At 62.8% G+C, this 56,768-nt stretch carries 49 protein-coding genes, 1 tRNA gene and 2 rRNA genes (2 of these 52 running past the window's edge); 34 read left to right on the forward strand and 18 right to left on the reverse strand.

The genetic code is table 11. The annotated features are described in order from the left end of the window. From I6L33_RS08060 to I6L33_RS08075, 4 genes are all read left to right on the forward strand, one after another. Positions 1–2,197 (forward strand): 23S ribosomal RNA (locus I6L33_RS08060) (it extends 692 nt beyond the left edge of the window). 83 nt (positions 2,198–2,280) lie between these two features. Continuing rightward, positions 2,281–2,395 (forward strand): 5S ribosomal RNA (gene rrf / locus I6L33_RS08065). A 94-nt stretch (positions 2,396–2,489) separates the two neighbouring features. Further along, positions 2,490–2,566 (forward strand) — tRNA-Asp (locus I6L33_RS08070). Between the two features lie 355 nt (positions 2,567–2,921). After that, positions 2,922–3,422 (forward strand): NUDIX domain-containing protein, encoded by a 501-nt coding sequence (locus I6L33_RS08075; RefSeq protein ID WP_254204965.1) that lies wholly within the window; start codon positions 2,922–2,924, stop codon positions 3,420–3,422. Between the two features lie 29 nt (positions 3,423–3,451). Here I6L33_RS08075 and I6L33_RS08080 read toward each other — a convergent pair whose 3' ends face one another. Further along, entirely contained in the window at positions 3,452–4,735 is a 1,284-nt protein-coding gene (locus I6L33_RS08080) for an ATP-binding protein (protein WP_216973859.1), read from the reverse strand. Continuing rightward, entirely contained in the window at positions 4,732–5,412 is a 681-nt protein-coding gene (locus I6L33_RS08085; protein ID WP_010635066.1) for a response regulator transcription factor, read from the reverse strand. Before I6L33_RS08085 ends, I6L33_RS08080 begins: the two co-directional genes overlap by 4 nt. Positions 5,413–5,573: 161 nt before the next feature. Here I6L33_RS08085 and I6L33_RS08090 point away from each other — a divergent pair, with 161 nt between their 5' ends. After that, the gene (locus I6L33_RS08090; protein ID WP_216973860.1) at positions 5,574–6,731 is read left to right on the forward strand and encodes an efflux RND transporter periplasmic adaptor subunit; all 1,158 of its coding nucleotides are present in this window, start codon (positions 5,574–5,576) and stop codon (positions 6,729–6,731) included. 2 nt (positions 6,732–6,733) lie between these two features. Next, on the forward strand, positions 6,734–8,680 hold the full coding sequence (locus tag I6L33_RS08095) for a MacB family efflux pump subunit (protein ID WP_367948488.1): 1,947 nt from the start codon (positions 6,734–6,736) through the stop codon (positions 8,678–8,680). A 308-nt stretch (positions 8,681–8,988) separates the two neighbouring features. Here the strand turns inward: I6L33_RS08095 and I6L33_RS08100 are convergent, their stop codons facing one another. The 5 genes from I6L33_RS08100 to I6L33_RS08120 all read right to left on the reverse strand — a co-directional run bounded on the left by I6L33_RS08100 (position 8,989) and on the right by I6L33_RS08120 (position 13,284). Continuing rightward, the gene (locus I6L33_RS08100) at positions 8,989–9,825 is read right to left on the reverse strand and encodes a transporter substrate-binding domain-containing protein (protein WP_216973862.1); all 837 of its coding nucleotides are present in this window, start codon (positions 9,823–9,825) and stop codon (positions 8,989–8,991) included. Then, positions 9,822–10,583, reverse strand: a complete 762-nt coding sequence (locus I6L33_RS08105) for an amino acid ABC transporter ATP-binding protein (protein WP_216973863.1) — start codon at positions 10,581–10,583, stop codon at positions 9,822–9,824. Before I6L33_RS08105 ends, I6L33_RS08100 begins: the two co-directional genes overlap by 4 nt. After that, entirely contained in the window at positions 10,580–11,242 is a 663-nt protein-coding gene (locus tag I6L33_RS08110; RefSeq protein WP_216973864.1) for an amino acid ABC transporter permease, read from the reverse strand. Before I6L33_RS08110 ends, I6L33_RS08105 begins: the two co-directional genes overlap by 4 nt. Positions 11,243–11,410: 168 nt before the next feature. Next, entirely contained in the window at positions 11,411–12,076 is a 666-nt protein-coding gene (locus tag I6L33_RS08115; protein ID WP_216973865.1) for an amino acid ABC transporter permease, read from the reverse strand. Beyond that, positions 12,073–13,284: a threonine synthase gene (locus I6L33_RS08120; protein WP_216973866.1), complete on the reverse strand. Its 1,212-nt coding sequence runs from the start codon at positions 13,282–13,284 to the stop codon at positions 12,073–12,075. Before I6L33_RS08120 ends, I6L33_RS08115 begins: the two co-directional genes overlap by 4 nt. Positions 13,285–13,518: 234 nt before the next feature. Here I6L33_RS08120 and I6L33_RS08125 point away from each other — a divergent pair, with 234 nt between their 5' ends. From I6L33_RS08125 to I6L33_RS08135, 3 genes are all read left to right on the forward strand, one after another. Then, positions 13,519–15,666, forward strand: a complete 2,148-nt coding sequence (locus tag I6L33_RS08125; RefSeq protein WP_216973867.1) for a prolyl oligopeptidase family protein — start codon at positions 13,519–13,521, stop codon at positions 15,664–15,666. Positions 15,667–15,856: 190 nt separating this feature from the next. Then, positions 15,857–18,013 (forward strand): AsmA family protein, encoded by a 2,157-nt coding sequence (locus I6L33_RS08130; RefSeq protein WP_216973868.1) that lies wholly within the window; start codon positions 15,857–15,859, stop codon positions 18,011–18,013. 152 nt (positions 18,014–18,165) lie between these two features. After that, on the forward strand, positions 18,166–18,702 hold the full coding sequence (locus I6L33_RS08135; protein ID WP_216973869.1) for a GNAT family N-acetyltransferase: 537 nt from the start codon (positions 18,166–18,168) through the stop codon (positions 18,700–18,702). 60 nt (positions 18,703–18,762) lie between these two features. On the opposite strand, the gene I6L33_RS08140 is transcribed toward I6L33_RS08135, so the two are convergent. The 4 genes from I6L33_RS08140 to I6L33_RS08155 form a co-directional block, all read right to left on the reverse strand. Further along, a complete protein-coding gene (locus I6L33_RS08140; protein WP_010635056.1) occupies positions 18,763–19,854 on the reverse strand; it encodes a type I restriction endonuclease in 1,092 nt (363 codons plus the stop codon). 246 nt (positions 19,855–20,100) lie between these two features. Continuing rightward, complete coding sequence (gene glnE, locus I6L33_RS08145) at positions 20,101–22,974, reverse strand: bifunctional [glutamate--ammonia ligase]-adenylyl-L-tyrosine phosphorylase/[glutamate--ammonia-ligase] adenylyltransferase (RefSeq protein ID WP_216973870.1); 2,874 nt, start codon at positions 22,972–22,974, stop codon at positions 20,101–20,103. 130 nt (positions 22,975–23,104) lie between these two features. After that, positions 23,105–23,545 (reverse strand): GNAT family N-acetyltransferase, encoded by a 441-nt coding sequence (locus tag I6L33_RS08150; protein WP_025202199.1) that lies wholly within the window; start codon positions 23,543–23,545, stop codon positions 23,105–23,107. Positions 23,546–23,636: 91 nt separating this feature from the next. Further along, positions 23,637–24,887, reverse strand: a complete 1,251-nt coding sequence (locus tag I6L33_RS08155) for a methyl-accepting chemotaxis protein (protein WP_017764774.1) — start codon at positions 24,885–24,887, stop codon at positions 23,637–23,639. A gap of 31 nt (positions 24,888–24,918) precedes the next feature. Here I6L33_RS08155 and I6L33_RS08160 point away from each other — a divergent pair, with 31 nt between their 5' ends. The 11 genes from I6L33_RS08160 (at position 24,919) to I6L33_RS08210 (ending at position 39,021) form a co-directional block, all read left to right on the forward strand. Further along, positions 24,919–25,740, forward strand: coding sequence for a potassium channel family protein (locus tag I6L33_RS08160; protein ID WP_017782385.1), 822 nt, complete (start codon positions 24,919–24,921; stop codon positions 25,738–25,740). 152 nt (positions 25,741–25,892) lie between these two features. Then, the gene (locus I6L33_RS08165) at positions 25,893–26,498 is read left to right on the forward strand and encodes a TIGR04211 family SH3 domain-containing protein (RefSeq protein ID WP_216973871.1); all 606 of its coding nucleotides are present in this window, start codon (positions 25,893–25,895) and stop codon (positions 26,496–26,498) included. A gap of 270 nt (positions 26,499–26,768) precedes the next feature. Then, positions 26,769–29,933, forward strand: a complete 3,165-nt coding sequence (gene putA, locus I6L33_RS08170) for a bifunctional proline dehydrogenase/L-glutamate gamma-semialdehyde dehydrogenase PutA (protein ID WP_216973872.1) — start codon at positions 26,769–26,771, stop codon at positions 29,931–29,933. 200 nt (positions 29,934–30,133) lie between these two features. Then, the gene (gene nudC, locus I6L33_RS08175) at positions 30,134–30,913 is read left to right on the forward strand and encodes an NAD(+) diphosphatase (protein ID WP_216973873.1); all 780 of its coding nucleotides are present in this window, start codon (positions 30,134–30,136) and stop codon (positions 30,911–30,913) included. Between the two features lie 155 nt (positions 30,914–31,068). Beyond that, entirely contained in the window at positions 31,069–32,136 is a 1,068-nt protein-coding gene (hemE, locus tag I6L33_RS08180; RefSeq protein ID WP_010635049.1) for a uroporphyrinogen decarboxylase, read from the forward strand. 181 nt (positions 32,137–32,317) lie between these two features. Then, on the forward strand, positions 32,318–33,247 hold the full coding sequence (locus I6L33_RS08185; protein ID WP_216973874.1) for an ROK family protein: 930 nt from the start codon (positions 32,318–32,320) through the stop codon (positions 33,245–33,247). Between the two features lie 49 nt (positions 33,248–33,296). Continuing rightward, complete coding sequence (gene epd, locus I6L33_RS08190; RefSeq protein ID WP_010635047.1) at positions 33,297–34,307, forward strand: erythrose-4-phosphate dehydrogenase; 1,011 nt, start codon at positions 33,297–33,299, stop codon at positions 34,305–34,307. A 62-nt stretch (positions 34,308–34,369) separates the two neighbouring features. Further along, positions 34,370–35,533 carry a phosphoglycerate kinase gene (locus tag I6L33_RS08195; protein WP_017764769.1) on the forward strand — a complete coding sequence of 388 codons (1,164 nt, stop codon included), beginning with the start codon at positions 34,370–34,372 and terminating at the stop codon, positions 35,531–35,533. A gap of 115 nt (positions 35,534–35,648) precedes the next feature. Beyond that, entirely contained in the window at positions 35,649–36,728 is a 1,080-nt protein-coding gene (gene fbaA / locus I6L33_RS08200) for a class II fructose-bisphosphate aldolase (protein WP_005309342.1), read from the forward strand. 221 nt (positions 36,729–36,949) lie between these two features. Then, positions 36,950–38,251, forward strand: a complete 1,302-nt coding sequence (locus I6L33_RS08205; RefSeq protein WP_216973875.1) for an FAD-binding oxidoreductase — start codon at positions 36,950–36,952, stop codon at positions 38,249–38,251. 230 nt (positions 38,252–38,481) lie between these two features. Then, complete coding sequence (locus I6L33_RS08210) at positions 38,482–39,021, forward strand: hypothetical protein (RefSeq protein ID WP_241032855.1); 540 nt, start codon at positions 38,482–38,484, stop codon at positions 39,019–39,021. A gap of 30 nt (positions 39,022–39,051) precedes the next feature. Here the strand turns inward: I6L33_RS08210 and I6L33_RS08215 are convergent, their stop codons facing one another. The 4 genes from I6L33_RS08215 to cutA all read right to left on the reverse strand — a co-directional run bounded on the left by I6L33_RS08215 (position 39,052) and on the right by cutA (position 42,171). After that, positions 39,052–39,465, reverse strand: a complete 414-nt coding sequence (locus tag I6L33_RS08215; protein WP_005309347.1) for a hypothetical protein — start codon at positions 39,463–39,465, stop codon at positions 39,052–39,054. A gap of 78 nt (positions 39,466–39,543) precedes the next feature. Next, entirely contained in the window at positions 39,544–40,077 is a 534-nt protein-coding gene (locus I6L33_RS08220; protein WP_216973876.1) for an N-acetyltransferase, read from the reverse strand. Beyond that, entirely contained in the window at positions 40,067–41,857 is a 1,791-nt protein-coding gene (locus I6L33_RS08225; protein WP_216973877.1) for a protein-disulfide reductase DsbD, read from the reverse strand. Before I6L33_RS08225 ends, I6L33_RS08220 begins: the two co-directional genes overlap by 11 nt. Then, complete coding sequence (gene cutA, locus I6L33_RS08230; protein ID WP_043147305.1) at positions 41,854–42,171, reverse strand: divalent-cation tolerance protein CutA; 318 nt, start codon at positions 42,169–42,171, stop codon at positions 41,854–41,856. Before cutA ends, I6L33_RS08225 begins: the two co-directional genes overlap by 4 nt. Before the next feature lie 193 nt (positions 42,172–42,364). On the opposite strand from cutA, the gene I6L33_RS08235 reads away from it, so the two are divergent. Beyond that, positions 42,365–42,703, forward strand: a complete 339-nt coding sequence (locus I6L33_RS08235) for a hypothetical protein (protein ID WP_019839856.1) — start codon at positions 42,365–42,367, stop codon at positions 42,701–42,703. Between the two features lie 95 nt (positions 42,704–42,798). On the opposite strand, the gene I6L33_RS08240 is transcribed toward I6L33_RS08235, so the two are convergent. Further along, positions 42,799–43,236: a PACE efflux transporter gene (locus I6L33_RS08240; RefSeq protein WP_216973878.1), complete on the reverse strand. Its 438-nt coding sequence runs from the start codon at positions 43,234–43,236 to the stop codon at positions 42,799–42,801. 124 nt (positions 43,237–43,360) lie between these two features. Between I6L33_RS08240 and I6L33_RS08245 the strand changes: the two genes are divergently transcribed. Continuing rightward, entirely contained in the window at positions 43,361–44,239 is an 879-nt protein-coding gene (locus tag I6L33_RS08245) for a LysR family transcriptional regulator (RefSeq protein ID WP_010635038.1), read from the forward strand. A gap of 18 nt (positions 44,240–44,257) precedes the next feature. On the opposite strand, the gene ygfZ is transcribed toward I6L33_RS08245, so the two are convergent. Next, a complete protein-coding gene (gene ygfZ, locus I6L33_RS08250) occupies positions 44,258–45,163 on the reverse strand; it encodes a tRNA-modifying protein YgfZ (RefSeq protein WP_216973879.1) in 906 nt (301 codons plus the stop codon). Positions 45,164–45,276: 113 nt separating this feature from the next. Here ygfZ and I6L33_RS08255 point away from each other — a divergent pair, with 113 nt between their 5' ends. Both I6L33_RS08255 and I6L33_RS08260 read left to right on the forward strand, forming a co-directional pair. Continuing rightward, positions 45,277–45,546: a succinate dehydrogenase assembly factor 2 gene (locus tag I6L33_RS08255; RefSeq protein ID WP_005309363.1), complete on the forward strand. Its 270-nt coding sequence runs from the start codon at positions 45,277–45,279 to the stop codon at positions 45,544–45,546. A 19-nt stretch (positions 45,547–45,565) separates the two neighbouring features. Next, positions 45,566–45,943: a protein YgfX gene (locus I6L33_RS08260; RefSeq protein WP_216973880.1), complete on the forward strand. Its 378-nt coding sequence runs from the start codon at positions 45,566–45,568 to the stop codon at positions 45,941–45,943. 423 nt (positions 45,944–46,366) lie between these two features. Here the strand turns inward: I6L33_RS08260 and nadB are convergent, their stop codons facing one another. After that, positions 46,367–47,974 (reverse strand): L-aspartate oxidase, encoded by a 1,608-nt coding sequence (nadB, locus tag I6L33_RS08265; RefSeq protein WP_017786464.1) that lies wholly within the window; start codon positions 47,972–47,974, stop codon positions 46,367–46,369. A gap of 182 nt (positions 47,975–48,156) precedes the next feature. Between nadB and rpoE the strand changes: the two genes are divergently transcribed. From rpoE to pdxJ, 10 genes are all read left to right on the forward strand, one after another. Continuing rightward, positions 48,157–48,738 (forward strand): RNA polymerase sigma factor RpoE, encoded by a 582-nt coding sequence (rpoE, locus tag I6L33_RS08270; RefSeq protein WP_005309371.1) that lies wholly within the window; start codon positions 48,157–48,159, stop codon positions 48,736–48,738. A gap of 22 nt (positions 48,739–48,760) precedes the next feature. Next, entirely contained in the window at positions 48,761–49,360 is a 600-nt protein-coding gene (locus tag I6L33_RS08275; protein ID WP_041203163.1) for an RseA family anti-sigma factor, read from the forward strand. Between the two features lie 18 nt (positions 49,361–49,378). Then, positions 49,379–50,359 carry a MucB/RseB C-terminal domain-containing protein gene (locus tag I6L33_RS08280; protein WP_216973881.1) on the forward strand — a complete coding sequence of 327 codons (981 nt, stop codon included), beginning with the start codon at positions 49,379–49,381 and terminating at the stop codon, positions 50,357–50,359. Positions 50,360–50,452: 93 nt separating this feature from the next. Continuing rightward, the gene (locus I6L33_RS08285; protein WP_005309378.1) at positions 50,453–50,914 is read left to right on the forward strand and encodes a SoxR reducing system RseC family protein; all 462 of its coding nucleotides are present in this window, start codon (positions 50,453–50,455) and stop codon (positions 50,912–50,914) included. Positions 50,915–51,032: 118 nt separating this feature from the next. Then, positions 51,033–52,826, forward strand: coding sequence for a translation elongation factor 4 (gene lepA / locus I6L33_RS08290; protein WP_005309379.1), 1,794 nt, complete (start codon positions 51,033–51,035; stop codon positions 52,824–52,826). A gap of 3 nt (positions 52,827–52,829) precedes the next feature. Further along, a complete protein-coding gene (gene lepB / locus I6L33_RS08295) occupies positions 52,830–53,753 on the forward strand; it encodes a signal peptidase I (protein WP_005309381.1) in 924 nt (307 codons plus the stop codon). Further along, entirely contained in the window at positions 53,754–54,425 is a 672-nt protein-coding gene (gene rnc, locus I6L33_RS08300) for a ribonuclease III (protein WP_005309383.1), read from the forward strand. Further along, positions 54,422–55,321 carry a GTPase Era gene (gene era / locus I6L33_RS08305; RefSeq protein WP_005309385.1) on the forward strand — a complete coding sequence of 300 codons (900 nt, stop codon included), beginning with the start codon at positions 54,422–54,424 and terminating at the stop codon, positions 55,319–55,321. The genes rnc and era overlap by 4 nt, the downstream gene beginning before the upstream one ends. After that, positions 55,322–56,029 (forward strand): DNA repair protein RecO, encoded by a 708-nt coding sequence (gene recO / locus I6L33_RS08310; protein ID WP_010635031.1) that lies wholly within the window; start codon positions 55,322–55,324, stop codon positions 56,027–56,029. 162 nt (positions 56,030–56,191) lie between these two features. Next, positions 56,192–56,768, forward strand: partial view of a pyridoxine 5'-phosphate synthase gene (gene pdxJ / locus I6L33_RS08315; protein WP_139753468.1) — the 5' portion only. 161 nt of this gene lie beyond the right edge of the window; 577 of the gene's 738 nt are visible here — the first part of the coding sequence; its start codon is at positions 56,192–56,194; its stop codon lies beyond the right edge, outside the window.

Genomic DNA, 56,768 nt, shown 5'->3' on the forward strand with positions numbered 1-56,768 from the left:
GAAGGTTGAGTAACATCAACTGGAGGACCGAACCCACTAACGTTGCAAAGTTAGGGGATGACCTGTGGCTGGGGGTGAAAGGCCAATCAAACTCGGAGATAGCTGGTTCTCCCCGAAAGCTATTTAGGTAGCGCCTCGGACGAATACTACTGGGGGTAGAGCACTGTTTGGGCTAGGGGGTCATCCCGACTTACCAACCCCATGCAAACTCCGAATACCAGTAAGTAATATCCGGGAGACACACGGCGGGTGCTAACGTCCGTCGTGAAGAGGGAAACAACCCAGACCGCCGGCTAAGGTCCCAAAGTTCTGGTTAAGTGGGAAACGATGTGGGAAGGCTCAGACAGCTAGGATGTTGGCTTAGAAGCAGCCATCATTTAAAGAAAGCGTAATAGCTCACTAGTCGAGTCGGCCTGCGCGGAAGATGTAACGGGGCTCAAACCAGGCACCGAAGCCGCGGATTCACGCTAAGCGTGAGTGGTAGGGGAGCGTTCTGTAAGTCTGCGAAGGTGTGTCGAGAGGCATGCTGGAGATATCAGAAGTGCGAATGCTGACGTAAGTAACGATAAAGGGGGTGAAAAGCCTCCTCGCCGGAAGACCAAGGGTTCCTGTCCAACGTTAATCGGGGCAGGGTGAGTCGACCCCTAAGGTGAGGCCGAAAGGCGTAATCGATGGGAAGCAGGTTAATATTCCTGCACGACTTGTAATTGCGATGGGGGGACGGAGAAGGCTAGGTGGGCCAGGCGACGGTTGTCCTGGTGAAAGTGCGTAGGTGGTGTTTCTAGGCAAATCCGGAGACACAACACTGAGACACGAGACGAACGCACCACGGTGCGGAAGCCATTGATGCCCTGCTTCCAGGAAAAGCCTCTAAGCTTCAGATTACAAGTCATCGTACCCCAAACCGACACAGGTGGTCGGGTAGAGAATACCAAGGCGCTTGAGAGAACTCGGGTGAAGGAACTAGGCAAAATAGTACCGTAACTTCGGGAGAAGGTACGCTCTTGTTGGTGAAGTCCCTTGCGGATGGAGCTGACGGGAGTCGCAGTGACCAGATGGCTGGGACTGTTTATCAAAAACACAGCACTCTGCAAACACGAAAGTGGACGTATAGGGTGTGACACCTGCCCGGTGCCGGAAGGTTAATTGATGGGGTTAGCGCAAGCGAAGCTCTTGATCGAAGCCCCGGTAAACGGCGGCCGTAACTATAACGGTCCTAAGGTAGCGAAATTCCTTGTCGGGTAAGTTCCGACCTGCACGAATGGTGTAACCATGGCCATGCTGTCTCCACCCGAGACTCAGTGAAATCGAATTCGCCGTGAAGATGCGGTGTACCCGCGGCTAGACGGAAAGACCCCGTGAACCTTTACTACAGCTTGGCACTGAACATTGAACCTACATGTGTAGGATAGGTGGGAGGCTTTGAAGGCGTGACGCCAGTTGCGCTGGAGCCGTCCTTGAAATACCACCCTTGTATGTTTGATGTTCTAACGCAGGGCCCTGAATCGGGCTCGCGGACAGTGCCTGGTGGGTAGTTTGACTGGGGCGGTCTCCTCCCAAAGAGTAACGGAGGAGCACGAAGGTTGGCTAATCCTGGTCGGACATCAGGAGGTTAGTGCAATGGCATAAGCCAGCTTAACTGCGAGACGGACAGGTCGAGCAGGTACGAAAGTAGGTCATAGTGATCCGGTGGTTCTGAATGGAAGGGCCATCGCTCAACGGATAAAAGGTACTCCGGGGATAACAGGCTGATACCGCCCAAGAGTTCATATCGACGGCGGTGTTTGGCACCTCGATGTCGGCTCATCACATCCTGGGGCTGAAGTCGGTCCCAAGGGTATGGCTGTTCGCCATTTAAAGTGGTACGCGAGCTGGGTTCAGAACGTCGTGAGACAGTTCGGTCCCTATCTGCCGTGGGCGTTGGATGATTGAAGGGAGTTGCTCCTAGTACGAGAGGACCGGAGTGAACGAACCTCTGGTGTTCGGGTTGTCACGCCAGTGGCACTGCCCGGTAGCTAAGTTCGGAATCGATAACCGCTGAAAGCATCTAAGCGGGAAGCGAGCCCTGAGATGAGTCATCCCTGACCCCTTGAGGGTCCTAAAGGGCCGTTGGAGACCACAACGTTGATAGGTGGGGTGTGTAAGCGCGGCGACGTGTTGAGCTAACCCATACTAATTACCCGTGAGGCTTAACCATACAACACCCAAGAAGTGTTCTAAGGCTTGTAGCAGATACCGAGAACGAAGAATTAAATCAGCTTTTTCAGATTGAAGAATTTGCCTGGCGGCAATAGCGCAGTGGAACCACCTGACCCCATGCCGAACTCAGAAGTGAAACGCTGTAGCGCCGATGGTAGTGTGGCATTCGCCATGCGAGAGTAGGACACTGCCAGGCACCCAATTAAACGGTGATGTGAAAGACATGACCGGCTGCGAGGATGACACCTCAGAAGAAGCGGCAAAAGATTTAGCGAAAGCTAACCGAATGCGGAGCGGTAGTTCAGTCGGTTAGAATACCGGCCTGTCACGCCGGGGGTCGCGGGTTCGAGTCCCGTCCGCTCCGCCACTAAATTGAAAGGCCTTCCCTGACGGGAAGGCCTTTTTGCTGTCTGGCTTTTGCAAACGGGATGAGGAAACAAGGGACAACCGCCAGGGCTGCGACTTGCCACTGGCAACTCGGTCCCTGTCTGTTGTCCCTTGTGCTTGAGCCGGACTCTGTCTGTCTCCCCGTCCGCTCCGCCACGAAAAGAAGCCCAGTCGAAAGACTGGGCTTCTTTTCGTTTGCTTCCCTCTCTATTACCTCTTCTTCCTCTTTTATATCCCGCTGATTTATCACGTTATGGGTGTTGTGCCTCAAGGCTTTCCATCAGGGATGGGGTTCGGCATACAATGCGCCTTTGGTGTCAGATGAGAGTCCCCCTATGTTTTGTCCGCGTTGTGGTTCCGGATCTCTGCAACAGCGCAGCGAGAAAGAGTTCGCCTGTGGCTGTGGTTTTCACTATTTCCAGAATGTGGCGTCGGCCGTGATGGTGGCGCTGTGCTGGCAGGACGAGCTGCTGGTCGCGGTGCGGGCCTGTGATCCAGGCCGGGGCTTGCTGGATCTGCCGGGTGGCTTCGTCGATCCCGGCGAATCGTTGGAGGAAGCCTTGGTGAGGGAGCTCAAGGAGGAGCTGGGGCTGAACCTGACGGGGGAGACGCCGCGCTACTTGGGCTCCTATGCCAACGTCTATCCCTATGACGATGTGATCTATCACACCTGCGATACCGTGTTCTTGCTGGAGTTGGCAGACAAGCCTTTGGTGGTGGCGGCCGATGATGTGGCCGCCTGCGAGTGGCGCAAGCTGGCCGGCCTTGCCCCTGCCGAGTTTGCCTTTCGCTCTACCGGCGCCGCCATCAACCAGTTGCAGCGGCTGCGGGGCTAACCGATCGCTGTGATGACAGGGCGGAGCAGCTAGCCCGGCAGGTGGAGGGTGACGATCAGGCCGCCCTCTTCGCCGTTTCTGGCGTCGACCCGCCCGCCCTGGGCCTGGATGGCCTTGCGGGTGATGGCAAGGCCCAGCCCATAGCCCTTGCCTGCGGCGGGGGAGCCGATCCGCACGAAGGGATCGAAGATGCTGGAGAGCTTGCTCTCATCCACACCGATCCCCTGATCCGCCACCTCGATGACGAACTCGCTGCCCTGCTGCATCAGGGTCAGGTGGATGCACTGGCCCGCCTGCGAGAAGCGCAGGGCATTGCGCAGCACGTTGTCGAGAGCCCGGCGGATCAGCTCCGCCTGTCCGCAGACCGTGTACTCCCGGGTTTCATCCACCCAGGTTTTGATCTCGATGCCCATATGCTGCGCCTCGTAGCGGGCATCGCTCACCACGGCGTCGACCAGCCCCTGCAGATCGTAATACTCCTCGCTATCCCGCTCGCCATGGCCAGCACGGGTGAGGGTCAGCAGTTCGCCGATCATCTTGTCCATGCGCTGGGTCTCGAGCTGGATCCGCGCCAGGGATCCCGCGATCCTGGCCGGATCCTGCTGGGCCAGGCCGATGGCCAGCTGCAGCCTGGCAAGGGGGGATCGCAGCTCGTGGGAGACGTCGTGCAACAGCTGCTCGCGGCTCTCCACCAGCAGTTGCAGCCGCTCGGCCATGGCATCGAAGTCGCGGGCCGCATCGCTTATCTCGTCGTGGCGCCGCCGCATGGCGGGATAGAGGCGCACATCAAGCTCACCCTGGGCGAGGCGCGCGAACCCCTGTCGGAAGCGGTTCATGGGACGAGTCAGGTGCCAGGCGAGCAGGGCACTGAAGAAGAGGCCGCCAAGCCCGCCGATCCACCACATGGGGGGCGGCATGTTGAGCCAGTTGCGGTGGGGCTGGGGTGGGGCCAGCAACTGCTGCAGGCCGGCGCCGTCGTAGTCGAGCCGATAGTGCTGGCCATCGGCCCCCGGCAGGATGCGGCCGCTCAGCGTCGTGGCTGGTTCTGTTGTGATCGGTTCAAGCTGCAGCAGCCTTCGCTCCCGGGCCGGCCAGCTGGCCTGCAGGGCTGCGACTGCAGCCGGTCCCTGTCGCTGCAGCAGGCTGGCGGCCGCCTCCAGCTGGCGTTCGGCCAGCTGGCTTGCCATCCGCTGCTCCGGCGGTCCCTCATGGCGATAGAGGCTGAAGGCCACCCACAGCAGCTGGCTCATCATGATGATGGTGAACCAGAAGCCGAACAGGATCTTCCAGAACAGGCGCCCCTTGAGGATCATGCCAGCCGGTATCCTATGCTGCGCACCGTCTCGATGCCGACGGCTTCCCCCGCCAGGGCCTGCAGCTTCTGGCGGATATTGCAGATGTGCACGTCGACGCTGCGATCATAGGGCTCGCGTGGGCGGCCCAGCCCATGCAGGGAGAGCTCATCCTTGCTGACCACCCGCTCCGGCGAGCGCAGCAGCAGCTCCAGCAGGTTGAACTCGGTGGCGGTCAGCTCCAGCGGCTGCGTTTGCCAGTGACACTGACGGCTGGCGGGGGAGAGCACCAGCTCGCCAAGACGCAGTCCCTGCTCTTTGCCTGGATGGGCGGGGGCCGGCTCGACCCGGCGCAGCACGGCCCTCAGCCTGGCCACCAGCTCCCTCGGGTAGCAGGGTTTGGGCACATAGTCATCGGCCCCCATCTCGAGTCCGATCACCCGATCGATATTGTCCCCCTTGGCGGTGAGCATAATGACGGGGATCCGGCTGTCGCGACGGATCTGGCGCAGCACCTCGCTGCCGTTCAGGTCAGGCAGCATGATGTCGAGCACCACGGCGGCATAGTTGCCGGAGAGGGCGTGCTGCACGCCGCTCTTGCCGGTCAGCACATGGGTGGTGGCAAAGCCTTCTCCGCCCAGGTATTCGCTCAGCATGGTGCCAAGCTCCAGATCATCGTCCACCAGCAGGATCTTCATCGCTCTTCTCCGTCTCGGGTTGGCGCCATTTTCCCGTGTCTGTCCCCGCCTGACAGCTGCTTTTACGCAATCCTTACACTGCCCTGCAAGAGGCTTAACCGGACATTGGAGTAGATTGCCCGGGTCTGTTTCATCCTCTGTTTTAGCCAAGGATATCCGCGATGACCCCTGTCCGTCTTCTCGTTGTTCGCCTGCTGCTGCCCGCCCTGCTGCTGGTCGGCGCCGGCTGGCTGTGGCTGCCCTCCAGGGCGGCGCCGGCTGCCGCCTATATCACGGCTTCGGCCGAGCGGCGGGATCTGGAGCAGAGCGTGCTGGCCGACGGCACCCTGCAGGCCCAGAAGCTGGTGAGTGTGGGGGCCCAGGTGTCGGGGCAGATCAAGGCGCTGCACGTGGCACTGGGGGACGAGGTGAAGCAGGGCGATCTGCTGGTCGAGATCGACGATCTCACCCAGCAGAACGCCCTCAAGGATGCCGAAGCCGCTCTCGACAACGTGCAGGCCCAGCTGGCCTCGCGCCGGGCAACTTTGCGCAACAACCAGCTGGCCTTCGAGCGCCAGCGCAAGGTGCTGGCTCGCGGATTGGGCAGTCAGGCCGACTACGACAGCGCGGAGGCGACCCTGACGGCCACCCGTGCCGACATCCGGGCGTTGACGGCGCAGGCGGTGCAGGCCCGCATCGCGGTCGATACCGCCAAAGTGAATCTGGGTTACACCCGCATCGTCTCCCCCATGGCGGGCACCATAGTGGCGATCCCGGTGGAGCAGGGGCAGACGGTCAACGCGGTGCAGAGTACCCCGACCATGGTCAAGGTGGCGCGACTCGACACCATGACGGTGGAGGCGCAGATCTCGGAGGCGGACGTGATCAGGGTGAAGGCCGGCCTGCCCAGCTATTTCACCGTGCTGGGAGCGCCCGAACAGCGCTACCAGGCCAGCTTGCGTGCCATCGAACCCGCCCCCGACACCATCAACGACGACACGACCAGCAGTTCGACCAGCACGGCCGTCTACTACAACGGCCTCTTCGAGGTGGAAAATCCGCAGCGGGCCCTGCGCATCGGCATGACGGCCCAGGTGCACATTGTGCTGGCGACCGAACGCAACGCGCTGGTGATCCCGGCCATCGCCCTGAGCGAGGGGCGAGTACAGGTGGTAGATGGGAACGGTCGTCCGCAATGGCGGCAGGTGAAGGTCGGCCTCAACAACAAGGTGGATGCCCAGATCCTGGACGGGCTGGCGGAGGGGGAGGCCGTGGTGGTGAGCCAGTTGACGGCCCAGCACCAGCAGAGCGGGCGGATGGGTCCGCCCATGGGGATGTGATGATGAGAGAACCACTGCTGCAACTGAGCGGTATCCGCCGCCATTTTGGCGACGGGGAGCGGCGCGTCGAGGTGCTCAAGGGCATCGACCTGACCATAACGCGGGGCGAGATGGTGGCCATCGTCGGCGCCTCCGGCTCCGGCAAGTCGACCCTGCTCAATATTCTGGGCTGCCTCGATCAGCCGAGCGAGGGCGACTACCGGGTGGCCGGACGGGAGACGAGCCGGCTGACGGCCGATGCGCTGGCGACCCTGCGCCGCGAGCACTTCGGCTTCATCTTTCAGCGCTACCACCTGCTGGGGGATCTCAGTGCCCGCGACAACGTGGCGCTGCCCGCCCTCTATGCCGGGTTGGCCGGCGATGCGCGCAAGGCGCGGGCCGAGAGCCTGCTGCAGCGACTCGGGCTAGGCAGCCGGCTCGACTACAAGCCGAGCCAGCTCTCCGGCGGCCAGCAGCAGCGGGTCAGCATTGCCCGTGCCCTCATCAACGGCGGTCAGGTGATCCTGGCGGACGAGCCGACCGGCGCCCTCGACAGCCAGAGTGGGGCTGAGGTGCTCGGCATATTGAATGGGCTGCACCGCGAGGGGCATACGCTGGTGATCGTGACCCACGACATGGCGATCGCCGAGCAGGCCGAGCGGATCATCGAGCTGAAAGATGGCGAGGTGGTGGCCGACCGTCGTCGCGAGTCGGCACAGCCGCTTTCCGCACGCATTGGGTCCCGGGCCGGCGAAGGGGCGCGCGGTGGTCTGGCCGGGCGGCTCGGCGCCGCCTTCAAGATGGCGCTGCTGGCCATGCAGGCCCAGCGCATGCGCACCTTCCTCACCATGCTCGGCATCATCATCGGTATCGCCGCCGTGGTGTCTGTGGTGGCGCTCGGGCGCGGCTCCCAGCAGCAGGTGCTGGCCAACATCAACGCCATGGGCACCAGCACCCTGGAGATCTTCCCCGGCAGCGGCTTCGGCGATCGGCGGGCCGACGCAGTCCAGACCCTCAGGGTGGGGGACGCCGAGGCCCTCGCCGGGCTTGGTTATGTGCACAGCGTGACCCCCAGCCTGGCCACCAGCGTCACCCTGCGCCGGGGCAGTCAGGCGGTGCTGGGTTCGGTGAACGGGGTGGGGGAGCAGTTCTTCCAGGTGCGCGGCTATCGACTGCTGCAAGGCATGCTGTTCGATGCCACCAGCGTGGCCGACATGGCGCAGGAGGTGGTGATCGACGAGAACAGCCTGGCGCGCCTGTTTGCCGCGGGGGAGTCGCCGCTCGGTCAGGTGATCCTGCTGGGTAGCCTGCCGTGCCGGGTGATCGGGGTGGTGGCCCGCAACCAGAGCGGCTTTGGCAGCGACGAGAACCTCAACGTCTGGATCCCCCACACCACGGCCATGACGCGGATGCTGGGCCAGAGCCACCTGCGCAGCATCAGCGTGCGGGTGCAGGACGAGGTGGCGCTGGCCGCCGCCGAGGATGGCATCACCCGCCTGCTGCGTGAACGGCACGGCGCTCAGGATTTCTTCGTGCTCAACACCGACAGCATCCGTCAGGCGATCACCAGCACCAATGCCACCCTGACCCTGCTGATCGCCATGATTGCGCTCATCTCCCTGGTGGTGGGCGGTATCGGGGTGATGAACATCATGCTGGTGTCGGTGAGTGAGCGCACCCGCGAGATCGGCGTGCGGATGGCGGTGGGGGCCAGAACCGGCGACATACTGCAGCAGTTCTTGATCGAGGCGGTGCTGGTCTGCCTGCTGGGCGGGGCGGCCGGGGTGCTGCTCTCCCTGCTGGTCGGCGTCTTGTTCGAGCACTTCAGCAGCCAGTTTACCCTGAGCTACTCCCTGGACGCCGTGCTGATGGCCTTCTTCTGCTCGAGCCTCATCGGCGTGCTGTTTGGCTTCTTCCCGGCGCGGCGAGCGGCGCGGATGGACCCCATCCACGCCCTGGAGCGGGAGTAGCCACTATCTTCGGCGCCCGCTGCGCCACCCCATTCGCCGGCGTTGCCGAGGGCTCATCCCGCCCCCGGTGGCGCGGCGAATTGGCCGGACGGCATCCCGTGCCAGTCCGGCAGCCTGAACCGTGTCATCGACGTGACACAGCCTGCTCTGCGCGGGTTTTCAACCGGGCCCCTGGCCCGGTTCTTTTTCCCATGCGAAAAAAAGGCGCCACCCGAGGGGGACGCCTGAAAGGTCAAACCTTGCGGTTTGCGGACCAACGGAACCAAGATTTCACACACATCACACTCTCAGCACTTCTCTCGGCAGGCTCAGCCCTGCCACTTGCCTCCTTCCACTATCACGTCGTCGGGATTGGTATCGGCGCTCAACTTGTCGCGCACATACTGGTCATAGAGTTTCAGCAGGTACTTCTCTTCCCCCAGCTTGGCGAGACGGTCGTTGACCCAGTCACGCAGCTCGATATTGCCCTTCTTCACCGCCGGCGCGATGGGGTCTTCCGAGCCCAGCTTCTCGGGCAGGACGCGATAGCCCGGGTTCTCCTTGGCCCAGCTGAAGAGCACCAGGTTGTCCTGGGCGTAGGCGTCGCCGCGGCCCTGGGCCAGTGCCTGCAGGGATTCGGTGTTCTTCTCGAACTTGAGCACCTTCCAGTCCGGGTGGTTGCGGGTCAGCCAGATGTCGGCCGTGGTGCCGGTGGTGACGATCAGGGTCTTGTCCGCGAGATCGTTCAGTCCCTTGGCGGCGCTCTTCTCCGGTACCAGCACCTGCACCGCGACCTTGAGGTTCGGGTTGGTGAAGTCCACCACCTGCCGCCGCTCCGGGGTCACCGTCATGTTGGCGAGGATGAGATCCACCTTGTCGCTTTGCAGGAAGGGGATGCGGCTGGCGGGCTCCACCGCCACGAACTCGACCTTGTTCTCGTCCCCCAGCAGGTCCTTGGCGAAACGGCGACCGAGGTCGGTGTCAAAGCCGATGTAGTTGCCCTTCTCGTCCACATAGCCGAAGGGGGGCTTGTCGGTGAAGACGCCGACGATGAGCTTGTCACGGGCCTTGATCTTGTCGAGTGAACCGTCCGCCGCATGGGCGGCGCCGCTGGCGAGACCCAGTCCCAGCAAGGCACTGAACAGAACCGAGGTGATTTTTTTCATGCTGACTCCTTTCGTTTGATGACAGTTGTATAAGAAAACTTGGCGAGGAACTGGCGGGCACGCTGGCTGCGCGGGTGCTCGAAAAATTGATGGGGGGCGGCCTGCTCCAGAATGTGGCCGCCGTCCATGAAGACGATGCGATCCGCCACCGCCTGGGCGAACACCAGCTCGTGGGTGACGATGAGCAGGGTCATACCACTGCCGGCGAGATCGCGGATCACCTCCAGCACCTCCTGCACCATCTCGGGATCCAGCGCAGCGGTCACCTCGTCAAACAGCATCACCTGCGGGTTCATGCAGAGCGCCCGCACGATGGCGATGCGCTGCTGCTGGCCGCCGGAGAGCTGGCGCGGATAGTCGTGGCGCCGCTCCCACAGGCCGATGCGGGTCAGCAGCTGTTCCGCCTGCAGCAGGGCCTCCTGCCGCTCTCGTTTTTGCACCTGAAAGGGGCCGAGCAGCACGTTCTCCAACACCGTCAGGTTGGGGAAGAGGTGATAGCTCTGGAACACCATGCCGATCCGCTGGCGCAGCCGCTGCCAGTCGGTGCTGGCATCCAGAAACTCTCCGTCGAAGCGAATGTCGCCCCCCTGAATGGGTTCGAGCCCGTTGAGGGTGCGCAGCAAGGTACTCTTGCCGCAGCCGCTCGGCCCCAGGATGACGATCACTTCCCCCGGGTTCACCGTGAGGCTGACCTCATCCAGTACCCGGTTTTGGCCGAATTGTTTGCTGACAGCATTGAGCTCAAGCAGAGGTGTCATACCGCATTACCCCATTGTTGCTCCAGCCGGCGCGAGGCGAGCGAGAGCGGATAGCAGACCAGAAAAAAGAACAGGAACAGCAGACCGTAGATGAGCAGCGAGCCATAGGTACGCTCGATGATCTGCTGGCCCACCTTGATCACCTCCACCACCCCGATCAGCACCGCCAGCGAGCTGGTCTTGATGATGCGGGTGTAGATGTTGATGGTGGGCGGCGTCAGCCGTTGCAGCGCCTGGGGCAGCAGCACGTGGCGATAGAGCTGCCAGCGGGAGAGCCCGAGCGCCAGGCCGGCCTCCTGCTGGCCGCGGGCGAGGGAGTTGAGGCCACCGCGCGCCACCTCTCCCACCTCGCTGGCGCCCCACAGGGCCAGCACCAGCACGGCGCACCAGAAGGCTGGGATGTCCAGGCCGAAGAAGATCGGCAGCCCGAAGTAGAAGAGGTATAGCCAGACCAGCACGGGCACTACCCGAAACAGCTCCAGATAGACCCGTAGTGCTCCCCGAGTCAGCCTTCCCCCCTGCTGGGCCAGCACGCCGTAACCGACCCCGCCCAGGGTGGCGAACAGGATGGCTAGCAGCGAGATGGCGAGGGTCTGACCCGCGCCCACCGCCAGCAGCGGCAGCGCCTGCGTCAGCTGCTCAGTGACCGGACTGACCATAGTGATCCCTCCTTTCCTGTGCCTTGGTGACGAGTGATAGCGGTAGCAGGACGATCGATGCCTGAATCAGCGATTCAATGACCGAACTGACCATATTGATCCCTCCTTTCCTGCGCTTCGGTGACGAGTGATAGCGATAGCAGAACGATCGATGCCTGCATCAGTTGCTCAATGACCGAACTGACCATGTTGCAGCCTCCTTTCAACGACCCGCAGGGCGAGCGACAGCGGCAGAAAGATCAGCACGCACATCAAGGTCAGCACCGTCAGCATTTCGTAGGTCTTGTAGTAGAGGGCGATGTAGTTTTTGGTTGTGTAGAGCAGCTCCGGCACCGCCACCGCCGAGGCCACCGTGGTCTCTTTCAGCAGAAAGATGAAGTTGGCAAACAGCGCCGGCAGGCTGGCGAGCCAGGCCTGGGGCAGCTGCACGTGGCGCAGCAGCTGCCAGCGGGAGAGGCCGATGGCTCGCCCCGCCTCCAGCTGGCTGGGGGGGATTGCCTGAATGCCCGCCCGCAGCGCCTCGGTCAGGTAGCCGCCGCCGAGGAAGGTCATGGCGATCACCGCCGTGGCAAAGCCCGACAGCGACAGGCCGAGCGCCGGCAGCCCGAAGTAGAGAAAGAACAGCTGGATCAAGAGCGGCGTGTTGCGGGCCAGCTCAACATAGGCGCGGATCACCCCGTTCAGCCAGGGTCGATGCAGGCTTTGCAGCGTCACATTGAGCAGCGCCACGGCGAGCGAGGTGAGGATCACGATGGCGCCGAGCTGCAAGGTGACCCAGACCGATTGGCCGAACGCCGGCAGGGTGGTGAGGACAAAAGACCAGTCGAAGCTCATGCCGGGATCCTCCCGTCGCGGCGCAGCCGCTGGGGCACGACCGTGATGGCGTCCGGGTACTTGATGCCGGCGCCGGTGTTGAGTACCACCACCCGCTCGCCCCCCTGGATCCAGCCCGCTTCCCGCAGCTGGCGGGCGGCGGCGAAGGCGGCCGCCCCTTCCGGGCAGACGAAGCAGCCCTCCTGGGAGGCGAGCTGACGCAGCTCGCGCTGGATGGCGCCATCTTCCACCGCGACGGCGCAGCCCTCGGTACGATAGAGGGCGTCCAGCACCAGAAAATCCCCCAGCGCCTTGGGTACGTTGATGCCAAAGGCGAGGGTCTGGGAGTCGGGCCAGAAGCGCGATTCGCGCTCCCCCTGCTGCCAGGCCTGGACGATAGGCGCGCAGCCGCTCGCCTGCACTGCCACCAGGCGCGGCAGCGGCCCCTGCACCCAGCCCAGCTCCTGCAACTCCCGCAGTGCCTTGTAGATGCCGATGAGGCCGACTCCGCCGCCGGTGGGATAGAGGATGACGTCCGGCAGGGTCCAGCCGAGTTGTTCGGCGATTTCGAACCCCATGGTCTTCTTGCCCTCGATGCGATAGGGCTCCTTGAGGGTGGAGGCATCAAGCAGCCCCTGCTGCGCCACCGCCTCGGCCACCTGGCGACCGGCGTCGCTGATGAGGCCGTCCACCAGATAGAGGCGGGCACCGGCCAGGGCGCTCTCCAGCCTTGTGATGGCGGGGGCTGCCTGCGGCTGGACTATGGTGCTGCGCAAGCCGGCGCGGGCGCCGTAGAGTGCCCAGGCCGCACCGGCGTTGCCGTTGGTGGGCATGGCGAAGTGGCTGACGCCGAGTTCGCGGGCGCGGGAGACGCCGACCGCGGCACCGCGGGCCTTGAAGGAGCCGGTGGGGGTGAGGCTCTCATCCTTCATCCAGAGATCCGGAATGCCGACCTGCTTGCCGAGGCGCGGCAGCGGCAACAGCGGGGTGAAGCCTTCCCCCAGGGTGACCACCTGGGCGGGGTCGCGCACCGGCAGCAGCTCGTGGTAGCGCCACAGGCTGGCGGGGCGACCCAGCAGGGCGGCCGGATGCCAGGCCTGCTTCAGGGCCTCTAGGTCGTAGCTGGCCAGCAAGGGGGCGCCGACCGGGCTCAGCTGCTGGGGCTGATCGGCATCCACAACCTCGCCGGTCTTGCTGCAACGCAGATGTGATAGGTAGCTGTACGGCATGCTTTATCCTGAATGGCTCACGTTGGCTGGTGTCTTATTCCATCCTGTGACCCAAGTGCCGGATAACAAACAAAATAAACTGGCAAACCTAAGCGAAAAAATTCATATGACTCCGCTTGTTCCGGGTTGTGGCGGTTTCCCGCTCATGTCGCCTGGTCACCCGCTGGGGGGTTGGGCCATCCGGCACTCTTTGCTAACCTGCCCGCTTCACCGAAATTGCAGGGAGCCGCATCGATGCGAGCGATTGTCAGCCTGCTGGCCCTGTCACTGCTCTGTGCGTGCAGCGGCCAGCCAACCAGAGAGGATGCCATGTCAGGGAAAGCGCGCCTTCACTACCCCGTCACCCGCCAGGGTGAGCAGGTGGATCACTACTTCGGTCAGGCCGTGGCCGACCCCTATCGCTGGCTGGAGGATGACCGCAGCCCCGAGACCGAAGCCTGGGTCAAGGCCCAGAATGCAGTGACCCAGGGTTATCTGGCACAGATCCCGTATCGCGCCGCTATCAAGGAGAAGCTGGCCGCTTCCTGGAACTACGCCAAGGAGGGGGCGCCGTTTCGCGAGGGGCGCTACCACTACTTCTTCAAGAACGACGGACTGCAGAACCAGAACGTGCTGTGGCGCCAGCAGGAGGGCAAGCCGGCCGAGGTGTTCCTCGATCCCAATACCCTCAGCCCCGACGGCACCACGGCACTGGATCAGCTGAGCTTCTCCCGCGATGGCCGCATCCTGGCCTACTCGCTGTCGCTGGCGGGTAGCGACTGGCGCGAGATCCACCTGATGGACGTGGAGAGCAAGCAGCCGCTAGAGGCGCCCCTCAAGGATGTGAAGTTCAGCGGCATCAGCTGGCTTGGCAACGAGGGCTTCTTCTACTCGAGCTACGACAAGCCCGACGGCAGCGAGCTGTCGGCCAGGACCGATCAGCACAAGGTCTATTTCCACCGGCTCGGCACGGCGCAGCAGGATGACCGGCTGGTGTTCGGCGCCATCCCGGCCCAGCACCACCGCTACGTGGGGGCGACCGTCACCGAGGATGACCGCTTCCTGCTCATCTCGGCGGCGAACTCCACCTCCGGCAACCGCCTCTATGTGAAGGATCTGAGCCAGGAGAACGCGCCGCTGTTGACGGTGCAGGGGGATCTGGACGCGGATGTGAGCCTGGTGGACAACAAGGGCAGCACCCTTTACCTGCTGACCAACAGGGACGCCCCCAACCGCCGGCTGGTGACGGTGGATGCCGCCAACCCGGGGCCGGCCCACTGGCGCGACCTTATCCCCGAGCGTCAGCAGGTGCTGACGGTGCACAGCGGCAGCGGCTATCTGTTTGCCGAGTACATGGTGGATGCCACCGCCCGGGTCGAGCAGTTCGACTACGAGGGCAAGCGGGTGCGCGAGGTGGCGCTGCCCGGCCTTGGCAGCGTCAGCGGCTTCAACGGCAAGCACGATGATCCCGCACTCTACTTCGGTTTCGAGAACTATGCCCAGCCGCCCACACTCTACCGGTTCGAGCCCAAGAGCGGCGCCATCAGCCTCTATCGCGCCTCGGCGGCGCCGTTCAAGCCAGAGGATTACGTCTCCGAGCAGCGCTTCTACCAGAGCAAGGACGGCACCCGGGTGCCGCTCATCATCAGCTACCGCAAGGGGCTGAAACTCGATGGCAGCAACCCGACCATCCTCTACGGCTATGGCGGCTTCGACGTGAGCCTGACTCCGAGCTTCAGCGTGTCGGTGGCCAACTGGCTGGATCTGGGGGGCGTCTATGCGGTGGCCAACCTGCGCGGGGGCGGTGAGTACGGCCAGGCCTGGCACCTGGCGGGCACCCAGCAGAACAAACAGAACGTGTTCGACGACTTCATCGCGGCGGCCGAGTACCTCAAGGCCGAGGGCTACACCCGCACCGATCGGTTGGCGATCCGCGGTGGCTCCAACGGCGGTCTGCTGGTGGGGGCCGTGATGACCCAGCGGCCGGATCTGATGCGGGTCGCCCTGCCGGCGGTGGGGGTGCTCGACATGCTGCGCTACCATACCTTCACCGCCGGGGCGGGCTGGGCCTATGACTACGGCACCAGCGCCGACAGCGAGGCCATGTTCGACTACCTGAAGGGCTACTCGCCGCTGCACAATGTCCGGCCCGGGGTAAGCTACCCCTCGACTATGGTGACCACGGCGGATCACGACGATCGGGTGGTACCGGCTCACTCCTTCAAGTTTGCCGCCACCCTGCAGGCCGACAATGCGGGCCCCCATCCCCAGCTCATCCGCATCGAGACCAATGCCGGGCACGGGGCGGGCACGCCGGTGGCCAAGCTGATCGAGCAGAGTGCGGACATCTATGCCTTCACCCTGTACGAGATGGGCTACCGGGAGCTGCCGCGTCAGCCTTGATCCGGGCGAGACGGGCGTCAGCCATCCACTATCATCAGGGCCCTGCGGGGCCCTTTTCATTGCCGCGCGTTTGAACGCCGACCTGCGACCATCCCTGTCTCGCCGGTGGCCCGTTTTGGCAGACGGGCCCCATCTGTTATCCCCCCCGGTGGTATAGTCAGTCACAAGATCCGCATTCAAGGAGCCCATCGTGAAGAAGATCATCTACATCCTGCTGGGGTTGGCGCTGGCGGCCGTGGTGGCCATCACCGCCCTGGTGTCCCTCATCGACCCCAATCAGTTCAAGCCTCAGCTGGTGGAGCAGGTGCGCAAAAGCACCGGCCGCGAGCTGGTGATGGAGGGGGCGATCGGCTGGCGCTTCTGGCCGAGCCTTGGCCTCTCCCTCGAGAAGGTGGCGCTGCGCAACCCCGCCGGTTTCGCCGAGCCCGACCTGGTGCGCTTCGAGCGCGGGGAGGCCTCGGTGGGCCTGCTGCCGCTGCTCTCCCACAAGCTTGAGATAGGCAAGGTGACCCTGAGCGGTGCCCACCTGTTTATCCAGACCAAGGCTGACGGCAGCTCCAACCTGAGCGATCTCATCAAGACGACCAAACAGGGGGCGGATGCCTCGCCGGCGGGCGAGAGTCAGCCGGCTGCCCCGGCCGCCAGTGACAAGCAACCCTGGCAGATCAGCCTGCAAGGGGTGGAGCTGCAACAGGCCAGCGCCCTGCTGCAGGACGATCGCAACGGCACAGTCTCCCGCCTCGAACAACTGGACCTGAACCTGGGCCAGCTGGTGGTGGATCAGTGGGTGCCGGTGACCCTGGCCGCCAAGGGGGCCCAGGGGGTGCTGGCATTTGATCTCAAGGGGCAGGCCCAGCTCAAGCTGGCCCAGGATGAGAGCCGCAGCGAGCTCAAGGAGCTCAGCCTGGAGGGGAGCCTGAAGGATCCGGTGCAGCGGCTCGACGCCTTCTCCCTCAAGGCCGATCGGCTGGCGCTGGGGGAGTGGAGCAGCCTCACGCTCAGTTTGCAGGGCGCCCAGGGGGCGGCGGACAAGCCGACCCTGGCCGGCACCCTGGAGGGCACCCTCAAGGCGCGGCTCGATGAGAACCGACAACTGCTGGAGGTGTCGGATGCCGTGCTGGCCGCCAAACTCACTGGTGATGCCCTGCCACGCCCGCAACTGCTGGTGAAGCTGGCGGGCTTTGCCCGTGCCGAGCTCGACAAGCAGAGAGTGACCCTGACCAACCTGGTGATGGGGGTGGATGACGCCCTGCTGAGCGGCAACGGCAGCGTGCAGCTGGGCGCCGTGCCCAGGGTGGAATTCGACCTCAAGGGGGAGAAGCTGGATCTTGACGGCTGGCTCGGTCAGCCGGCCAAGACCGCACCCGCCGCGGCCAGTTCGGGCGCTGCAGCCCCGGCCGGGACGACGGCGCAGGCCGCCGCCCCCGCCGCCAAGGCGCTCTCCACGGCCGAACCGGACCTGACCGCCCTCAAGGCGGTGGATCTGGCCGGCCGGTTGCAGCTGGGCAGTGTGCGGTTGAAGGGACTGGATCTGAGCGCCGTCGACCTGCAGCTCGCCCTGGCCGGTGGCCAGCTCACCCTCAAGCAGTTCAGCGCCGGCGTGGCCGGTGGCAAGGTGACCGCCAGTGGCGTGCTCGATGCACGGCAAAAGCCGGCTCGCTATCAGGCCCACAAGCGGGTACAGGGGGTCGATGTGCGGCCGCTGCTGCAGACCCTGGCCCAGACCGATCTGCTGGAGGGCAAGGGGGATCTCGAGGTCGAGGTGCAGGGGGCCGGCCTCTCCGAACTGGCGCTGCGCAGCCGGATGCAGGGCAAGGTGAACCTCAAGCTGAGCGATGGCGCCCTGCACGGCATCAACCTGGCGGAGATGATCCGCGAGGCGCGGGCCACCCTGACCGGCAAGGGGGCGGATCAGGTGAAGGAGGCGCGCAAGACCGACTTCAGCGCCCTCACCGCCAGCTTCCGGATTGCCGACGGGGTCGCCCAGAGCGACGACATCCAGCTGTTCGCGCCCGCCCTGCGGGTGAAGGGGCAGGGCCAGACCGCTCTGGTGCCGGAGACCCTCGATTTCCTGTTCCTCACCTCAGTGGTGGAGAGCAGCAAGGGGCAGGGGGGCAAGGATGTGGACGAGCTCAAGGACATCACCATACCGGTGCGTATCGGCGGCCACTGGCAGGCGCCGAGTTACCGGCTCGATGTGAAAGCACTGCTCAGCAACAACAAGCTGCTGGAGGAGAAGGCCCGCAAGGAGGCCGAGCGCGGTCTCAAGAAGCTGCTGGGTGACAAGGCCGACAACGAAGGGGTGAAGGGGGTGGCCGATCAGCTACTCAAGGGCCTGTTCAAATAGCCTAGCCCTGTTGTTTTATCGCCATGCAGAGCCCGCCCCGTGCGGGCTCTGTGCGTTTTGGCCGGGAGGCGGGGACGCGCCGGTAGCAAAAGAGAGGGGTGTTTGGGCCGGACAAAGATGGTATCACTGTGGTTTTACCAAGGAGCAGATGAATGAGTCGAAGTGAAATCGCAAGAGAGGTATCCCATCCGGACTGGCCGCTGGTCTGGCAGATCTACGGCAGCAGCTTTCCCCGCTACGAACAGCGCCAGCCGCAGCATCAAGAGCTCAAGATGGCAGACTCCCGCTTTCACTGTCAGCTCTTTTATCAGGGTGAGCAGCTGCTCGGCTTCATCTTCTGGTGGGACTGCGGCGAGCAGATCTACATCGAACACCTGGCCATCAACCCGGCCCTGCGCGGCCAGAACCACGGCTCACGCCTGCTTGCCGCCTTCTGCGAGACGGCGGGGCGCCCGGTCATTCTGGAGATAGACCCGCCAGAGGACGAGATTTCCCTGCGCCGGCTGCGCTTCTACCAGTCGCTGGGCTTTTGCCTGAGCGAGCATGACCACGTGCACCCGCCCTATCAGCCTGATTGCGAGGGACATGCGCTGCGGGTGCTGAGCTATCCGGCCCCGCTCGACAAGGAGGATTATCGGCGTTTCAACAAGGTGCTGGTGGAGACAGTGATGGATCACGGCCCGGCCTGAATCAGTGACAGGCACTCTATTGTGAAGTGAAGGGGGAGGTCTCTCCCCCTGATAGCAGGATTATTCGTAGACGGCAGTAGTATGAAGCAGTTGATCTGCAAAAGTGAAAATCTCATCTATTGAGCCAATCGGATGTCGAGTTTCTTTCTTTTCCTCATCAAACAGGCCTATATATTTTTGGCGAGAGTTAAAATGTAATCTGCAAAGTGGTTTCCGGTTATTGTCATCCAGCAGGATTCCAAAATAACTTTGGGTATCTCTGGGGGCAATCCTGGCGACATCAAATTGCTGTCTGAGTATTGCTTTAACCACATTGAACGCTTCCATTTCTTCAATAGTGGTGTCTACTCTGGATTTTTCTTTATTGTTATCATTTTCGCTGTTGTCACTAGGCAGATCGCTCTCTGAGATTGATGAGACAGTTGAAGTACTGACACTATTACCTATTGCAGACTTCAATCTTGCATTGATGCTATCGTTGAGGAATTGGTTCAGTGCTTTCTTGCTGATATCAGTGAACGACTGCTTCACCCTGGCTGTCAGTACGCCATCATAAATACGAGATGCAAAGAATTTGACGAAATCCTCTTCTGGAGAAGCAAATTGCTCGGCAAGTAGTTTTTTGATCTGGCTAAGATATTTGAGTTCTCCTGCAGCATCAACAACGGACTCAACATCGAAGGCGGTTTTAGTCAGTTTTAATACTTCAGGAACGACATGCTCATCTATGTCCTCAAGATCCAATGTTAGAAATGGTTTTTCATCCATTTTATTTGGTGCATCCAGGTCGGTATAAAATTCATACTGAGCACCATTGGTGAGAATGCCAATTCTGGCATTGGTGACCGAGAAATAACGAAAGAGTTGGCCTGAATGTTTTGCAGACAGCTTTTCACTGTATTTTTTACATTCAACCAGAATTTGAATTTGGCCATCCTTCAGAATGGCATAGTCAACCTTTTCTCCCTTTTTGATACCGGTATCTGCGGTGAACTCGGGGATTACCTCGGTGGGGTCAAAGACATCATAACCGAGAACACGATTGAGAAATGGCATGACAAAGGCATTTTTGGTCGCTTCTTCAGTGGTGATCATCGATGCTTGTTGCGCAATTTTTTTGGATAGACTCTGTAGCTGTTCTGAAAAATCCATTTCTTCCTCTCTGTATGGCGGCAAGGTGGTACTTTTTAACGCTATATTCCCCTCCATCATTTCCGGGCTGAATAATGGAGACTGGATACCCATAACCTCTGCTTATATTCAGCAAAGTGCCATACGATTCCAAGGTTTGTATGCCTGAAACAGGATCTAGCTCACCGCTATTGAGTTTTATGTGAAAAATATTTGGCTCATTGTCGCAAAGAGCAATTAAAAGGGGCGCCTCGGCGCCCCTTCCGTTTACTCCCCCAGCTGTTGTTGCCAGACCGCCAGCACATGGCCTCGTTCGGTCAGCAACTGGTCGTCCCCCACCTTGCGGGAGACCTCGGAGAGGTTGAGGCGATGGCCGAGGTTGCGGATCTCCAGATAGGCGTGCTTGAGCCCCTCCGCCTGCTCCAGGGTCAGCACCCCCGCCAGCACGCACTCGTCGAAGATGCGCACGTTATCGGACCAGCGGGTGAGCGCCTCGGGTTCGCCGCAGGCGTGGGCCAGCACCAGGTACTGGGCGATGAACTCGATATCCACCATGCCGCCGGGGGATTGCTTGAGATCGAACTCTCCGGCACCCGCCTTGAGCAGGTGATCCCGCATCTTGTGGCGCATCTCGCGCACCTCGCGGGCCAGGGTCGGCAGGTCACGCTCCTTGGCCAGCACGGCGCGTCGGATGCGGGCAAACTCGGCGATCACCGCCTCATCGCCATAGATGGGACGGGCCCGCACCAGCGCCTGATGCTCCCAGGTCCAGGCCTCGTTTTGCTGATACAGCTCATAGGCCGACAGCGATGAGACCAGCAGGCCAGAGTCGCCGGAGGGGCGCAGCCGCATGTCGATCTCGTAGAGGATGCCGGAGGGGGTGCGGGTGCTGAACAGGTGCAGGATCCGCTGGGCCAGACGCAGGTAGAACTGGCGACTGTCGATGGGCTTGCGCCCGTCGGTGTAGCTGTTGGGGTCACCGCCGTGCAGGAACACCAGGTCGAGATCGGAGCCGTAGCCGAGCTCGATGCCGCCCAGCTTGCCGTAGGCCACCACCGCAAAGCCGCGCTGGCCGCTCACCGCCACCTCGGGCGGCACTCCGTAGCGTTCGCTCATCTGGGCCCAGGCCTGATTGACCACCTCTTCGGTGATCGCCTCCGCCAGCCAGGTGAGGTGGTCGCTCACCTTCATCAGCGGCAGGGCGCCGGCAATGTCGGCCGCCACGATGCGCAGCAGCTGCACCTGCTTGAACTGGCGCAGCGCCTCCATCTGCTGCTCCACGTCCTCTTCGGGGATGCGCAGCAGGAACTGGCGCAGCTGGGGCTTGTACTGATCGAGCGGGGTGGGGTGATAGAGGTGCTGGGGGTCGAGCAGCTCGTCCAGCAAAATCGGGTAGCGGGCCAGCTGCTCGCTCACCAGATGGCTGGCGTCGCAGAGCCGCACCAGCTGGCGCAGGGCGCCCGGGTTCTCCGCCAGCAGCTGCAGATAGGCGCTGCGGGTGAAGATGCGGGTGAGTAGCTCGCACACCCGCTCGAACAGACGGGCGGGTTGCTCGCTGGCGACCACCAGTCGTAGCAGTTCCGGCATCAGCCAGTCCAGCGCGATGCGCCCCTGTGGGCCGACCTGACGGCGCTTGTACTCCTCCTTGAAGCGCAGCAGGGCGGTGCAGAGCGAGGCGGGCTCGGCCACCCCCTGGGCGGTCAGCAGTTGCTCCAGCTCGGCGGCGTCAAGCTCGGTGCGCCACAGATCGAGCCAGAGCTGCTCCAGATGGGCGGGGGCCTCTTTTTCCTCCCCCACCACGGCGGCGAACTCTTGGTGGACGGCCGCCATCTCCTCGTCCAGGTGGGCCATAAAGGCGCCCCAGTCGGTAAAGCCGAGGGACGCGATGAGGCGCTGGCGATCCCGCTCCTCGGTGGGCAGGGTCTGGGTCTGCTGATCGCCGATCTCCTGCAAGACGTTCTCGACCCGGCGCAGGAAGCGATAGGCCTCCAGCAGGCGGTCGCAATGGGTGGATTCGAGGGCGCCGCACTGGGCGATGGCGGCCAGCGCCTCCGGCAGATGGCGCACCCGCAGCGCTGGTTCACGACCGCCACGAATAAGCTGCAGCGCCTGGGCGATGAACTCCACCTCGCGAATGCCGCCAGCCCCCAGCTTGATGTTGCCCTCCAGCCCCTTGCGACGCACCTCGGCGGCAATCATCGCCTTCATCTGGCGCAGGCCGTCGATGACGCCAAAGTCGATATAGCGGCGAAACACGAAGGGACGCAGCATCTCGGCCAGCTCCACCGCGTGTTCGCACTGGGGCCCCAGCACCCGCGCCTTGACCATGGCGTAGCGCTCCCAGTTGCGACCGTGGTGCTGGTAGTAATCCTCCATGGCGGCAAACGAGATGGCGAGCGGCCCCGCGTCGCCAAAGGGGCGCAGCCGCATGTCGACCCGAAACACCTGGCCGTCGACCGTGCTCTGGTGCAGGGCGTTGATGATGCGTTGGCCCAGCTTGATGAAGAACTGCTGGTTGGCGAGCTCGCGCCGCCCACCGACCGTGTAGCCGTTCTCGGGGAAGGTGAAGATAAGGTCGATGTCGGAGGAGAAGTTGAGCTCGCCACCACCCAGCTTGCCCATGCCGAGAATGAGCAGCGGCTGCGGGTTGCCGTTGCCGTCCATCGGGGTGCCCAGCTCGCCACACTGCTTGGCGTAGAGCCAGTCGCGGGCGGAGCAGATGAGCGCATCCGCCAGTTTGGTGAGGTGGATAAAGCTCTCTTCAACCTCGGCATGACCCAGTAGTTCGCGCCAGGCGATCACCAGCATGCGGCTGCGGCGGAACTGGCGCAGGATGCGCTTGAGCGCCTCCTCGTCGTCCACCTGGGCCAGCAGGGCGGCCAGATCGCGTTGGTAGGCGGGCCAGCGCTCGGCCTGCTCCAGATCTCCGGAGGAGAGCAGCTCGGTCAGCAACTCCGGCTGTTTGCAGAGGGAATCGGCGACAAAATCGGAGAGACCGAGCAGGGTCAGCAGGGTCTGGCGTACCGGCTCGGGCAGCGTGCCGTAGTCGGGGGCCAGTTCAGTCAGCCGTTGCCAGTGGCGCTGGGCCAGCTCCTGCAGCAGGGGGGAGAAGGCGGAGAAAGAGGGAGAGTGCTGGGCCACGGTTGCCGTCCTTGTGATTAACGAAACTGCCGGATAAAAAGCTGGCTGCCAATCTAGCACTGTCGGGCCCCCGCGTCACAGCGCAGGGGCGAGAAGCATGATCCGGCGGGAATTATCGGTAGCCGACCATTCAGGTGCGCTGGTAGATATCGGGGTGGTAGATCTCCATCAGGCTGCCGGGGCTTGCGGGCGGTGCGAAGCCGAAACCGGCGTAGAGGCTGTGGGCATCGGAGGTGGCGAGGGAGAGGCGGCGCAATCCCTGCAGCTCGGGATGGTCGAGTATGGCTGCCACCAGTGCCTTGCTGTAGCCGCGGCCGCGATACTCGGGCTGCACGAACACGTCGGCCAGATAGCCGAAGGTGGCGCGGTCTGTGATGACCCGGGCGAAGGCGACCTGCTGGCCGCCGAGGTAGCCGCCAAAGCAGAGCGAATGGTTGATGGCCCGCTGCAGGGTGGCAAGGGGAATGCCGCGACACCAGTAGGCCTGTTCCGACAGGAAACGGTGGATCAGCGGCAGGTCGAGCCGCCCCTGGTCGGCGCTGATTTCAAGCGCAAGTTCTGTGGTCTGCATCCTGGCTCCTTGCCGCGATGAAAAAGAAAGGCCCCTCGTGGGGGCCTTCCAGTCTAACCGGATTGCGGCGTTCAACAACAGCGGCTCTGTGTCAGGCCAGCTTGAAGGCCTGAATATGAGTATCCAGGGTCTGGCTGTGGCGCTCTACCAGTTCGGAAGCCTCCTGCAGCTCGCGCAGCACCACGACGGAACCCTCCACCACCTGCTTGACCTGCTCCAGGTTGCCGCTCATCTCCTCGGCCACCGAGCTCTGCTGCTCGGAGGCGGCGGCGATCTGGCGGTTCATGTCGGCCACCCCCTGTACCCGCTGCACTATGGTGGCTAGCTGGTCGCCGGCCTGGGTCACCTGCTCCACCCCCTTGTCGGCCTGCTGCACGCTCTGGGCCATCAGTTCGGCGGCCTGGCGGGCGTTGCCCTGTAGCTGCTCGATCATCTTCTGGATCTCGACGGTGGCGGCCTGGGCCCGGTTGGCCAGCTCCCGTACCTCGGAGGCGACCACCGCGAAGCCACGGCCCGCCTCACCGGCACGGGCGGCTTCGATGGCGGCGTTGAGCGCCAGCAGGTTGGTCTGCTCCGAGATGCCGCGAATGGTGTCGACCACTGAGCCTATCTGATCGACCCCCTGTTCCACCTGGTTGACCACGGTGGAGGAGCGCTGAATGTTGCCGGAGAGGGTGTCGATGGTGTTGACGGTGGCAGCCACGCAGCGGCTCCCCTCTTCCGCCAGCTGGCTGGTTTCGGCGGTGGCGTGGGAGGCCTGCTCCGCATGGGCGGCCACCTCGCGGATGGCGCCCACCATCTGGCTCATGGCGCTGGCCAGCTGCTCAATCTGGGTGAACTCCTCGCTGATGGCCTCGTTGGCCTCCTCCATGCAGAGGGTCACCTGGGAGGCGATGTCATTGAGCTCCTTGCAGGCGACGCGCTGGGTGCCGAACACCTCCTTGAGGTTCTCCTGGGAGTGGGCCACCGCCTTGGCGATGTCGCCGAATTCGTCACGGGACTTGAGCAGCACCCGGTGGCTCAGATCCTTGCGGGCGAAGCGTTCCAGCAGGCCCACCAGATAGTGCACCTGCTTGACCATCAGGCGCGAGCCGGTCAGCAGCAGTACCACGAAGACCAGCCCCATAATGGCGGTCTCCATCAGCCCGGTCCAGAGCAGGCTGTTGGCGATGGTATCTGCCTTGTCGGGGGCGATCCCTTCGCTGAGCAGGGTGGTTTCCAGATTGCTGGCGTCGAACCAGAGCTTGATCAGCAGCAGCACAGTACTGAACACCATGAGCAGTACCACTTTGGGTACCAGCCGGATATTGCTCATTCGCTTCTCCAGCGGGTTTAACTGCATAATATTTCTCCTTTTAATGACCGGTTTTCCTTTGTCCTCAGGACTATCGGCATTATCTTCCTTTTTATTAATTCGCACCGTGCCTAAAGTGGGAAAATGTATGCGCCATCACTTAACTCATCTACGCGCCATGGATCTGTTGATGGCGTTTCTGTCGGTGATCTCGGTTGTGCTGGTCACGGCCCGCTGGTGGGGTCATCAAACCCTGGCCCCCCAGACCCTGCAGCTCTTCTATGACGTCGACAGCCTGATCTGCTACTTCTTCCTCGGTCACTTCGCCTATGGCTGGATCCGGGCCCCCGACCGGATGGCCTTCTTCAAGGCCAACTGGTTCTATCTGCCGGGCAGTCTGCCCATGGTGGAGCAGCTGCGCTGGGCCCGGCTCATCCAATTGTGGCGGATCTACCAGCTGCTGCGGGATCAGCCGGATCTGCTGGCCATGTTTCGCCGCGAGCGCAACGAGACCACCCTCTCCGGCATCCTGTTTCTGTTCTTCCTGCTGCTGGGGGTGGGATCAGGGGTGATGTACTGGGTCGAGTCGGGCCAGCCCGGCAGCCAGATCCAGACTCCCTACGATGCCTTCTGGTGGACGCTGGTGACCCTCTCCACCGTGGGCTATGGCGATCTGGTGCCCAAGACGGAGGAGGGGCGCTTCGTCGCCAGCCTGCTGATCCTGTTCGGGGTCGGTCTGTTCGGTGCCATCAGCGGTTTCATGGCCAGCCTGTTCCTGCAGCCGGGACGGGGGGATGCGGAGCTGGAGAAGTGGCGCCATCACCAGAGCGCACAGCAAGATCTGCTGCTGCAGGAGTTGCGTGCCCTGCGGGCCGAAGTGAAGGCACTGAAACAGAAATAGGCAGCGGCGTCCGGAATGGTCGCGTCGCGATAGAGACAAGTTGCGAGCCACCTCTCAGCTCGGGGGGGAGCCCTTTTCTTTGCTTGTCCTTTGACCCGCCGGCGGCTTAACATTCGCCAGTCACCTAACCAAACGAAGAGAACCGATCGACCATGCGCGCCCTTCTCGGGATCCTGATCTGCTTGTGTGCCCAACAGGCACTGGCCGATACCCGCTATGTTTCAGACAACATCTTTACCTTTATTCACAATGGTCCGGGCACCCAGTACCGGATCCTTGGCAGCGTCAAGGCGGGTGAGCCGCTGGACGTCAAGACAGTGAACAACGAGGCCGGTTTTACCCAGGTGGTGGACGGTCGCGGCCGTGAGGGCTGGATCAAGAGCAGCGAGTTGCAGGGCGAGATCAGCCTGCGCGAGCGGCTGCCCCAGGTACAGAAAGAGCTGGAGGAGGCCAAGGCCCGCCTGCTGAACCTCAACGGTGACAACGAGAAGCGCTTCGCCGAGAAGGATGGCAAGATCGCCGAGCAGAGCAAGGAGATCGCCACCCTCAAGGCCCAGTTGGCCAGCCAGGGCGAGGAGATGGGCAACCTCAAGGAACAGAACGATGCCCTGACCCAGAGCTACGACAACCAGGAGCACGATATGCAGATGGACTGGTTCATCCGCGGTGGTGCCATGGTGGGGGGCGGCATTCTGCTCGGCATCCTGCTGCCCATGCTGCCCCGTCGCCGCAGCCGCGGTGATCGCTGGATGAACTGACAACCGCTGTCGGCAGCAGCGTGAAGGGTCGCCATGGCGACCCTTCTTTTTTTGCCTGGCGGAAAATTGTATACAAAATAAGGCGATGAATTTTGCCTGGTAGGCATATGGCGCCGATATAGTGCGCCATATGAGCCAATCAGCGATCTTTGTTAATAACAGGCAACAATTTCATTTCATCTATGGGTTGATATTGTATACATTATCGGCATTTCGGCGGCACGACCGCCTTCGTCGATATCAGCCCTAGGGCGTACAGGAAGACCCCATATGTTCAAAGCTACCCAAGTGCTTGCCGCTGACTACATTCCCTCCGATCTGGCCGCCCTGCGCGAAGCCATCACCCAGAACTACGTGGTGGATGAAAATGCCTATCTGGCCGAACTGTCGGCCATGCTGCCGGGGGATGGCGCCTCGCTGGAGCGGGTGACCCAGCGTGCCCGCACCCTGGTAACCAAGGTGCGCAAGGAGAGCGGCTCCGGCGACGGCATCGACGCCTTCCTGCAGGAGTACAGCCTGGATACCCAGGAGGGGATCATCCTGATGTGCCTGGCGGAGGCGCTGCTGCGCATTCCCGATGCCGAAACCGCCGATGCCCTGATCAAGGACAAGCTCTCCGGCGCCAACTGGTCGTCCCATTTTCGCAAGAGCGACTCCACCCTGGTGAACGCCTCCACCTGGGGGCTGATGCTGACCGGCAAGATCATCAAGCTGGACAAGAAGCTGGACGGCAACCCGGCCAACCTGCTGGGCCGCATGGTCAACAAGCTGGGGGAGCCGGTGGTGCGATCCGCCATGTACGCCGCCATGAAGATCATGGGCAAGCAGTTCGTGCTGGGGCGCGACATGAAGGAAGCCCTCAAGGCGAGCCGCAAGTCCCGCGAGAAGGGTTACACCCACACCTATGACATGCTGGGGGAGTCCGCCCTGACCCTGGCCGATGCCGACAAGTATTTCGGTGACTACCAGCGCGCCATCGAGGCGGTGGGCGGCGAGCGCATCAGCGACGGCGGCCCGGCCCCCTCCATCTCCATCAAGCTGTCGGCGCTGCATCCGCGCTATGACGTGGCCAACCGCGAGCGGGTGCTCGGCGAGATGTGTGAGCGGCTGGTGGGGCTGGTGCGTCTGGCCCGCGACAAGGACGTGGCCATCAGCATCGATGCCGAAGAGATGGACCGCCTCGAGCTCTCCCTGGACTTGTTCGAGCAGCTCTACCGCTCCGAGGCGAACCGCGGCTGGGGCAAGCTCGGCATGGTGGTGCAGGCCTACTCCAAGCGCGCGCTGCCGGTGCTCTGCTGGCTCACCGCGCTGGCCCGCGAGCAGGGGGATATGATCCCGGTGCGGCTGGTGAAGGGGGCCTACTGGGACAGCGAGCTGAAATATGCCCAGCAGGCCGGTCTGCCCGGCTACCCGCTGTTTACCCGCAAGGCGGGCACCGACATCTCCTACCTCGCCTGCGCCCGCTACCTGCTGAGCGAGCCGACCCGCGGCTTCATCTCGCCCCAGTTTGCCACCCACAACGCCAACACAGTGGTCAGCATTCTGGAGATGGCCGGCGATCGCCAGTTCGAATTCCAGCGCCTGCACGGCATGGGGGAGGAGCTGCACAACGCGGTACTGAACGAGCAGCCAGGTCTGCACTGCCGCATCTATGCGCCGGTGGGGGCCCACAAGGATCTGCTGCCATACCTGGTGCGCCGCCTGCTGGAGAACGGGGCCAACACCTCCTTCGTCCACAAGCTGGTGGACCCCAATACCCCGGTCGATTCCCTGGCCGAGCACCCGCTGCGCACCCTCAAGCGCTACTCCAGCCTGGCCAACGATCGCATTCCGCAGCCGGTGAATCTGTTCAGCGACCGCAAGAACTCCAGCGGCGTCAACATGAACATCGTCTCCATCCAGCGCCCCTTCTTCGCCAAGTTGAAGGAGCTGGAGAGCAAGCAGTGGCTGGCGGGCCCCATCGTCGATGGCGAGACCCTCAAGCGCAGCGAGGCCCGCGTGGTGCTGAGCCCGCAGGATGTGAGCCTGACCGTCGGCAAGATCCACTGGGCTGACGAGCAGGCGGTGGAGCAGGCGCTGGCCTCGGCCCATGCCGCCTTCCCGCGCTGGCGCGAGACCCCGGTGAGCGAGCGTGCCGCCGCCCTTGAGAAACTGGCGGATCTGCTGGAAGCGAACCGCGAGCAGTTCATCTCCCTCTGTACCCGCGAGGCGGGCAAGCTGCTGCAGGACGGCATCGACGAGGTGCGCGAGGCGGTGGACTTCTGCCGCTACTACGCGGTGCAGGCCCGCGGCCTGATGGGGCAGGCCACCCTGCTGCCCGGTTACACCGGCGAGATGAACGAGCTGTTCCTGCAGGGGCGCGGCGTGTTCGTCTGCATCAGCCCGTGGAACTTCCCGCTGGCGATTTTCCTGGGTCAGGTCGCCGCGGCGCTGGCCACCGGCAACACCGTCATCGCCAAGCCGGCCGAGCAGACCGGCCTCATCGCCCACCTGGCGGTGACCCTGGCCCATCAGGCCGGCATTCCGGGCGACGTGCTGCAACTGTTGCCGGGTGACGGTGCCACCGTGGGTGCCAAGCTGACGGCGGATGCCCGCATTGGCGGCGTCTGCTTCACCGGCTCCACCGAGACCGCCAAGCTCATCAACATGACTCTGGCCCAGCGCGATGGCGCCATCCTGCCGCTCATCGCCGAGACCGGTGGCCAGAACGCCATGATCGTCGACTCCACCGCCCTGCCGGAGCAGGTGGTGCGCGACGTGGTGAGCGCCGCCTTCCAGAGCGCCGGCCAGCGCTGCTCCGCCCTGCGGGTGCTCTACCTGCAGGAAGAGATCGCGCCGCGGGTGCTGGAGATCCTGACCGGTGCCCTGCAGGAGCTCAAAGTGGGCAACCCGGCCGAGCACAACACCGACGTCGGCCCGGTCATCGACGCCGAGGCCAAGGCGGGGCTGGATGCACACCTGGTGCACATGATCCCGCGTGCCCGTCTGATCGCACAGGCGCCGATGCCGGCGGTGACCCTGGGGGGCCACTTCGTGCAGCCGACCGCGCTGGAGATTGGCTCCATCCGCGAGCTGACCCGCGAGCAGTTCGGCCCCATCCTGCACGTGGTGCGCTACGCCGCGCGGGATCTGGACAAGGTGATCGCGGATATCAACGGCACCGGTTACGGCCTGACGCTGGGGATCCACAGCCGCAACGAATCCCATGCCGAGGAGCTGGCGAGCCGCATCAACGTGGGCAACGTCTACATCAACCGCAACCAGATCGGCGCCATGGTCGGGGTGCAGCCGTTCGGCGGGCAGGGCCTCTCCGGCACCGGCCCCAAGGCGGGCGGCCCTCACTATCTGAGCCGCTTTGTGACCGAGAAGACCCGCACCATCAACACCACGGCGGTGGGCGGCAACGCCTCACTGCTGGCGATGGGCGATGCCTGATCGACCGTGACCGACATCAGGCCGCCTGCGGGCGGCCTTTTTCATGGGCATTCTCATGGGTATTGAAAAGCCGCCATCTTGGGGTCGCCACCCGGCTTGCCGCGTCTTAAGATGGTGGCCGGTTGTCGCTTTCATCCGTCACCGCCGCCCAGTCCCGGGCGCGCATCCCGACCGACGTCACAACAAAGAGTGCTGCATCTATGCCATTAACCGAACAGGCCCGCTGGTTCGTGCTGGGGGGCGATCACCTCGTCCTGCTGGATGACCAGGGGCGCATTCCACAAGGCCCCCGCGCCTGTCTGCCCAGCCACTTGCAGCATGCTGCCTTTGAGCGCTTTGACGAGTGGGACGGGCTGCCCTGCCTGCTGCTGGATCTGGGGGAAGAGGCAGATCTCGAGGCCCTTACCCCCCTGCGCCAGCTGATGGTGGCCGGGGATGAAGAGGGCTTTCGCCTGGCCGGCCGCGCCTGGCAGCTTGCCACCTTTCGCCGTACCCACCGCTTCTGCGGCGAGTGCGGTGCTCCCATGAGCCCGAAGGCGGGGGAGTGGGCGCAAGGGTGCCGCCATGGCCACCTGGTCTATCCGCGCATCTCCCCCTGCATTATCGTGGCGGTGCGCAAGGGGCCCGCCATCTTGCTGGCGGCCCACCGCCGTCACTATCAGGCCGAGGATCCCATGTATACCGTGCTGGCCGGCTTCGTGGAGGCGGGGGAGAACCTCGAGCAGTGCGTGGCGCGGGAGGTGTTCGAGGAGAGCGGCATCCGGGTGCGCAATGTGCGTTACGTGGCGAGCCAGCCCTGGCCGTTTCCCCACAGCCTGATGATGGGCTTCACCGCCGATTATGAGAGCGGCGAGATCCGGGTGCAGGACGAGGAGCTGGTGGCGGCCGATTTCTTCGAGGCCGATGCGCTGCCAAGGCTGCCGCCCCACGGCACCATAGCGCGGCGGCTCATCGAGCTCAGCCTCGGCGAACAGGCCTGAGGGATGCCACGAGGGATGCAAAGAGGGGCGCTTGTTTGCGCCCCTTCACATCTTTGCACTCCAACGGCGGCGACAGGCGTTTGAGCCGCCCCCCGCCGCGCACAAAGTGGTATCATATCCGCCATTTTATGCTGGATATGAACTCAGGAACTGGGATGAAAGAGCTGAAGAACGATCGTTACCTGCGTGCCCTGCTGCGCCAGGAAGTGGACATGACTCCGGTATGGATGATGCGCCAGGCTGGCCGCTATCTGCCGGAATACAAGGCCACGCGCGCCCAGGCGGGGGATTTCATGTCCCTGTGCCGCAACGCCGAGCTGGCTTGTGAAGTCACCCTGCAGCCGCTGCGCCGCTATCCGCTCGATGCCGCCATCCTCTTCTCCGACATCCTCACCGTGCCCGATGCCATGGGGCTCGGTCTCTACTTCGAGCAGGGTGAAGGCCCGCGCTTCGAGCGTCCGATCACCTCCATGGCTGACGTGCAGGCGCTGCCGGTGCCGGATCCGGAAGATGAGCTGGGCTACGTGATGAATGCGGTGCGCACCATCCGCCGTGAGCTCAAGGGCGAAGTGCCGCTCATCGGCTTCTCCGGCAGCCCCTGGACCCTGGCCACCTACATGGTGGAGGGGGGCAGTTCCAAGGCGTTCACCAAGATCAAGCAGATGATGTACGCAGAGCCGCAGACCCTGCACCTGCTGCTCGACAAGCTGGCCGACAGCGTGATTGCTTACCTCAACGCCCAGATCAAGGCGGGTGCCCAGGCGGTCATGGTGTTTGACACCTGGGGCGGCGTGCTCACCCCGCGCGATTACCGCGACTTCTCCCTGCAGTACATGCACAAGATCGTCGATGGCCTCATTCGCGAGCATGACGGTCGCCGCGTGCCGGTCACCCTGTTCACCAAGAACGGTGGTCAGTGGCTGGAGCAGATCGCCGCCACCGGTTGCGATGCGCTGGGTCTGGACTGGACCACCGACATCGCCGACGCCAAGCGCCGGGTCGGCGACAAGGTGGCGCTGCAGGGCAACATGGACCCTTCCATGCTGTACGCCAGCCCGGCTCGCATCCGTGAAGAGGTCGCCTCCATCCTGGCCGGTTTCGGTCACGGCAACGGCCACGTCTTCAACCTGGGTCACGGCATCCATCAGGATGTGAACCCGGAGCATGCCGGCGTGTTCGTCAACGCGGTCCACGAGCTGTCAGCCCAGTACCACGGCCGCTGAGCGCCGCCGACAACACAATGAACAACGGGGCCTGCGGGCCCCGTTTTGCTGCCTGCGGCGGGGGCTGCATCCTGACCGCCGCTCGGGTTACACTGCAACCCGGTAGAGGGCGGTCGACTTCAGGCGAGCACGGCAGCGTGCACTCCGGAGTTGGCGCCCTGCGGTCATGGCTGGAGGCAGGATGAGCAACAGGTTGTTGGATTGGGGTATCGACCTTGGCGGTACCAAGTGCGAGTGCGTGGTACTGGAAGGGGACGAGGTGCTGCTGCGCCATCGCATTCCCACCGAGCGTGCCGGCGGTTATGACCACATGATCGGTCAGATCGCCAAACTGGTGGCAGAGTGTGTCGACAAGCTCGGTCAGCGGCCGACCCTCATCGGCATGGGAACGCCGGGGGCGCGGGATCCGCAAACCGGCCTGATGAAGAACTGCAATACCACCGAGCTCAACGGCAGGCCGTTCAAGGAAGATCTGGAGCGCCGGCTCGGCGTGCCGGTGCTTATCGCCAACGACGCCAACTGCTTCGCGCTGGCGGAAACCCATCTGGGGGCGGTGCGCCAGCACCATCCCGACGCCAAGGTGGTGTTCGGCATCATCATGGGGACCGGGGTTGGCTCCGGCATCGTCATCAACGGCCGCATCCTCAACGGTCACCACGGCATTGCCGGCGAGTGGGGCCACAACGTGCTCTCACCCGACGGCCCCGAGTGCTACTGCGGCAAGCGCGGCTGCGTCGAGACCTTCATCAGCGGCCCGGCGCTGGAGGCCTGGTATGAGGCCAAGGCCAAGCGCCGCCTCCCGCTGGCCAAGATCGCGGCGGTGACGGCTCACGACCACGTGGCCAAGCTCACCATCGACCGGCTGCATCTGCTGTTTGGCCAGGCGCTGGCCAACGTGGTCAACATCCTGGATCCGGATGTGATCGTCATCGGCGGCGGGGTCGGCAACGTGCAGAGCCTGTACCGTGCCGGACGGGAGACTATTTTGCCCTTCCTCTTTAATCCCCGCTTCGCCACCCCCATTATTGCTCCAGCCCTGGGGGACAGCGCCGGGGTATTCGGGGCGGCACTGCTGGCCCGCGGTGAATTTCAGGATGCCCTGCTGTCGTGAGTCAGCCATCCGCTTGTCCCTTTGTCCATGCTGAGGACCCGGAATTTTCATGATCAAGATTGCCATCAACGGGTACGGGCGGATCGGCCGCAACGTGCTGCGGGCCCTCTACGAGAGCGGCCGCGACAAGAACATCAAGATAGTGGCCATCAACGAGCTGGCCGCCCCCGAGGCCATGGTGCACCTGACCCGCTTCGACACCAGCCACGGTCGCTTCCACCATCCGGTGCAGCTGGCCGGCAACAGCATGCTGGTGGGGGAGGATCTCATCTCCCTGTTCGCTGAGCGGGATCCGTCGCGCTTGCCGTGGCGGGCGCTGGGGGTGGACGTGGTGCTGGACTGTACCGGGGTGTTCGGCTCGCGGGCCGATGCCGAGCTGCATCTGGCGGCGGGGGCGGGCAAGGTGTTGTTCTCCCATCCGGCCGAGGCGGACGTGGACGCCACCATCGTCTACGGGGTCAACCATCAGGTGCTGACGGGGCGCGAGCGGATCGTCTCGAACGCCTCCTGCACCACCAACTGCGTGGTCCCCGTCATCGAAACATTGCATCGAGAATTCGAGATAAATTGTGGTACTATTACGACAATTCATTCTGCCATGCATGATCAGCAAGTCATCGATGCCTACCACAGCGACTTGCGCCGAACCCGCGCCGCCAGCCAGTCCATCATCCCGGTGGATACCAAGCTGGCCAAGGGGTTGGAGCGGATCCTCCCCCACTTCGCCGGCAAGTTCGAGGCGATCGCGGTACGGGTACCGACCATCAATGTAACGGCAATGGATCTCAGTATTACTGTTCGTAAAAAAGTGACGGTTACTGACGTAAATCAAGCCCTGCAACGGGCATCCAGAGGTACATTAAGCGGTATTCTGGATTACACGGAAGAGCCACTGGTCTCCGTAGACTTTAATCATGATGCTCACTCCTGCATCATTGATGGTACCCAGACCCGGGTCAGCGATGCCAACCTCGTCAAGATGTTGATGTGGTGTGATAACGAATGGGGCTTCGCCAACCGCATGCTGGATACCACCCGGGCCATGATGGCCGCAGGCTGAGAGCCTGCACCGGGCGCAAGGTTACTGTTTTTAACATTACCTGAAAATATAGAGGACTGAATATGTCTGTTATCAAGATGACTGACCTGGATCTGGCGGGCAAACGCGTTCTGATCCGTGCTGACCTGAACGTGCCGGTAAAAGACGGCAAGGTCACCTCCGATGCACGTATCGTTGCGACTCTGCCGACCATCAAGCTGGCTCTGGAAAAGGGCGCCAAGCTGATGATCACCTCCCACCTGGGTCGTCCGACCGAGGGTGAATACAACGAAGAATTCTCCCTGGCTCCGGTTGTCAACTATCTGAAAGACGCACTGTCCTGCCCGGTTCGTCTGGCCAAAGACTACCTGGATGGCGTAGAAGTCGCCGCCGGTGAGCTGGTTGTGCTGGAAAACTGCCGTTTCAACAAAGGCGAGAAGAAGAACACCGAAGAGCTGGCCAAAAAATACGCCGCCCTGTGTGACGTCTTTGTAATGGATGCGTTCGGTACTGCTCACCGCGCCGAAGGTTCCACCTACGGTGTGGCCCAGTTCGCACCGGTCGCCTGTGCCGGCCCGCTGCTGGCTGGTGAACTGGAAGCCCTGGGCAAAGCCATGCTGAAGCCCGAGCGCCCGATGGTTGCCATCGTTGGCGGCTCCAAGGTCTCCACCAAGCTGACCGTACTGGAATCCCTCTCCAAGATCGCTGACCAGCTGGTGGTCGGTGGTGGCATCGCCAACACCTTCATCGCTGCTGCCGGTCACAACGTCGGCAAGTCCCTGTGCGAGCACGACCTGATCGACACCGCCAAGAAACTGGCTGCCGAAACCAATATCCCGGTGACCACCGACGTGGTTGTGGGTGCCGAGTTCTCCGAGTCCACCCCGGCCACCATCAAGTCCGTCTCTGACGTGACCGACGGCGACATGATCTTCGACATCGGCCCTGACTCTGCCAAGGCCCTGGCCGACATCATCATGAACGCCAAGACCATCCTGTGGAACGGCCCGGTCGGCGTGTTCGAGTTCGACCAGTTCGCCAAGGGTACCGAAGTGATCGCTCGCGCCATCGCTGAATCCCCGGCCTTCTCCATCGCGGGCGGTGGTGACACCCTGGCCGCCATCGACAAGTTCGGCATCGCCGACAAGGTCTCCTACATCTCCACCGGCGGCGGCGCCTTCCTGGAGTTCGTGGAAGGCAAGGTACTGCCGGCTGTTGCGATTCTGGAACAGCGCGCCAAAGCCTAATTGACCCGAGACGGGGGGCAAAAGCCTCCCGTTTCGTTTATCATGTGGCCGCTGTGCCGGTTCATGATGAACCCCCCATTTTTTATTAACGGCATACGAGACAGGACGATTAAACATGTCTAAGAAAATTTTCGACTTCGTAAAACCGGGCGTGATCACTGGTGATGACGTTCAGAAAGTGTTCGCCATCGCGAAAGAGAACGGCTTCGCTCTGCCGGCAGTCAACTGCGTCGGTACCGACTCCGTGAACGCCGTGCTGGAAGCTGCCGCCAAGGTGAAAGCGCCGGTTATCGTTCAGTTCTCCAACGGTGGTGCTGCATTCACCGCTGGTAAGGGTCTGAAGCTGGAAGGTCAGCAGGCTGCCATCATCGGTGCCATCTCCGGTGCCAAGCACGTGCACGCCGTTGCCGAAGCTTACGGTGTACCGGTCATCCTGCACACCGACCACGCTGCCAAGAAGCTGCTGCCGTGGATCGACGGTCTGCTGGAAGCGGGTGAGAAGCACTTCGCTGAAACCGGCAAGCCGCTGTTCTCCTCCCACATGCTGGATCTGTCCGAAGAGTCTCTGGAAGAGAACATCGACATCTGCTGCGAGTACCTGACCCGCATGGCCAAGATGAACATGACTCTGGAACTGGAACTGGGTTGCACCGGCGGCGAAGAAGACGGCGTCGACAACAGCCACATGGATCAGTCCGCTCTGTACACCCAGCCGGAAGACGTGGCCTACGCCTACGAGCGTCTGTCCAAGATCAGCCCGCGCTTCACCATCGCTGCCTCCTTCGGCAACGTGCACGGTGTCTACAAGCCGGGTAACGTCAAGCTGACCCCGTCCATCCTGGACGCTTCCCAGAAGTACGTGTCCGAGAAATTCGGCATCCCGGCCAAGTCTCTGGACTTCGTATTCCACGGTGGCTCAGGCTCCACTCTGGAAGAGATCCGCGAGTCCATCTCCTACGGCGTAGTGAAGATGAACATCGACACCGACACCCAGTGGGCGACCTGGGAAGGCATCCTGGACTTCTACAAGACCAACGAAGCCTACCTGCAAGGTCAGCTGGGCAACCCGGAAGGTGCCGACAAGCCGAACAAGAAGTTCTACGATCCGCGCGTATGGCTGCGTGCCGGTCAGACTTCCATGATCAAGCGTCTGGAACAGGCTTTCTCCGACCTGAACGCCATCAACGTACTGTAATTCGTTACAGCATCTTGATTGCATGAAAAGGCGCCCTGTGGGGCGCCTTTTGCATGAGTGCGGATCGCGATGGGCGGTCGACTCGTGACAAGGCGTCCTTTGGGACGCCTTTTGCATTTCTGTGATCCCAGCGGGCTGGATTGGCGGCGGGGGCCTGCGTATTATCGATGACAGGCCGTTTATTTTAGTAAACGCAACGGGACCAGGGCAGGATGCTGAACATGCAGGGAAAGCACAACACACATCAGGAACACGTGGCCTCCTACTACGCGGCCACCCGCAATGACAATCAGCAGTGGCCAGAGCTCAGCGGGGAGTACAATGCCGAGGTCTGCATCATCGGCGGCGGCTTCACCGGTCTCAATACCGCCATCAATCTGGCCGAGGCTGGCTACAAGGTGGTGCTGCTGGAAGCCAACCGTATCGGCTGGGGCGCCTCCGGGCGCAACGGTGGTCAGCTCATTCGCGGTATCGGTCACGACACCAGCCAGTTCGCCCGCTGGATTGGTGAAGAGGGTGTGCGCGAGCTGGATCTGATGGGGCTGGCGGCGGTCGAGCTGGTGCGCGAGCGAGTCGAGCGTTTCAACATCGACTGCGACCTGCGCTGGGGTTACTGCGATCTGGCCACCCGTCAGCGCCATCTGGCCGGCTTCGAAGATGAGCTCGCGCACCTGGCGAGCCTCGGCTACCGGCACGAGCTGAAACTGGTGGCGCGCGAAGATATGCATACAGTGGTGGGGTCGGAGCGCTACATCGGCGGCATGATCGACATGGGCTCCGGCCACCTGCACCCTCTCAATCTGGCGCTGGGTGAGGCGCGCGCGGCGGCCAGCCTGGGGGTGGCGCTGTTTGAGCAATCCAGAGTGGTGCACATCGACTATGGCGAGCGGCTGCAGGTCACCACGGCCCATGGCCGGGTCAGCGCCGACTACCTGGTGATCGGCTGCAACGCCTATCTCAATGACCTCAACCCCGAGCTGGGGGGCAAGGTGCTGCCGGCGGGCTCCTACATCCTCGCCACCGAGGTGCTGGAGAAACGGCTGCGCCAGCGGCTGCTGCCGCAAAACATGGCGGTGTGCGATCAGAACGTGGCGCTCGACTACTACCGCCTCTCCGCCGACGGCCGCCTGCTGTTTGGCGGCGCCTGCAACTACTCGGGACGGGATCCTCGCGACATCAAGGCCTTCATGCTGCCCAAGCTGCTGCGGGTGTTTCCCGAGCTGGCGGAGACCGCCATCGAGTTCCAGTGGGGCGGCATGATAGGCATAGGGGCCAACCGGCTGCCCCAGATCGGCCGCCTGGCGGATCATCCCAACGTCTTCTATGCCCAGGCCTATTCCGGTCACGGCCTCAACGCTACCCACATGGCGGGCAAGCTGGTGGCAGAGGCGATCAGGGGGGAGAGCCGGGGGTTGGATCTGTTTGGCCGCGTGCCGCACATGACCTTCCCCGGCGGCCCGGCGCTGCGCTCGCCCTTGCTGGCGCTCGGCATGCTCTGGTACCGCTTCAAGGATCTGTTCTAAGCGAGTCAGGGCTTGCCACGGCTCGGCAAGCGGTTGCCGCCCCGTTTGCCGGCCAGCCGGATTTATCCTGCCGTTGCCTCGCTTTATAGCCGGAGTTGTCAAAAATCCATCGTGCGCCAATTTCTTGTGCTGATCAGAGGAACACACCGGATTGGCGCGGGGTTTGCCATCTGTGAACGGGGTTCGAGCCGCTGAGGATCAGCGGCGGCCCCGCTCAGGAGATAAGGACAATGACAACAAACGTAACAGCCGCGGGAAGCGTCGGCTCGCTGGCGCAACTGCTGGCAACGCGCAGCGGCGAACGGCAGGAGAGACCAGAGATGCCGCCCCCGCCGCCCCCCGGTGCGAGCAACAAGATGGAGCAGGATCTCAAGTCGGTGCTGGCCGAGCTGGGCCTGTCGGGCAAGAGCGAGGAAGAGAGCTGTGAGAGTGCCGAGAGTACCGCCGCCAGCGGTGGTTCACTCGATTCCTTCATGGCGAGCCTGATGGATGCCCTGCACGCTCAGCAGGAGGGGAGCAAGGCCATCGCCACTGGCAGCAATGACAATCCCATGAAGCTGGATCTGCAGAGCCTGCTGGGTCAGCTGGATGGGGAAGGGGAGCCTGGCAGCGAGGTGAGCGCCCTGCAGAGTCAATTCTCCAGCCTGCTGGAGAGCAGCGGCAACAGCGGTAGCGGGGTGACTCTGAAAGATCTTTTGTCGGCCTTTGCCAGCAAGATCCCGAGTGACGCGCCCGACCGGAAGGGTTATATGGTGGATACCCAGGCCTGAGTCGGCCCGGGTTGCCTGGCCGGGGCCGCGTCAGTGAGCGGGCTCGGCCAGACGCCAGCCCTGCTCGGTCTTCATCATCCACACCTCGGCCTGCTGCGGCAGCACCTGGCCCGCCTCGAACTCACCGTACTTGCGCTCCAGCTCCATCAGCCCCATCTCCTGCTGGAAGGGGCCGACCCTGTCATAGACCAGATCCTCGTCCTGCAGTACCTGCAACTGCTCCAGTCCCCGCTTGAAGTGGAGCTGGTAGCTCACCTTGACCAGATAGACCCCCTCCATGCGCTCTTCTTTATCGAGGATGGCGAAGTCGCTGATCTCGAACAGATTGGCGTCGGTGTCTGCCTGCAACTTGGCGGTGACCTGGGTCCGGATTGCCTCTTCACCTGGACCTGCGTAACAGCCATAGAGCCAGAGGGCCAGCAGGGGGATGAACCACTTTTTCATCAAAACTCCGGACGAACGAGACGGGAAAGGGCAAATTTTGCCATGCTGCCGACCATATACAAGGGATTGCCAGAAAAATCAGTCAGTAAGGGGTGAGAGGGAGGGGGTGTGCCCGGAAGGGGCAGGGTCGATGGCACACTCCAGCACGATAGCCTCGGCCCGGTAGCCGGCCAGCTCGCGGCGATAGCACTCGGTGAACCCTCGGCGCTGCCAGAAGGACAAGGCGACCTCATTGCTGGCAATGACCGACAGGCGCAGCCGGGTTGCGCCCCAAGCGCGAGCCAGCGTGCAGGCGTGAAGATAGAGTGCCTGCCCCCGGCCAGCCCCTTGCCAGAGTTCCCCTACCAGCAACAGCCCCAGATAGGCGGTGGTCGGTTCGGGATAGCCGCGCAGCAGATCGAGCACGGCGGTAAGCTCCCCCGCCTCCCAGCACCCGATCACCTGTTTGGCAGAGAAGGGCAGCGTTGGCGGACAGGCCGTGAGCGCCTCCTCTGCTGCCTGGGCGCAGAGCGGCGCGTGACTTATCGCTGCCTGATAGGCTGGAGCCAGTTCGAACAGCCGCTGCAGGGCGGGCGCATCGCTTGCCTGCAGCTGACGCAGCTCAGTTGGCATCGCCAATCCTGTCCAGCTGACCGAGGAACTCGGCGGGCCCCATAAAGCCGGTCACCCGCTGGCCGCTCACCTCATTGCCGGCGCGGTCGAAGAAGATCAGGGTCGGCAGGCCCAGCACGTTGAGGCCGTTGAGCAGTTCTACATCGGCATCGTCGTTGGCGGTGACGTCCGCCTGCAGCAGTACCATCTGGCCGAAGCGCTCGCGCACGGCGGGGTCGTTGAAGGTCTTGTGTTCGAACTCCTTGCAGGCCACGCACCAGTCGGCATAGAGATCGAGCAGCACCGGCTTGCCGCGGGCGGCGGCCAGCTGGGTCTTGAGATCGTCCAGGGTCTTGATGCGGATGAAGGCCGGGGTCTCGGCCTGGGCGGCGACGCTGGCGCCCGGGGAGGGCAGCAGCAGATCCTTGCCCACCACCACGGCACTGATCATCGCCAGCAGCAGCACGAAACCGCGCAGGCTGCGCCCCACCGAATGTTGCTGGTGCTGGTTGTGATGGTAGAGGTAGCCGCACAGCAGCAGCCCCCAGCCGAGCCAGGCCAGGGTGGCGACCTGATCGCTCCACAGCCTGGAGAGCAGCAGGATGGGCACCGCCAGCAGCGCAAACCCGAACAGCTGCTTGATTACGTCCATCCAGGCGCCCGCCTTGGGCAGCAGCTTGCCGCCCGAGGTGCCGAGCAGTAGCAGCGGCAGCCCCATGCCGAGCGACAGGGCGTAGAGGGCCGCGCCGCCGAGCCAGAGATCGCCGCTCTGGGCCACGTAGATGAGGGCGCCGGAGAGGGGGGCCGTGGTGCAGGGGGAGCAGACCAGGCCGGAGATCATCCCCATGATGCCGACCCCGAGCACGGAGCCGCCCTGCTGGCGGTTGGAGAGACCGGAGAGGCGGGTCTGCAGGCTGCTCGGCAGCTGCAGGGTATAGAGCCCGAACATGGAGAGGGCCAGCAGCACGAACATCACCGAGAGCCCGATCAGCACATAGGGGTGCTGCAGCGCGGCCTGGAATTTCAAGCCTGCCGACGCCACCACCAGCCCGAGCAGGGTGTAGGTGACCGCCATCCCCTGCACGTAGACGAAGGAGAGCAGGAAGGCGCGGCGGGTGGAGAGGCGATGGCCGGCCCCGGCGATGATCCCGGTCAGGATGGGATACATGGGGAAGACGCAGGGGGTGAAGGCGAGGCCGAGCCCCAGTGCGAAGAAGGCGGCGACGCTGAGCCAGAAACCCTGGTTGCCGAGGGCGGCCGCCAGCTGATCCTGCTGACTGCTGGCCGGGGCCGGCGTGGGCGCATCGACCTGGTCATGTGGCGGCTCGGCGACGAGGGGCTCGACGGCGATCCGCTTGTCGGTCGGGGGATAGCAGAGGCCGTCGGTGCAGCCCTGATAGCTGATCTTGAGGCTGGCCTGCTGGCCCGCCTCGGTCAGGGTGACGGGGATCTGCACCTCCCGGTAATAGACCTGGGTCTTGCCGAAGAAGTCATCTTCATGATCGGTGCCGGCGGGCAGCACCGGCTCCTCGAAGGTGAGGTTCTCGCCCTGGAAGCTGAAGCGGTGGCGGTAGAGGTAGTAGTCGTCGGCGATGCGCAGGCGCAGCAGCAGCCGGTTGCCCTGCTGTTCGCTCTCGAGGACGAACGCCTCGTCCACTTTCAGAAATTTGGGCTGGGCGCTGGCCTCGATGCCGAGGGCACTCAGCAGATCCGTGCTGCTGGCCCGGGCCGGCAGTGAGCCGAGCCCGGTCAGCAGGGCGCAGAGCAACAGCAGGGGAGAGAGCAGGCGAAACGGCGTCATGAAGTTTCCTGTTTTATCCAGTCGAGATAGGGCTGGTGGCCCTGGCTTGTCGGCAGCGCCAGGATCTCCGGCACCTCATAGGGGTGATGAGCAAGGATGCACTGGCGCAGCGGCTCGAACAGGGCCGCTTGCGACTTGATGATGAGCTGGATCTCTGTGGCCCGCTCGATCCGGCCCTGCCAGCGATAGACGGAGGTGAGGCCGGGCAGCTGGTTGATGCAGGCCGCCAGCCGCCGGTCGAGCAGTTGTTCGCATATGAGGTCGGCACTGGCCTCATCCGGGCAGGTGCAAAGCACCAGAATGGCGTCAATCATGGTGAAATTTCTCGTCCGTACCGGGCGGCAAGGCGCCCGCAAACCAGTGGCTACTATACCTAGCGACGGGTCAAATAGCATCTGGCGCACTTTGCGGCTGCGACATGAAAATAAGTGGGGGGCATGAGATAGACGCTGTCAGAGCGACAAGGCAGAATGAGCGGGCTTGTTCCCATTCGACGTAAGGAAATGTATGACCCAACAGAATGAGCAGCAGAGAAACCGCATGTTGAGCCTGTTGCGCGAAGGTGAGCGCCGTATGTTGGTGCAACTGGCCGGTCTGCTGCGTACCAGTGCCGATGAAATCAATGCCGAGCTGGAAAAAGAGGAGTTGCTGGAGACCCTGGAGCAACCGGTCACGGTGGAGTATCTCAACGGCGTGGTGCAACACCATCTGTTCGAGCGCCTGCACAAGGGTGACATGGTGGCGGCCCAGCGTCTGCTGACCCAGTACCAGAGCGACCTTGAGGCCATGCTGACCCAGGAGGCCGAGGCAGAGGCCCAGACCGAAGAGCTGAAGGCACAAGCCTGAAGGCCGCGGCAGGCCCGCCGGGCTTGTCCTCCCCCAGCACCATCATGCCTCTTGCATGATGGTGCCTCGTTTTTCCCACCGTTTTTTGCCGTCGTTCAACCCAGTGCGTTCTGCTGCCACTGACCCGGGATCGGGTACACCTTGTCGTAGCTCCAGTTGTAGACGAAGGCGTAGACCAGATAGAAGGTCACGAAGCCGATATTGAGCGCCAGCGCCGCCAGCAGGGCGAGATCCAGCCACCAGGCGATGACCGGCAGGGTGAGCGCCATGAAGCCCCCTTCAAAGCCGAACGCATGGACCACGCGCTGCCAAAAGGTCTTGTGCGGGTGCCCCTGGTACTTGAGCAGCAGCTTGTCGAAGCCGATGTTGTAGACATAGTTCCAGACGGTGGCCAGTACCGAGAACAGGACGGCCAGCGGCCCCATGTGGCTGAGCTCGATGCCTGTGATCCAGCTGGCCAGGGGGGCTGCGATGAGCAGACCTATCACTTCAAAGCCGATGGCGTGGCGGATACGGTCATTGCGGGTACGCATAAATTCCTCTCTTTAAACAGCTATGTTGACTGACTGGTTGGCAATCTATCCCTATTTATTGATAGTTTCACGTTGGTATCCATCGCTAAAATAGATGGATGACCACATTTGCAGGAGCAGGATGATGAACCCATCGCTGGAACAACTCAGGGTATTGTTGGCCGCCGCGCAGGCAGGCTCCTTCTCGGCGGCCGCACGCCAGCTGGGCAAGGCGCAGTCGGTAGTCAGCACCGCCATCGCCAATCTGGAGATAGATCTGGGGCTGGAGCTGTTCGATCGCAGCGGGCGCTATCCGGTGCTGACCGAAGCGGGCGTGCGCATCAGCCAGGAGGCCGGCATCTTGCTGGCCCAGAGCGCCCGCTTGCAGGCCATCGCCGGCGAGCTGGCCAGCGGCGTCGAGTCGCGCCTGACCCTGGCCATCGATGATGACTCCCACCTGCCCTGGCTCGGCGCCGTGCTGGAGGAGTTCGCCACCCACTACCCGACGGTTGAGCTGGAGCTGCTGTTTCCGCTGATGGAGGATCTCACCGAGATGCTGATTAGCGGCCGCGCCCAGCTTGGCATCAGCTATCAGAAGGAGCACCCGCAGCAGGAGATCGTGGCCCGCTCGCTGGGAGGCGTCGCCATGCCGCTGGTGGTCTCCCCCGAACATCCGCTGGCCCACAAGGCGCCGCTGCGGGAGAGCGATCTGCAGGGGGCTCGCCAGCTGCTGGTGACAGGGCGACGGGAGGGGACGGAGCGCCATCGCTTTCGCCTGTCGGCGCAGGTGTGGTGGGTAGAGGGGGATCTCGGGATCCTGGAGCTGGTGAAACTGGGGCTGGGGTGGGCGGCAGTGCCCGATTTTCTGCTGCACCGGCCGCTGGCTCGGGGCGAGGTGGTGGTGCTCAAGCCGGACTTCATCACCCAGCCCGAGCTGGCGCTGGAGCTGCAGTGGCATCGCGCCCGCCCGCTCGGGCAGGCGGGGCGCTGGCTGAAGGAGGCCCTGCTGGCGCGGGTGCGCTAGCAGGGCGCTTGGCTTCGCTTACTCGGTCAGCTGATAGGGGAGGGGCTGCAGGGTCAGGCTTGAGCCTTCTTCCTGCTTGAGCCGGAAGCGGGCGTCGGCCTCGGTGTCTTTGGGCAGCACGGCGGTGAGCCACAGCTCGCCATCCTGCTGCCAGGCGTTGAGCACCATGCCGCTGCGGCGCCAGTTGTCACCGAGCTGGATCTCCAGGGTGTCGCCGCTGGTAACCGGGGTAGTGGCGGTGCCGCTCAGCACGAACAGGGCGCGGTTGTTGGCGCCGCGATACTTGGCGCGGGCCACCGTCTCCTGCCCCATGTAGCAACCCTTGGTGAAGCTGATGCCATCCAGCGCCTGCAGGTTGAGCATCTGGGGAATGTACTCACCCTGATGAACCGCTTCCAGATGGGGGATGCCGGCCTTGATCTCCAATCCCCACCAGAGCGACTCGGGGCCGTTGGGCAGGGCCAGTGCCAGCGGCTGTTCGCTGACCAGCAGCCAGCGATCGGCTTCGATCCGCACCGCCATGCCACCCTCGATGAGGCCGCTCTGCTGCAGGTCGTATTGCCCCGCGATCCAGCCATCGGTCCCCTGACCGGCTACGCCGACCGCCTGGCCGTGATTCTCGCTGATCTCGACCTTGGCAAAGATCGCGAACTTCTTGAGCTCGGGCAGCTGGCGGGCCAGCACCGACGGCTTGGTCAGCATCAGCAGGCGATCGCTCAGGCAGAGCAGGCGAAAATCGCTCCACAGCTTGCCCTTGGGATCGCAGTGGCCGCCCAGGGTGCTCTGGCCCGGCTGCAGGGCGTTGACGTCACAGGTAACCTGACCCTGCAGGTATTTGGCGCGATCCGGGCCGCTCAGGCTGGTGATGGCCAGGTCGGTCAGAGGGAACAGGGTTGGCTCGGCAGGAAGGGTTGGCAGGCTCACGATGGCATTCCAGAGACAGAAAGTATGTGACCTGCATGGTAAAGACGTAAGGAATGTTTGTCAGCCGGAAAATCCAGCTGGTACCATCGCCGGGTCTTTGTAAGGAGAGTTCCATGTTGAGCCCAATTGAAAAATCCCGCCTGAAGTGGGCCTGCCGCCGTGGCATGCTCGAGCTGGATGTGATCTTTATGCCCTTCTTCGAGCACGAGTTCGATGGCTTGAGCGAGGCCGATCAGCAGACCTTTATCCGTCTGCTGGAGTGCGAGGATCCGGAGCTGTTCCGCTGGAGCATGGGCCACGGCGTGCCGGAAGACCCCGCCTTCGCCGCCATGATCCCGCTGATCCTGGAACGCAATCAGGCCCGTCACGATCGCCAGCGTTGATCCATCCGTACGGGTGTCGATGCCCGTCACCGTCTCCAGGCAGCAGCGTCTGCTGCTGTTGTCGCTGTTTCTGCTGATCCTGTGGCCACTGGCCGCCCTGATCCACGGCTGGCAGTGGGCCCTGTTGCTGCCCTGCTGGGGTCTGGGGTTGTGGCGTGCCTGGCTCGACACAAACCGGATGACCGGTGTGCTGGAGTGGGACGGTCAGTGGCTCAGCTGGCAGGGCAACTGCTATCAGCTGGGGGCGGGCAGCCGCATCTGGCCCGGGGTACTCTGGCTGCAGCTGGTAGCGTTGGAGCGTCCCGCCAGCCGGCTCTGGCTGTTCAGTGATGCGCTGGCACCGGCCCACTACCGCACGCTGGCTCGCGCCATTCACTTCTCCCAGCCGACCCGCTAGCCGCTCTTCCCCATAAAACAGATGACCCCGCCGGAGCGAGGTCATCTGGATATTGCTTCTTATTGCTTGTAGCAGAGGCTAGTCCCGCTCCGGCGTCAGCACGGTCGGCCTGGAGTCCGGCTGCATGTCCGGATACTCCGGGTTGCAGCAGTGCAGGCCGTGGGACCTTCAGGCTCATTGCTGAGCGCAAAGATCAATCCCGCTCCGGCGTCAGCACGGTCGGCTTGGAGTCCGGCTGCATGTCCGGATAGTCCGGGTTGCAGCAGTGCAGGCCGCGGGACCTTCAGGCTCATTGCTGAGCGAAAAGATCAATCCCGCTCCGGTGTCAGCACGGTCGGCTTGGAGTCAGGTTGCATGTCCGGGTAGTCCGGGTTGCAGCAGTGCAGGCCGCGGGACCTTCAGGCTCATTGCTGAGCAAGAAGATCAATCCCGCTCTGGTGTCAGCACGGTCGGCTTGGAGTCCGGCTGCATGTCCGGGTAGTCCAGGTTGTAGTGCAGGCCGCGCGACTCCTTGCGCTGCAGGGCGCAGTTGACGATGAGCTCGGCCACCTGCAGCAGGTTGCGCAGCTCCAGCAGGTTGTTGGAGACCCGGAAGTTGGCGTAGTACTCCTGCACCTCCTGCTTGAGCAGGTCGATGCGGCGCTTGGCGCGGGCCAGACGTTTGTTGGTACGCACTATCCCCACGTAGTCCCACATCATCAGCCGCAGCTCGTGCCAGTTGTGCTGGATCACCACCAGCTCATCCGAATCTTCCACCTTGCTCTCGTCCCACACCGGCAGACGGGGCGGCTCCACGCTCATCGGCAGCTTGGCCAGGATGTCGGCCCCCGCCTGATGGGCATAGACCACGCATTCGAGCAAGGAGTTGGAGGCCATCCGGTTGGCGCCGTGCAGCCCGGTGTAGGTCACCTCGCCGATGGCGTAGAGGCCAGGAATGTCGGTCTGGCCGTTGTTGTCGATCATCACGCCACCGCAGGTGTAGTGGGCGGCAGGGACGATGGGCATCGCCTCCTTGGTGATGTCGATGCCGACCGCGAGGCAGCGCTCATGGATGGTCGGGAAGTGCTTGATGATGAAATCGGCCGGCTTGTGGCTGATGTCCAGATACATGCAGTCGGCGCCGAGCCGCTTCATCTCGTGGTCGATAGCGCGGGCGACTATGTCTCGCGGTGCCAGCTCGGCCCGCTCGTCGAAGTCGGGCATGAAGCGGCTGCCGTCGGGGCGGCGCAGATAGGCCCCCTCGCCGCGCAGGGCTTCGGTCAGCAGGAAGTTGGGGTCATCGGGGTGGAACAGGCTGGTGGGGTGGAACTGGTTGAACTCCAGGTTCGCCACCCGGCAGCCGGCGCGCCACGCCATGGCGATGCCGTCACCGGAGCTGACGTCCGGGTTGGAGGTGTACTGGTACACCTTGGAGGCGCCACCGGTGGCCAGCGCCACGAAACGGGCGCGGATCACCTCGACCTGCTCGGCGTTGCGGTTCCAGACATAGGCGCCCAGTACCCGGTTGCCCGGCAGACCCAGCTTGCGGGTGGTGATGAGATCGACCGCGTTGAAGCGCTCCATCAGCTGGATGTTGGGGTGAGCCCGCACCTGGTCGATCAGGGTGAGCTGCACCGCCTTGCCGGTGGCATCGGCCGCGTGGAAGATGCGGCGATGGCTGTGGCCCCCTTCGCGGGTCAGGTGATAGTGGGACTCCCCTTCGGCGTCCTCCTCCTGATCGAAGGGGACTCCCTGCTGGATCAGCCACTGGATGGAGTCGCGGGCGTTGCGGGCGGTGAACTCCACCACGGCAGGGTCACACAACCCGGCCCCGGCGTTGAGCGTGTCGCTCACGTGGGATTCGATGCTGTCGGTCTCGTCGAACACGGCAGCGATGCCTCCTTGCGCATAGAAAGTGGCCCCTTCACTGATGGGCCCCTTGCTCAGAACCAGGACTTTGGCCTGGTCTGCCAATCGCAACGCGAGAGACAAACCGGCGGCACCGCTGCCAATGATCAGTACGTCGCAAAGGTATTCAACACTTGCTTTCATAAGTATCATTGGCCTGGATTAAGAACTGGCACCATGGTAGCCCAAGCGAGGGTGGTGATGCAGCCTGCGTCACATTTTTTTCAATGCAAGCGAACTTTCCCTGATTCCTCCTGTCTGAACTTGTGCGCTTAGGAAGGGCCGGAAAAGAAAAACGATAACCTGATGGGGGTTTTACGGCTCTGATGAGCGACCAGAATCTACTGGACGAACAGCTGGTTGAACGGGTCCAGCGTGGCGATAAAAATGCATTCAACCTGTTGGTAAAAAAATACCAGCACAAGGTGGTCAACCTGGTGGCCAGGTATGTCAACAATCCGGGCGATGTACCGGATGTGGCGCAGGAGGCTTTCATCAAGGCTTACCGCGCGCTGCCGACATTCCGTGGCGAGAGCGCCTTTTACACCTGGTTGTACCGGATTGCCGTGAACACGGCCAAGAATTATCTGACCTCTCAGGGGCGCAGGCCGCCCAGCAGTGACGTAGAGGCAGAAGAGGCAGAATACTATGGCGGTGGCGAAGCCTTGCAAGAGGTGGCCACCCCGGAAAACCTGACGCTGACCGACGAGATCAAGCGCACCGTGTTTTCTGCCATAGAAGCTTTGCCGGAAGACTTGAGGACAGCTATCACCCTTCGCGAACTGGAAGGGCTGAGCTACGAAGAGATTGCCGAAATCATGGATTGTCCGGTGGGTACGGTGAGATCCCGCATCTTCCGGGCGAGGGAAGCAATCGATAAAAAGCTGCAACCTCTGATCGAGAATTAACTGGGGAAAGACAGGTTAACTTATGGCAAATAAAGAGCAACTCTCGGCCCTGATGGACGGTGACTTGAGCGATGTTGAGGTTCTGAACGAGCTGGGAACGGATCCGGCTCTGCAAGAGACCTGGTCTCGTTACCACCTGATTGGTGATGCCATGCGGGGGGACCTGCCGGTCAATCTGCAACTGGATCTGAGCGACAGCATCATGGCTGCGCTGGAAGATGAGCCTACCATACTGGCGCCCAAGCCGGTGGAGAGCAAACCTGCCGCACCGCAGCCGGGTACCGCCAAGACCGCCACCATAGTGCCGTTCCTGCGCCGCGCCGGCCAGCAGGTAGGGCAATACGCCATCGCCGCCTCGGTCGCTGCCGCCGTCATCTTCGGGGTGCAGCAGTATCAGGGGCAGGACGGTGTGCCGACCAACCCGGTACTCAACACTATCCCCGTTGGTGGCAGTGCCTCGCCGGTGAGCGTGCACTATCCGCAGGACGGCAATCGTGCGACCCAGCGTCAGCAGGGGTTGAGCGAACAGCAGATGCAGGAGCAGCGCGAGCGCATCAACGCTTTCCTGCGCGACCACCAGTTGCAACAGCGTCTGCTGCAAGACAAGCAGATTCAGGAATAACGGATTAGGGATCAGAACGTGCGCCAGTCCAGCCGTATTTTGCTGGCCTCTCTCCTGTTGATCAGCGCCAAGGCCTCGGCCGACGACAAGTCGGCCGAGGCCTTGTTGCAGCAGATGCAGAGTGCCGTCTCGCAACAGAATTTCGAATTGTCCATGGTCAAGGTCCGGCAGGGGCGACTCGAGCCTATCCGCTTCAGCCACGGCGTGATCGATGGCAAGGAGGTGGCTCACCTCAGCTACCTCGATGGCAAGACCATCGAGTACCTGCAGCGCCAGGACGAGTACACCTTTTTTGAAAATACCCATGAACCCTACACCCTCAAGGGGGCACGTTTCCCCGGCGTGTGGGCCACCTTGGTGAGAATGCCGTTGCCGCGGGTGCTGGAGAGTTATGATCCTGTGCTGGCCGGCCGCAGCCGGGCGGCTGGGTTGGTGGCTCAGGTGGTGCGGCTGGTGCCCAAGGAGGCCGACAAGTACGGTTTCGTGCTCTGGATTGATGAGCAGAGCAGCTTGTTGCTGCGGGTGGACATGGTGGATCGGGAAGGCAACCTGGTCGAACAGGTGTTGGGGGTGGATCTGGACCGGCTCCCTGCGCCGGCCCCCTGGCTGGTGAAGCTGGCCAGCAGCAAGCTGCCCCAGGCACTGGCGCTGGAAGATGCCTATCCGGCGCCGCAGCAGCAGCTGAACTGGCACCTCACCTGGCTGCCTGAAGGCTTCAAGGTGCTCTCCCGGGATCGTCACCAACTGGTGACTACCAGTCTGCCGGTGGATTACATGATGCTCTCCGACGGGCTGGTGGATCTCTCGGTCTACGTGGCCCGGGTCGATCCCAAGCAGGCGGTGCGCCAGCAACTGATCCGTCAGGGCGCCACCTCGCTGGTGAGCTTCGTCAATGACGTGGGGGTCGAGATCACTGTGGTCGGGGAAGTGCCAGCCGACACCGCCAAGCGGATTGCCGAATCGGTGCAGCCGCTGGCCCGCAACGAGGCCGTACAGTAAGCCGTCAGACGCGGCTGCTTGCCCAAGGCCGGCAGCCGTGTTCAGATTGGGTCAATCTATCTTTCGTTATTGTGGAACCGTCTTGTGAGTGGAATGAGCGAAGAGCTGGCAACCGTGGTGGCCATTGATGGAGAACATGCCTGGGTGGAGTGCGAACGGCGCTCCGCCTGCAGCGGTTGTCATCAACAGTCCAACTGCGGCACCGGCACGGTGGCCAAGGCGTTTCCATTGAAAGCGCAGCGACTGCGGGTGGCGCTCACCGCCGAGGTGAGCGTCGGCCAGCAGGTGAGGCTCGGCATTCCCCAGGCGAGCATCCTGCAGGGGGCCGCGCTGGTCTATGTGCTGCCGCTGTTCTGCCTGCTGGCGGGGGCCCTGCTGGGGCAACTCTGGCTGGCACCCCTGCTCTCTGCGGGGGAGGGGGTCACCATCCTCTGCTGCCTGCTGGGGGGCCTCGTCGGTTTTTCACTGGTTCGTTACTTTTCCAACCGGCTCGATCAGGGGGCCTATGGTCCCCGCATGCTGGGTGTGGTCCTGCCCACCCGCCATCTCTCCTGACCGTGCAGGCCGCTATTTCTGGTGCTTCGTCGACTAAAGATTGGCCGTCGACCGGGTTATCCAGTAAAATCCTGCCTCCATATCCGGCCCTAACCTAATTTTGAGTGATTCTTGCTCGATGAAACACATTCGTAACTTTTCGATTATTGCGCACATCGACCACGGTAAATCGACCCTGTCGGACCGTCTGATCCAGACTTGTGGCGGCCTGTCCGACCGTGAGATGCAGGCTCAGGTGCTTGACTCCATGGAACTGGAGCGCGAGCGCGGCATTACCATCAAAGCACAGAGTGTGACCCTGAACTACCAGGCACAAGACGGTAACACCTACCAGCTGAACTTTATCGACACCCCGGGCCACGTGGACTTCTCCTACGAGGTCTCCCGCTCGTTGGCGGCCTGTGAAGGGGCACTGCTGGTGGTGGATGCCGGCCAGGGGGTTGAGGCACAGACTCTGGCCAACTGCTATACCGCCATGGAAATGGACCTGGAAGTGGTGCCGGTGCTGAACAAGATCGACCTGCCGGCCGCCGAGCCAGAGCGGGTTGCCGAAGAGATCGAGGACATCGTCGGCATCGACGCAGTCGATGCGGTGCGCTGCTCCGCCAAGACCGGCCTCGGTGTCGATCTGGTGCTGGAAGAGATCGTGGCCAAGATCCCGTCTCCGGAAGGGGATCCGGATGCCCCGCTGCAGGCGTTGATCATCGACTCCTGGTTCGACTCCTATCTGGGCGTCGTCTCCCTGGTGCGGATCAAGAACGGTTCGCTCAAGAAGAACGACAAGATCAAGGTAATGAGCACCGGCCAGACCTGGGGTGTCGATCGCATCGGGATCTTCACACCCAAGCAGGTGGATACCGACGGTCTGGGCTGCGGCGAGGTAGGTTGGGTCGTCTGCGGCATCAAGGACATCCACGGCGCGCCGGTGGGCGATACCCTGACCCTGGCCAAACACGGTGCCGAGAAGGCGCTGGCCGGCTTCAAGAAGGTGAAGCCGCAGGTTTATGCCGGTCTGTTCCCCATCTCCAGCGATGACTACGAGTCCTTCCGCGATGCACTGGAGAAGCTGTCGCTCAACGACGCCTCCCTGTTCTACGAGCCGGAGAGTTCCACCGCACTGGGCTTCGGTTTCCGTTGCGGCTTCCTCGGCATGCTGCACATGGAGATCATCCAGGAGCGGCTGGAGCGTGAGTACGATCTGGATCTGATCACCACGGCGCCGACCGTGGTCTACCAGATCGAGCAGACCGACGGTACCACCATCCACATCGACAGCCCGGCCCAGATGCCCGCCATCACCAGCATCAAGGAGATGCGTGAGCCGATCGCCGAGTGTCACATCCTGTTGCCGCAGGAGTACATGGGCAACGTGATCACCCTCTGTATCGAGAAGCGTGGCGTGCAGACCAACATGGTCTACCACGGCAAGCAGGTGGCACTGACCTACGAGATCCCGATGGCGGAAGTGGTGCTCGATTTCTTCGACCGCCTCAAATCCACCAGCCGCGGTTACGCCTCGCTGGATTACGGCTTCAAGCGTTTCGAAACCTCCGACATGGTCCGTCTGGACATCATGATCAACGGCGAGCGGGTCGACGCCCTGGCCATCATCACCCACAAGGAGAACGCCCAGTATCGCGGTCGCCAGGTGGTGGAGAAGATGCGCGAGCTGATCCCGCGCCAGATGTTCGACATCGCCATCCAGGCTGCCATCGGCAACCAGATCATCGCTCGCAGCACCGTCAAGGCCCTGCGCAAGGACGTGACCGCCAAGTGCTACGGTGGTGACGTGAGTCGTAAGAAGAAGCTGCTGAACAAGCAGAAAGAAGGCAAGAAACGGATGAAGTCTCTGGGCCGTGTCGACGTGCCGCAGGAAGCCTTCCTCGCAATTCTCCACGTCGGAAAGGATTAATAGATGGCAAGCACGTTTTCCCTGATCCTGGTGGTGGTCTGCGCGATCACCGGTGTTATCTGGTGTCTGGACAAGATGATCTGGTCCAAACAGCGGGCCGCCAAGATTGCCGTGGCCCGTGCCCACGGCGGCGCCCATCTGGACGAGAAAACCCTGGCCAAGGTGGCCCCCGTGCCGGTCTGGATCGAACAGACCGCCGGGGTCTTCCCGGTCATCACCCTCGTACTGATCCTGCGCTCCTTCATCTTCGAACCGTTCCAGATCCCGTCTGGTTCCATGATGCCCACCCTGCTGGTGGGCGATTTCATCCTGGTGGAGAAGTTTGCCTACGGCCTCAAGGATCCGGTGACCAACACCAAGTTCCTTGAGACCGGTGAACCCAAGCGCGGCGACGTGGTGGTGTTCAAGTATCCGCTGGATACCCGGGTGGACTACATCAAGCGCGTGGTCGGCATGCCGGGGGATCGGGTCATCTATCGCAACAAGGAGCTGATGATCCGGCCCAAGTGCGAGGAGCAGGAAGGGAAAACGTGCCCGGGCTTCCAGAAGCTCGACGTCAAGTTTGAACAAAGGGGTGAATTTACCCAGATGGGGATCCCGCTTGACCGCTATACCGAGCAGCTGGGCGAGGTGTCTCACGAGACCCTGCGCAACCCGCTGATGCCCGATATGGTCGGCCGTTACTACCGCCAGCCCGGCACCTACCCAGACGAGTGGGTCGTACCGGAAGGCCAGTACTTCGTCATGGGCGACAACCGTGACAACAGTACCGACAGCCGTTTCTGGGGCTTCGTGCCCGAGCAGAACCTGGTGGGCAAGGCGGTCGCTATCTGGATAAGTTTTGAATTCGAGCGCGAAGAAGGCTCCCTGCTGCCGAGCTGGGTACCGACAGGGGTGCGCTTCAACCGCATTGGCGGAATCAAGTAAATGAATATCAAGATGAACAGACTGCAGTCCCGTCTTGGGCATGTCTTTCAGGATCAAGAACTGCTGACCCGGGCGCTGACTCACCGCAGCGCCGGCTCCCGTCACAACGAGCGACTGGAATTTCTGGGTGACTCCATTTTGAGTCTGGTGATTGCCGACGATCTGTTCCACCGCTTCCCGCAGGCGGCGGAAGGGGATCTCAGCCGGATGCGCGCCACCCTGGTGCGTGAGAAGACCCTGGCCGAACTGGGCCGGGAGTTCGACCTCGGGGATCACCTGATCCTGGGGCCGGGCGAGCTGAAGAGCGGCGGTTTTCGCCGTGAATCCATTCTGGCCGACACGGTCGAGGCGGTGATTGGCGCCGTCTATCTGGATACCAATCTTGAGACGGTACGGACCCTGCTGCTGGGCTGGTACGCCAGCCGCCTGGACGAGATCAAGCCGGGCATAGAGCAGAAGGATCCCAAGACCCGTCTGCAAGAAATTCTGCAGGGAAGCCGCAAATCCCTGCCGACCTACACAGTGACCAACGTCAAGGGCGAAGCCCACAACCAGGAGTTCACCGTCCAGTGTGAGGTGGAAGGCCTGGATGGTCCGCTGGTCGGGGTCGGCACCAGCCGCCGCAAGGCCGAACAGGCCGCGGCGCAGCAAGCATTGGAAAAACTGTCATGACAGATAGCACTTATTGCGGCTTTGTCGCCATCGTGGGCCGCCCCAACGTGGGCAAGTCCACCCTGCTCAACAAGCTGCTTGGCCAGAAGGTCAGCATCACCTCGAAGAAGCCCCAGACCACCCGTCACCGGATCCTGGGGATCGACACCGAGGAGAACTATCAGACCATCTACGTGGATACCCCGGGTCTGCACATTGAAGAGAAACGGGCCATCAACCGCCTGATGAACCGCGCCGCCACCAGTTCGCTGGGGGACGTGGCCATGGTGGTGTTCGTGGTCGACGGCACCCACTGGACCAAGGACGACGAGATGGTGCTGGGCAAACTGCGCAACCTCAAGTGTCCCGTGGTGCTGGCGGTCAACAAGATCGACAACGTCAAAGAGAAAGAGGATTTGCTGCCCCACCTGGAGTGGCTGGGCCAGCAGATGAACTTCTCCCATATCCTGCCCATCAGTGCCGAGAAGGGCACCAACGTGGAGAAGATCCGCGAGTGGGCCAAGGATCTGCTGCCGGAAAACGTCCACTTCTTCCCGGAAGATTACGTGACCGACCGCTCCTCCCGCTTCATGGCCTCCGAAATCATCCGCGAGAAGCTGATGCGCTTCACCGGTGAGGAGCTGCCCTACTCGGTGACGGTGGAGATCGAACGCTTCAAGGTGGAAGAGAACGGTCTCTACCACATCCACGGCCTGATCCTGGTGGAGCGCGAGGGCCAGAAGAAGATGGTCATCGGCAACAAGGGCGAGAAGATCAAGACCATCGGCACCGAGGCCCGCATCGACATGGAACGGCTGTTCCAGAACAAGGTGCACCTCGAGCTGTGGGTCAAGGTCAAGTCCGGCTGGGCCGACGACGAGCGCGCCCTGCGCAGTCTCGGCTATGGCGACGACTGATTGCTGACCCCGGCTTTCGTCATTCACAGTCGGCCCTATCGAGAGACCAGCCAGCTGGTCGAGGTTTTCACCCAGGATAGTGGCCGTTTTACCCTGGTGGCTCGCGGTTCTCGCGGGCCACGCTCGCCTCTGAAGGGGCTGTTGCAACCCTTTACCCTGCTCACCATCGCCTGGCGTGGCAAGGGGGATCTCAAGAATCTCACCCAGGTCGAGTGCCCGGATCACTCCCTGCGCCTCGGTGGCGATCGCCTCTTCTACGGCCTCTATCTCAACGAGCTGGTCTACTACCTGCTGGAGGCGCACACCCCCTTCCCCGAGGTGTTTGATGCCTATGCCCGCGCCATCATGGCGCTGGCCGACGGCGAGACGCCGGAGCTGCCGCTGCGCCGCTTCGAGTTCCTGCTGTTGCAGGCGCTGGGTTATGCGGTGGACTTCGAGTACACGGCGGATGACGAGTCGCCAATTGAACCAACCCTGCTCTACGGCTTCGAGCGGGAGTTGGGCTTTGTCGCTTGCGAGCGGGCGCCGGATCCCCGTACCCTGTTTCTCGGCGCGCACCTGCTGGCCTTTGCCGAGGGGCGTTTCGATACTCCCCCCCTGTTGCAGGCGGCCAAGCGTTTCAGCCGGCTGGCGCTGCAACCCTATCTGGGACGGCGTCAGTTGAAGAGCCGGGAGCTGTTTTTAAAACGTCGTAATAGCTTGGGTTAACCGCCCTGCGGCGTTACCCAACACGGCAAGAATGTTACCTAGGTCCGATTACGCTGCGCTAATCGAACCTACGAGCTGCCACACACGTGACATACGGATATCGGCGCTGGCGCCTAGGCGGCAGCTGCACAGTTAACAGTGAAGAGCTTCAAGGAGTCGTCAATGAGCGAAATCTATCTGGGTGTGAACATCGATCACATCGCCACCCTGCGCAATGCCCGGGGCACCCAGTATCCGGATCCGGTACAGGCCGCCTTCGTGGCCGAGCAGGCCGGTGCCGATGGCATCACGGTGCACCTGCGGGAAGATCGCCGCCACATCACCGACCGTGACGTGGAGATCCTGCGCCAGACCATCCAGACCAGGATGAACCTGGAGATGGCGGTGACCGAGGAGATGGTCGGCATCGCCTGCCGTATCAAGCCTCACTTCGTCTGCCTGGTGCCGGAGAAGCGCACCGAGGTGACCACCGAGGGGGGCCTGGACGTGGCCGGCCAGCTGGACAAGGTGACCGATGCGGTGACCCGTCTGGCCGCCGTCGGCGCCCAGGTGTCGCTCTTCATTGATGCCGACCTCATCCAGATCGATGCGGCCGCCGCGAGCGGTGCACCCTTCATCGAGATCCACACCGGTCGCTACGCCGATGCCACCACGGATGCCGAACGCAACGCCGAGTTCAAGCGCATCGCCGCCGGTGCCTCCTATGCCGCCGGCAAGGGCTTGAAGGTCAATGCCGGCC

The organism is Aeromonas sp. FDAARGOS 1403 (assembly GCF_019047325.1).
Classification (GTDB): domain Bacteria; phylum Pseudomonadota; class Gammaproteobacteria; order Enterobacterales; family Aeromonadaceae; genus Aeromonas; species Aeromonas dhakensis.

What these genes read in the sequence shown, in the direction of transcription:
- I6L33_RS08075 (WP_254204965.1), top strand. Translation starts at nt 2,922, where the DNA reads ATGTTTTGTCCGCGTTGTGGTTCCGGATCTCTGCAACAGCGCAGCGAG.
- I6L33_RS08080 (WP_216973859.1), bottom strand. Translation starts at nt 4,735, where the DNA reads ATGATCCTCAAGGGGCGCCTGTTCTGGAAGATCCTGTTCGGCTTCTGG.
- I6L33_RS08085 (WP_010635066.1), bottom strand. Translation starts at nt 5,412, where the DNA reads ATGAAGATCCTGCTGGTGGACGATGATCTGGAGCTTGGCACCATGCTG.
- I6L33_RS08090 (WP_216973860.1), top strand. Translation starts at nt 5,574, where the DNA reads ATGACCCCTGTCCGTCTTCTCGTTGTTCGCCTGCTGCTGCCCGCCCTG.
- I6L33_RS08095 (WP_367948488.1), top strand. Translation starts at nt 6,734, where the DNA reads ATGAGAGAACCACTGCTGCAACTGAGCGGTATCCGCCGCCATTTTGGC.
- I6L33_RS08100 (WP_216973862.1), bottom strand. Translation starts at nt 9,825, where the DNA reads ATGAAAAAAATCACCTCGGTTCTGTTCAGTGCCTTGCTGGGACTGGGT.
- I6L33_RS08105 (WP_216973863.1), bottom strand. Translation starts at nt 10,583, where the DNA reads ATGACACCTCTGCTTGAGCTCAATGCTGTCAGCAAACAATTCGGCCAA.
- I6L33_RS08110 (WP_216973864.1), bottom strand. Translation starts at nt 11,242, where the DNA reads ATGGTCAGTCCGGTCACTGAGCAGCTGACGCAGGCGCTGCCGCTGCTG.
- I6L33_RS08115 (WP_216973865.1), bottom strand. Translation starts at nt 12,076, where the DNA reads ATGAGCTTCGACTGGTCTTTTGTCCTCACCACCCTGCCGGCGTTCGGC.
- I6L33_RS08120 (WP_216973866.1), bottom strand. Translation starts at nt 13,284, where the DNA reads ATGCCGTACAGCTACCTATCACATCTGCGTTGCAGCAAGACCGGCGAG.
- I6L33_RS08125 (WP_216973867.1), top strand. Translation starts at nt 13,519, where the DNA reads ATGCGAGCGATTGTCAGCCTGCTGGCCCTGTCACTGCTCTGTGCGTGC.
- I6L33_RS08135 (WP_216973869.1), top strand. Translation starts at nt 18,166, where the DNA reads ATGAGTCGAAGTGAAATCGCAAGAGAGGTATCCCATCCGGACTGGCCG.
- I6L33_RS08140 (WP_010635056.1), bottom strand. Translation starts at nt 19,854, where the DNA reads ATGGATTTTTCAGAACAGCTACAGAGTCTATCCAAAAAAATTGCGCAA.
- I6L33_RS08150 (WP_025202199.1), bottom strand. Translation starts at nt 23,545, where the DNA reads ATGCAGACCACAGAACTTGCGCTTGAAATCAGCGCCGACCAGGGGCGG.
- I6L33_RS08155 (WP_017764774.1), bottom strand. Translation starts at nt 24,887, where the DNA reads ATGCAGTTAAACCCGCTGGAGAAGCGAATGAGCAATATCCGGCTGGTA.
- I6L33_RS08165 (WP_216973871.1), top strand. Translation starts at nt 25,893, where the DNA reads ATGCGCGCCCTTCTCGGGATCCTGATCTGCTTGTGTGCCCAACAGGCA.
- putA (WP_216973872.1), top strand. Translation starts at nt 26,769, where the DNA reads ATGTTCAAAGCTACCCAAGTGCTTGCCGCTGACTACATTCCCTCCGAT.
- nudC (WP_216973873.1), top strand. Translation starts at nt 30,134, where the DNA reads ATGCCATTAACCGAACAGGCCCGCTGGTTCGTGCTGGGGGGCGATCAC.
- hemE (WP_010635049.1), top strand. Translation starts at nt 31,069, where the DNA reads ATGAAAGAGCTGAAGAACGATCGTTACCTGCGTGCCCTGCTGCGCCAG.
- I6L33_RS08185 (WP_216973874.1), top strand. Translation starts at nt 32,318, where the DNA reads ATGAGCAACAGGTTGTTGGATTGGGGTATCGACCTTGGCGGTACCAAG.
- epd (WP_010635047.1), top strand. Translation starts at nt 33,297, where the DNA reads ATGATCAAGATTGCCATCAACGGGTACGGGCGGATCGGCCGCAACGTG.
- I6L33_RS08195 (WP_017764769.1), top strand. Translation starts at nt 34,370, where the DNA reads ATGTCTGTTATCAAGATGACTGACCTGGATCTGGCGGGCAAACGCGTT.
- fbaA (WP_005309342.1), top strand. Translation starts at nt 35,649, where the DNA reads ATGTCTAAGAAAATTTTCGACTTCGTAAAACCGGGCGTGATCACTGGT.
- I6L33_RS08205 (WP_216973875.1), top strand. Translation starts at nt 36,950, where the DNA reads ATGCAGGGAAAGCACAACACACATCAGGAACACGTGGCCTCCTACTAC.
- I6L33_RS08210 (WP_241032855.1), top strand. Translation starts at nt 38,482, where the DNA reads ATGACAACAAACGTAACAGCCGCGGGAAGCGTCGGCTCGCTGGCGCAA.
- I6L33_RS08215 (WP_005309347.1), bottom strand. Translation starts at nt 39,465, where the DNA reads ATGAAAAAGTGGTTCATCCCCCTGCTGGCCCTCTGGCTCTATGGCTGT.
- I6L33_RS08220 (WP_216973876.1), bottom strand. Translation starts at nt 40,077, where the DNA reads ATGCCAACTGAGCTGCGTCAGCTGCAGGCAAGCGATGCGCCCGCCCTG.
- I6L33_RS08225 (WP_216973877.1), bottom strand. Translation starts at nt 41,857, where the DNA reads ATGACGCCGTTTCGCCTGCTCTCTCCCCTGCTGTTGCTCTGCGCCCTG.
- cutA (WP_043147305.1), bottom strand. Translation starts at nt 42,171, where the DNA reads ATGATTGACGCCATTCTGGTGCTTTGCACCTGCCCGGATGAGGCCAGT.
- I6L33_RS08235 (WP_019839856.1), top strand. Translation starts at nt 42,365, where the DNA reads ATGACCCAACAGAATGAGCAGCAGAGAAACCGCATGTTGAGCCTGTTG.
- I6L33_RS08240 (WP_216973878.1), bottom strand. Translation starts at nt 43,236, where the DNA reads ATGCGTACCCGCAATGACCGTATCCGCCACGCCATCGGCTTTGAAGTG.
- I6L33_RS08245 (WP_010635038.1), top strand. Translation starts at nt 43,361, where the DNA reads ATGAACCCATCGCTGGAACAACTCAGGGTATTGTTGGCCGCCGCGCAG.
- I6L33_RS08255 (WP_005309363.1), top strand. Translation starts at nt 45,277, where the DNA reads ATGTTGAGCCCAATTGAAAAATCCCGCCTGAAGTGGGCCTGCCGCCGT.
- I6L33_RS08260 (WP_216973880.1), top strand. Translation starts at nt 45,566, where the DNA reads ATGCCCGTCACCGTCTCCAGGCAGCAGCGTCTGCTGCTGTTGTCGCTG.
- nadB (WP_017786464.1), bottom strand. Translation starts at nt 47,974, where the DNA reads ATGAAAGCAAGTGTTGAATACCTTTGCGACGTACTGATCATTGGCAGC.
- rpoE (WP_005309371.1), top strand. Translation starts at nt 48,157, where the DNA reads ATGAGCGACCAGAATCTACTGGACGAACAGCTGGTTGAACGGGTCCAG.
- I6L33_RS08275 (WP_041203163.1), top strand. Translation starts at nt 48,761, where the DNA reads ATGGCAAATAAAGAGCAACTCTCGGCCCTGATGGACGGTGACTTGAGC.
- I6L33_RS08285 (WP_005309378.1), top strand. Translation starts at nt 50,453, where the DNA reads ATGAGCGAAGAGCTGGCAACCGTGGTGGCCATTGATGGAGAACATGCC.
- lepA (WP_005309379.1), top strand. Translation starts at nt 51,033, where the DNA reads ATGAAACACATTCGTAACTTTTCGATTATTGCGCACATCGACCACGGT.
- lepB (WP_005309381.1), top strand. Translation starts at nt 52,830, where the DNA reads ATGGCAAGCACGTTTTCCCTGATCCTGGTGGTGGTCTGCGCGATCACC.
- rnc (WP_005309383.1), top strand. Translation starts at nt 53,754, where the DNA reads ATGAATATCAAGATGAACAGACTGCAGTCCCGTCTTGGGCATGTCTTT.
- era (WP_005309385.1), top strand. Translation starts at nt 54,422, where the DNA reads ATGACAGATAGCACTTATTGCGGCTTTGTCGCCATCGTGGGCCGCCCC.